Source organism: Pseudomonas sp. 3A(2025) (genome assembly GCF_054589175.1).
Genome location: NZ_BAAILM010000048.1, coordinates 246,190 through 289,551, shown reverse-complemented (window position 1 = coordinate 289,551; position 43,362 = coordinate 246,190). Strand labels below are relative to the sequence as shown.

Sequence of the window (43,362 nt, the reverse complement as noted above, 5' to 3'; positions counted from 1 at the left end):
CCTCATCGCCAGCAGAGCAGCCTCCTACAGGTCTGTGCCTGACGCTGAACAGGTGGTTAACACCATCATGTAGGAGGCAGCTCTGCTGGCGATGAGGCCGGCATGGACAAAGAAAAGTTGCTGCCTCCTACCAGTTGTAGCTAACCGCGCCTACGAGGCTGCGCTCATCGCCATAACGGCACGAGTTGGCGCAGTACATGTAGCGTTCGTTGGTCAGGTTTTGCGCCCGTGCGCTGAGTTGCCAGTGGTCATTCAGCGCATAGCTTATCCGCGCATCGAACAGGGTGTAGGCAGCAATCTTGCGGTCGCTGATGCTCGGCAGGGTGTGGGTGGTGCCGTTGTAGCGGGCGCCGGCGCCGACTGTGACGTCGCTCAAGCCTAGCGGCGCCAGGCGGTAGTCCAGCCATAGCGAGGCACTGTGATACGGCGTGCCTTCGATGCGCGAGCCTTGCAGTTGCGCGTCGTTGTCGGCGATCACATGCGCGTCGGTGTAGGCATAGCCGGCGCTGAAGCCGAGGTTTTCGCTCAGTTGCCCCTTGGCCTCGATTTCAAGGCCGGTGCTGCGTTCCTTGCCGGTCTGTTCGTCGAAGTCGGAACCTGGAATCGAGCTGGTCACGTTGCTTTGCGTCAGTTGATACACCGCCGCGCTGATCAGCAGTTCGCGGTCGGCCGGCTGGTAGCGCAGGCCGATTTCGTATTGTTCACCCTCGGTGGGCTTGAAGGGTTTGCCATCGCTGCCGCTGCCGGTGGCGGGCAAGAACGACTGGCTGTAGCTGACATAGGCGGCCATGCCGTTCTCGGCCAGGTACACAAGACCCACGCGGCCCGTGAGTTTGCTGTCATCGGTGGTCGTTTGCGCGCGGTCGCGATAGGTGCGCGTGGTACTGTCGGCCCAGTCCTGGCGCAGGCCCAACAGACCGACCCAGTGCTGGTCGAACTTGGCTTGCTCTTGCAGGTACAGGCCCAGTTGGCGCGCATGCAGGTCGGAGCCGCGATCAACCGAGCGATCGACTTGCGGCAGGTTGCCATATACCGGGTTGGCCAGATTCAGCGCCGGTGCATTGCCGCTGAAACGATGGCTGTCGTACGTCTTGCGGTAGTAATCCAGGCCCGCCAGTACGGTGTGCTGCCAGCGCCCGGCGTCCAGGTCCAGTTGCAGGCTGTTGTCGCTGGTCCAGCCGGTGGCGATGTCTTCGCGGCTGTTATAGCTGCGCGACAGTTGTGAGAGGTTCGGCCCGGTAATGCGGCTGGTGTTGAGGGTGATGTAGTCGTAGTCGATGCGCGATTCGAAATAACGCACGGCCTGACGCAGTTGCAGGTGCTCGTTGAAACGGTGCTCGAACAGGTAGCCGGCGGTGTGCAGCGTGCCGTCGTAGTCGTCGTAATCCGGCTCGCCGGGGAACAGGTTGTACGGCACCTTGTAGCCTGGGCCAGGACTATAGACCGTCAGGTCATAGCGGATTGGCGGCGTCAGCGTGGTCCGGGTCTGTTGCCGGGTCGCCAGCAGGGTCAGGCGCGTGTCGTCGTCGATCTGCCAGGCCAGCGCCGGGGCGATGTAGGTCTTGTCGTCGTCGATGGCGTCGTATTCGGTGCCGCTGTCACGCTTGAGGGCCGTCAGGCGATAGCTGAAGCGCCCTTCATCGTCGAGCGCGCCGCTGTGGTCGGTGGACACCTGACGGCGCTGGTGATTGCCGTATTCCAGGTTGATTTCATGCAACGGGTCCAGCGTCGGGCGCTTGCTCACGGTGTTGACCAGCCCGCCCGGCGCCAGTTGGCCGTACAGCACCGACGAGGCGCCTTTGAGCACCTCGACGCGTTCCAGCCCGTACGGCTCCTGGCCGCCTTCGAACTGGGTGCTCTGCATTTTCATGCCATCGCGCAGCACGCCGCCGGTGCGTGGCCCGATATCGAAACCGCGCATGCGGTAATCATCGGCCACGCGGCTATAGCCGTTGGGTTGGGCGATCACGCCCGGGGTGTAGTTGAGCACATCGGCGAGGCTGGCGTGCGGGCGCTCGACCAGCTCTTCGCGGGTGATCACCGAGATCGACTGCGGTGTTTCAAGCAGCGGCGTGTCGGTCTTGGTGGCACTGGCGCTACGGGTGGCCACACGGCTGTAGGCCGGCCCCCAGGCATCCTGGGTAAAGCCTGCACCGTCGATCTCGGTCTGCGCCAGGTGCACGGTAGCGTCGCTGCGCGGCTCGATGCTCAAAGTGCCGCTGGGGGTGATATTCAGCTGCAAGGGCAAACCCAGCAGCGCCTGACTCACCGCCTGCTCGGCGCTGTAGCGCCCACGCAACGCCTGGGCATTCAGGCCACGGGTCAAGGCTGCACTGAAGGCGATGCCGCGCCCGCTTTGTCGGGCAATGGCGGTAAGGGTGGCGTCCAGCGGGCCGGGCGCCAGGTCGAAGTCGATCAGTTGCTGGCGGCTGACGGAAGTGGCGGCAGGTTCTGCCACGCTGTCGAGCGCGGTCATGCTCAAGGCCAGGGCAAGCGGTGAAAGGGTCAAGCGCAAGGGACGGTACATGGCGGCGGTCTTCATGAGGTCAGTCGATACCAGCCATGTGATACGAGCGGGGTATTTATTAACGGGGGCGAAAATTATTTTTCAAGCAGGCTCAATTGCGTCCACCAGCCGAAGGGTTGCTGCACACGAATTGGCAGCACTTCCTGCAACGAGCGCAGCGCCTGCTCGCTGTCATCCAGCGGGAAAACACCCGACACCCGCAGCGCGGCGGCGTCGTCCGTAATGCGCAGCCAGCCATGGCGATAGGGTCGCAATGCCTGGATCACCTCGCCCAGGGCGCGGTCATGTACCTCCAGCACGCCGTCTTCCCAGGCGGCCGCGCGTGCCTGAGCCGGGTCCAGCCGTTGCACGTGACGGCCATCGAGCCAGGCACCTTGACCCGCGCGCAGTTCCAGCGCAATGCCGCCGGGCACCGAAGCCTGGACCCGCGACGATTGCACCCAGACCTGCGCGGCTTGCTCACCCAGCGCGACGCTAAAGCGCGTACCGAGTGCGCGGGCTTCGCCGAAGGGCGTGCGCACCACCAGCGGCCGGTTCGGGTCGGCAGCCACTTCAACGTTCAAGGCGCCTTCATGCAGGATCAGCGTGCGTTGCTGCGCATCGAACGCCAGGTCGACGCGGCTGCGTGCATTGAGCAGCACCCGGCTGCCGTCGGCAAGAATGAACGGCTTGCGCTGCGCGACAGCGGTTTGCAGGTCGGAGCCTGTCATGGGCAACAATCCCTGGCGTTGCAGCCACCAGGCACTCACGCCCAGGCCGGTGATGCCCAGCGCGCCGCGTAACAGATGACGGCGGCTGGCGCCGGCGCGGTTGAGCATGTCGTGCGAACGCTCGGGCACTTCGCTGAACGCCTGGCCGATCCGCTGCTCAAGACGTTGCCAGGCCAAATGGTTATCGGGGTTAGTGTGTAACCACTGCTCAAAGTGCTGCCGCTCGGCAGCGGTCATCGCGCCCGAGCGCTGCAACGCCAGCCACTCGATGGCCTCGGCGACCGCCGCCGGCAAACGTGCCGCGCTCATGCCGGTTCCAGCGCCAGATAGCAAAGGCCCAGGGCCTTGACCACATACTTGTGTACCCGAGGGGCGGAAATGCCCAGGCGCTGGCCGATCTCGGCATAGGTCAGACCGTCCAGCTGGCTGTACAAAAATGCACTGCGGCCCATCGGTGAAAGGCCTTCCAGCAAACGGTCTAGCGCGCTCAATGCCTGCAAGGCCTGGGCTTGTTCTTCTGCCGAGGGTTCATAGGCGAAAGGCTGTTGCGCCAGGGTTTCAAGGTAGGCGCGCTCCAGATCGCGGCGTCGCCACGAGGCAAACACCAGCCGCTTGGCAATGGTTGTCAGCAGGGCGCGCGGCTCACGAATGGCCTGCGGATCAGGCGCGGCGACCACTTGGGCAAAGGTCTCGGCGGCCATGTCCGCTGCTTCTTCGCCGCAGCCTAGCCGCGCCCGCAAACGCCCCAGCAACCAGCCGTGGTGATCGCCTAATAGCTGGTGCAGTACATGATTACGGGCACTGAGGCGCATGGAAGCGGAAGTGAGTGACGACATGGCTTAAAAGGTAATGACAATTGTTATCAAATGATGCCGGGAAGCCGCCATAGATGCAACACGGTGTGTTTGTGTATTGAGGTCGCGTATCAGCCGTTGTACTGCAGCGTTTCGATCAATAGGTGCAGCGTTCGCGACATCTCGCCTTGATGCAGCCGGTACAGGTGATAACCGGCCACTGTGCGCCACCAGGTGGGCATCACCGCCAACAAACGGCCTGAATCCAGATGCGGCTGCGCCAGATCCAGGGGCACATACGCCAGGCCGTGCCCCGAGAGGGCGGCTTTCACGACCTGATTGAGGTTGTTGAGTGTCAGCCGCGCATTGATCGCGACCCGGATCGGCTGCCGCTCGTGACCCAGCCACCAGACCGGCTGGGCGCCGCGGGTGGCTGGGCGCACACCGATACAAAAGTGGCTGGCCAGGTCTTGCGGGCTGTCGGGCATTGTATGGGCGGCAAGATAGGCGGGCGCACAGACCAGCACCATCGGTACATTGGGGCCGATCCGAATGGCGCCTGTGTCTTTGCTCAACTCATCGCCCAGACGGACTTCAACGTCATAGCGCCCCTGAGCATTGTCGGCAGGACCGTAATCGGTGCACAACTCGATATTGAGCTGTGGGTGTGCGGCCAGCAGCGGTGAAAGCCTGGGCCACAACAGCGTATCGATGGCGTGCTCGGTCGCATTCAGGCGCAAGGTGCCAGCTGCCACGTCCGCCGATTGAGCAATCGCGCGCAGTTCTGCTTCGATATCCCGCAACTGTGGAGTGACGACGTCGAGCAGCCGCTGCCCGGCTTCGGTGACCGACACGCTGCGCGTTGTGCGGTTCAGCAAGCGCACGCCCAGCCGCGCTTCAAGCTTGCTGATCGTGTGACTGAGCATCGATTGCGACATCTGCAACTGCGCCGCAGCCTTGGTGAAGCTGCGTTCGCGGGCCACTGCAATCAAGGCCAGCAGTTCGCTATAAGGGTCTTTTTGCATTTATCAATCCAATGCATAGATGTTGCAATTTGTAACTGCGGCTTTTCATTTGCATGCTGCCAACTTCGGTTTTGAGGCTGCTATCCAAGGGTTTCAAGCCTGCCTTCAGACGACTTGAGCGTCTACTTTTTTATCAATTCATCAATATGGCTCATGTACCCATTCGCTCCAGCGCGGCGACCAATGGCGACAGGCTCGCTAAATTCCCGGTTTGCACAAGTGCCGGACGCTTTTCATACCTCGGCACGCATTTAACCGCTCCTGATAGAGGAACAGGCCATGCCCCAGGATTTCACCCCCGATCCTCAGGTCGAACTGAGCGACGATGAAGCGGCACTGCTTGAGCAGATGCCGCAGTTGTTAAGTGGTGTCGGCCAGTCGCGCCGCACCTTCATGATCACCTCGGCCGCAGGCGGCATCGGCCTGTTCGCGGCTAACCTGCTGGCCCAGGAATCGGCGCTGGCGAGCATGCCTTTGGCCCCCGGCGCCGTCACGGCACCGATCAAGGCACAGAACGTGGTCAACGTGGCACTGAAGGTCAATGGCACCGCGCAAACGCTGGAGCTCGATTCACGCGCCGTGTTGCTCGATGCACTGCGCGAGCATCTGGGGCTGACCGGTTCGAAGAAAGGCTGTGACCAGGGGCAGTGTGGGGCCTGCACGGTACTGGTGGATGGCAAGCGGGTGCTGTCGTGCCTGACCCTGGCCGCGACCCTTGAAGGGCGAGAGGTCACCACTATTGAAGGGCTGGCCCAGGGCGACCGGTTGCATCCGGTTCAGGCCGCTTTCATCAAGAATGATGCTTTTCAGTGCGGCTACTGCACCCCGGGGCAGATCTGTTCGGCGGTGGGCATGCTTGCCGAGGCCCGGCGTGGCGATATCAGCCATGTCAGCGCCGATGTCAGCAAACCGGTGAGTGACCTCTCCAGCGACGAGATCCGTGAGCGCATGAGCGGCAATATCTGCCGGTGCGGTGCATATCCCGGCATCGTTGCCGCTGTCCAGCAGGTGCACTCCGGACGCCAGACGGCGCAGACCTGGGGTTTTGCCACCGAAACGCAATTGGCGATGGTCAGAAAGGAGGACGGCCATGAGACCGTTTGAGTACGTAAAAGCCCAGGACAACGCCTCGGCGACAGCGGCTGTGGCGAGCATTGCTCAGGCCCGGTTTCTGGCCGGCGGAACCAATCTTGTCGACCTGATGAAAGAGGATGTCGAGCGCCCCACGCGTCTGGTCGACATTAATCATCTGCCGTTGCGGCAGATCCAGCGTAGTCGGGCCAGCCTGTCGGTCGGCGCATTGGCAACCAATACTGAAACCGCCAATCACCCGTTGATTCGCGAGCATTACCCGTTATTGTCGCAGGCCATCGTTGCCGGTGCCTCCGGGCAATTGCGCAACATGGCCACCAATGGCGGCAACCTGTTGCAACGCACCCGCTGCAACTATTTCTACGACACCTCGATGCCCTGCAACAAGCGTCAGCCCGGTAGTGGTTGTGCGGCGCGTGAGGGGCTGAACAAAATCCACGCCATTCTGGGCTGGAGCGAGTCCTGCGTGGCCACATATCCTGGAGATATGGCCAATGCGTTGCTGGCGCTCGATGCCAGCGTGCGGGTGCGTGGCGTCGATGGGCGCGAGCGGCTGATTGCAATGGCTGACTTTCATCGCCTGCCCGGCGACACGCCCCAGCGCGACAATAACCTGGCTCATGGCGAACTGATTCTAGCCATCGAACTGCCGGTTTCGTCCGGTGATTTCGCCGCCAATTCCTACTACCTCAAGGTGCGTGACCGGGCTTCTTATGCCTTTGCGATGGTGTCCGTTGCCGCCGCGCTGGAGCTTGAAGGCGGCACCATTGCCAAGGCGCGTGTGGTGCTTGGCTGCGTCGCGCACAAGCCCTGGCGCAGCGCCGAGGCCGAAGCATTGCTGAGTGGAAAGCCGGCCAGCGAGCAGACGTTCCAACTGGCCGCCCGGGCGGCACTGCGCGATGCCCGCCCACTGGAACATAACGCCTACAAGGTGGAGCTGGCTCAGCGCTCGGTGGTGCGAGCCCTGATGCGCGCCGCACGACTGGCCTGACTACGAGGAAAACGCTGATGGCACGCTATCTGGGTAAAGAAACCACCCGCGTCGACGGGATCGCAAAAGTCACGGGCAAGGCCAAGTACACCGCCGAGTTTCAGGTGCCTCATCTGGCTTACGGCTTTCTGGTGCTAAGCACCGTGGCCAAGGGGCGCATCACCGCTATCGACACCCGCGAGGCCGAGCAGGCCGCCGGTGTGGTGCGGGTGTTCACTCACCTTAATGCCGGTCGCCTGGGCAAGGCTGCGGTTGCCGGTGCGGCACCGCAATGGGCCTGGCCGTTGCAGTCGGACCGGGTGTTTTTCAATGGCCAGCCGATTGCGCTGGTGGTGGCCGAGACTTACGAGCAGGCACGTCATGCCTCGCGGTTGCTCAACGTGTCGTACCAGGCCGAGGCGCATGTGACGGATCTGGAGGCGGTTCTGGACCAGGCGGTCGCCGACCCGAAAAACCCGCCGCCTCGCGGTAACCCGGCGGCGGCCATGCAGACCGCTGCCGTCAAGGTGCAGGCCGAGTACCGTATTCCGATCGAGCACCACAACCCCATCGAGCCGCACGCCGCGATTGCCTTATGGGAAGGCGAGCAACTGACGGTGTTCGACAAGACCCAGAATGTCTACGGGGTACAAAAACACCTGGCCGAGGGGCTGGGCGTACCGCCCGGCAATATCCGCGTGATTTCGCCCTTTGTAGGCGGTGCATTCGGTGCATCGCTCAAGCCCAATTACTACCCGTCAGTGACCGCCATGGCCGCGCGCGAACTCCAGCGTCCGGTCAAAGTGGTGTTTACCCGGGCGCAGATGTTTACCGGGCATGGCTACCGGCCGCAAACCTTGCAGAAGGTCGCCTTGGGCGCCGATCGTAATGGCAAGCTGCAGGCCATGATTCACGAGGCGTTTCATAACACCTCATCGTTCGAGTCGTTCTCAGACAACACCACCGGCTTCATTCGGCAGGTCTACGCTTGCCCGCACCTCGACGCGCCGCTCAAGACCGCTGCAACCGATCTTGCCACGCCCACCTGGATGCGTGCGCCGGGCGCGGTCAGCGGCATGTTTGCGCTGGAAAGTGCCATGGATGAACTGGCTTACGAACTGAACATCGACCCGCTGCAATTGCGACTGGTCAATTACGCCGACGTGGACCCGGAAAGCGGCAAGCCGTTTTCCAGCAAGGCCCTGCGCGAGTGCTACCTGCTGGGTGCCGAGAAATTCGGCTGGAGCAAACGCACCGCACAGCCGCGCTCGATGCGCGACGGCAAGCTGCTGGTGGGCTGGGGCATGGCGACCAGCGTGTGGGGCGCGTTTCAGCAACCGGCCAGCGCCAAGGTGGCCTATCGGGCCGATGGCACGGCCATTGTGTCCAGCGCCACCAGCGATATCGGGCCGGGCACCTACACGGTGATGAGCATGATCGCCGCAGAGTTTCTGGGGCTGGACCTTGAGCAGGTCAAGTTCGAACTGGGGGATACGCGCCAGCCACAGGCTCCGGCGCAGGGCGGTTCGTGGACGACCTCCAGTGTCGGCTCGGCGGTGCGTGGCGCTGCGTTGAGCGTTACGGCGCGTTTGCTGGAGCTGGCCAACCGAGAACCGGATTCGCCTCTGCAAGGGGCGACGGCCACTGAGGTGGAAATGCTCGAAGGCCGTCTGCGGCTCAAACGTGAGCCGTCGCGCGCCGTGGAGATCGCTCAGGTCATGCGCCGCACCGACACGCAGGAAATCACCGAGACCTACCACTCCACGCCGTCGGCAGAGCGCGCAAAATTTGCATCGCTGGCCCACGGTGCGCAGTTCGTCGAAGTGAAGGTCGACCCCGACCTGGGTACGGTCAAGGTCACCCGAGTGATCGAAATCACCGCGTGCGGCAAGATCCTCAACCCTCTGGCCTCGCACAGCCAGGAGATCGGCGGGGTGGTGTGGGGCATCGGCATGGCGCTGGAGGAGGCCACCGAGGTCGACCATCGCTATGGCCGCATCATTAACGCCAGCCTGCAGCACTATCACGTACCGGTGAACGCCGATATCCAGAGCATCGAGACCATTTTCGTCGAAGAAGACGACACGGTGGTCAACCCGCTGGGCGTCAAGGGCATGGGCGAACTGGGCATGGTGGGCATTCCTGCCGCCATCGCCAACGCGGTGTACCACGCCACGGGCCGGCGCATTCGCGACTTGCCGATTACCCCGGACAAACTGCTGTGAACGTTGCCGGAGGTGCCTATGGATAACATTGACATCATGGTTCTGCGCGCAGCCTGCGACTGGCGCGCGGCCGGGCATCGGGTGCTGCTGGCCACTGTGGTTCGCACCTGGGGATCTTCACCGCGCCCTGTCGGCGCCATGATGGCCCTGCGTGAAGATGGCCGGGCGGTTGGCAGCGTCTCGGGTGGCTGCATCGAGGACGACCTCATCCATCGCTACACCACGGTATCCGGTGGCCCCGGACTGCCCGACAGTCTCACGCGGGTGGTGTGTTACGGGGTCAGCGCCGATGAAGCGCATCGTTTTGGCTTGCCGTGCGGCGGCACCCTGGAACTGGCGCTGGAGTTCATGCCGGCCCATGAGCCGCTGAACGAATTGGTAACCCGGCTGGATGCCGGTGAGCTGGTGCGGCGCATCCTGTGCCTGGCCGATGGCAGGGTAGAGCTGCAAGCGGCAGGCACTCCCGCTGCACTTCACTTCGATGGCCGGCACCTGACCAATACGCTGGGGCCGGGCTACCGCTTGCTATTGATCGGCGCTGGCGCCCTGGCCGAATACGTCTCGACGATGGCGCAGTTCAATGGCTTTTCAGTCACCGTATGTGACCCACGGATCGAGTACATGGCCAGTTGGGCGGTGGCCGGAGTGCAGCAAAACACACAGATGCCCGACGATGCGGTCGTGAGCTTTCGACCTGATCAGCGCAGCGCAATCGTGGCGCTGACCCACGACCCCAGACTTGACGATCTGGCGCTGCTCGCCGCGTTGCACAGCCCGGCATTCTATGTCGGAGCGATTGGCTCGCGGCGCAACAACCAGAGTCGCCGCGAACGGCTGATCACGCATTTTGGCGAAAGCGAACAGTCGCTGAGCCACCTGCGCGGGCCGATCGGCATTTACATCGGCAGCAAAACCCCGGCCGAAATTGCCGTCAGTGTCATGGCGGAAATTCTCGCGGTGAAAAACGGTGTGCTACTGCCGGTGGAAATGTCGGTGGCAATCGCCAAGCAGCAGCATGAGTCTGCCCCTCAAGCGTTGACACATTAGGAGAACACTCACATGCGATGGATAACCACAGCCACAGCCGCACTTGTAGTGAGCCTTTCAGCCAGTGTCATGGCGCAGGAGCGTATTTCGATTTCTTCCGAATGGGGCAATGTGACCGCCACGCTGGTCGATAACGCTGCCACCCAGGCCCTGATCAAAACCTTGCCGGTCACGCTGCAAATGAGTGATCACCTGCGGCAGGAAAAGACCGGTGATTTGCCGGTCTCGTTGCCGCAAGCGGCGCGCCAGCAGGACTTTTTAACCGGTACGCTGGGCCTCTGGGGGCCGGATCATTTCGTGATCTATTACCGCAGTGGCCGTGTTCCAAATCCCGGCATCGTCATTTTGGGCCAGGTAACTGGCGATGTTTCGATCTTTGATCGACCGGGGGCTGTGCAGGTGCGCGTCGAACGGCTGGATTAGCCTTCGTAGCGCAGCGCGGCAATCAGCAGCGCCATGGCCCCGGATGGTTGCCGCCGGCTCGGGTAATACAAATGATGCCCCGTCCAGTAGGGGCACCAGTCTTGCAGCACGTGTACCAGGTGCCCGGTCTCGATGAAGGGGCGGGCCAGGTCTTCAGGAACGTAGGCAATGCCCTGGCCGGCCACCGCCGCATCACGGCAGTTATAGATGGTGTTGAACACCAGTTGACCGTCCACCCGGACATTCACTTCGCGACCTTCCCTGGCGAACTCCCAGGCCCATAACCCCCCATAAGTGGGTAAACGCAGGTTGATGCAGTTGTGCTGCAGCAAGTCTTCAGGCGTTTGCGGTATCGGCCGGTTGGCAAAGTAACGTTTGGTGGCCACGACTGCAAAGCGCAGGTCGGGGCTGATACGCACGGCAATCATGTCCAGCGGCACCGACTCACCTAACCTGACCCCGGCATCGAACTGGTCGGCGGCGATATCGGTCAGGCCGTTGTCACCAAACAGCTCGACCTTGATGCCAGGATAGGTCGGCAGAAACTTTTTTAGTTTTGGGGTCAGTACCGAGCGGATCGTATGGTCCGAGGCTGTGATTCTGATCGTGCCGGTCGGGCTGCCCTGCAAGTCAGACAAGGCCGCCAGTTCGGTGTCGATCTCGGCAAAACGCGGCGCAACATTGAGCAGCAAGCGTTCACCGGCCTGGGTGGGCATTACCTGCCGTGAGTTACGAATCAGCAAGCGCACGCCCAAGGTCTTTTCCAGCCCGCGCACCGCATGACTGACCGCCGTCTGCGAGACCCCAAGGCGAGCCGCTGCCTTGGTAAAGCTGCGTTCACGGGCCACGGTGAAAAACACTTTGAGACCGGCAAAAGAGTCGCGCAGGAGATTGTCGTGCATGCAGGGAATAGCCCGGTTGTCGTGGAACAGGTTGCCTATAGTGCGGTGTTTGCTCTCGATCAGCCAATCCTGAATGCCTTAAAACGTCCCCAGTATCCGCCCTAACACCCCCATCGACGCTTCACTCTGAGCCGTCCACGGATAGCCGCTGTTCAGCCGCGCGCAATGGGTAAAGCCCCGTGTCGCTGAAAACATCGGGCCAGGGGCGATGCTGATGCCTTGGGCCAGGGCGATCTGGTACAGCTTCAGGGAGTCGACCCGCTCAGGAAATTCGAACCACAAAAAGTAACCGCCGCCGGGGCGGGTTACACGGGTTTCGTCGGGAAAGTGGCGGGCGGCGGAGGCGAGCATGGCGCCTTGTTGCATTTCCAGGGTGTGGCGCAGCTTGCGCAGGTGGCGGTCGAAGCCGCCGTGTTGCAGGTAGTCGGCAATCGCTGCCTGGGCTGGCACAGAGGGCGAGATGCTGGTCATCAGCTTGAGCCGGCTGATCGCTTGCGCGTAGCGTCCGCCGGCCACCCAGCCGACCCGGTAACCGGGCGCCAGGCACTTGGAAAATGAACCGCAGTGCATCACCAGGCCTTCAGTGTCCAGGCTCTTGACCGGACGCGGGGCGCGGGCGCCGTAGTACAGTTCGGCGTAGACGTCGTCTTCGATCAGTGGCAGGTCATGGGCCTTTAGCAGGTCATAAAGCGCCTGTTTGTTGGCATCGGGCATGCTCGCGCCCAGCGGGTTTTGCAGGCTGCTCATGAACCAGCAGGCCTTGATCGGCAGGCGCTTGAGGCTGTCGGCCAGGCTGTTGAGGTCGACGCCTTCGCGCGGGTGTACCGGAATTTCTACCGCCTTGAGCTTGAGCCGTTCGAGCATTTGCAGGCAGGCATAGAAGCCCGGCGCTTCGATGGCCACCAGGTCGCCGGGCTGGGTGACGGTTTGCAGGCACAGGCTCAGGGCTTCCATCGCGCCATTGGTGATCACCAGCTCTTCGCGGGCCGGGTGCACGCCGCTGTTGAGGTAGCGCAGGGCGATCTGCCGGCGCAGTTCCTGGTTGCCGGTGGTCATGTCGGCGATCACCGCATGCGGCGACAGGCCGCGCACGCTGTGCGCCATCGAGCGGGCCAGGCGTTGCAGCGGAAACAGATCAGGGCTGGGGAAGGCCGAACCGAACGGCACGGTGTGCGCGTCTTGCAGGCTGGCCAGCACCGAGAATACCAGTTCGCTGACATCCACATCGGTGCCGGTGCCAGGGTTGGCATGGATCACCGGCTCGCTGAGGGTCTTGCTGGCGTGCTCGCGCACGTAATAACCGGAGCGTTCCCGTGCCTGGATCAGACCGCGATCTTCCAGCCGGTAATAGGCCTGGAACACGGTGGAGGGGCTGACCGCGAAGCGCTGGCTGGCGACCCGCACCGAGGGTAGCTTTTCGCCGCCCTTGAGGGTCCGGGTGCGGATCATCTGGGCGATGTCTTCGGCAAGCTGTTCGTAACGTTTCATAGGGGCGGGCGCGTCAGCAGATCGAGACGGCCAGCATGCACGGGGTGAAAAAACAACACCAGAAGCATTTCCGGGTTTTATTTGCATATCAGATTGAGCGCAAACGCCTGCCCTGATCTGCATAAATTCAGCTGATCTGACCCTGTCTGCCACGTTAATCACCCTCCAGACTATTGGCATACCGTAATACGGCATTCAAAAATCGGAGGAAACATGGCCTTTCAGATTCGTAAAATCGTCACGTATAAGGAGCAGATCCTGATCGAGGGTGGCAAGCCGGCCGAAACGCCGCTGAACATGGTGGCGGTGGCCGCGATCATCACCAACCCGTGGCATGGTCGTGACTTTGTCGAGGATCTCAAGCCGGAAATCCGCGAGCACTGTTCTGCGCTGGGCCAGTTGATTGTCGAGCAGCTCAGCGAAGCCATCGGCGGTGCCGCGCGCATCCAGGCCTACGGCAAGGCCGCGGTGGTGGGCGAAGAGGGCGACATCGAGCATGCTTCGGCGGTGATTCATACGCTGCGCTTCGGCAATCATTTTCGCGAGGCGGTGGATGCCAAGAGTTATCTGGTGTTCACCAACAAGCGCGGCGGTGCAGGCACTTCGATTCAGGTGCCGATGATGCACAAGGATGATGAAGGCATGCGCTCGCACTACCTGACGATGGAACTGCGCATCGACGATGCCCCGCGTCGCAATGAGATCGTCATCGTGCTGGGCGCCGCCGACGGCGGGCGCCCGCATGCGCGGATCGGCAATCGCTACCTCGATCACCAGGAGCTGGAGGCAGAAGCGGCACAGCGCTGATCTGATATGGTTTTTATTTCTGTTTCTGCCTCTGTAACCGGATCAGCCCAAGGCTCATCATTTGTCCCATGATCACTGATGTGCAACGGGGGCAACCTGATGGGCAAGATGGCGCTTTTCATGCTTGGTTTTTTGGCGGTGACTATATTGATCGGGGCGCTGGCGACCATACCGCCGCCGCTGTAAGCCCCTGACGTACCCAAGGCCCTTGAGCAATCAAGGGCCTTTTGGTTTTACACTGCGCGCCATTCGTACTTTGCGCGCAGGATATCTTTCGTGACACTCCCGCTTATCATGCTGCCCGGTCTGCTCAACGACGAGCGCCTATGGGCACACCAGCAGGCCATTCTGGGTGGCGACCGACCGGTCCACATTCCCGACCTGACCCAGGACACCCGCATCGCCGACATGGCTGCACGGGTGTTGAATACAGCACCTGAGCGCTTTGCGCTGGCCGCGTTGTCCATGGGCGGTTATGTGGCACTGGAAATGCTTCGCCAGGCCCCTGAACGGGTCGACCGCCTGGCCTTGGTCGACACCATGGCCCGCCCTGATAGCCCGTCCCGCGCCCGTGTGCGCCGGGGGCTGCTGGAGCTGGCGCACATGGGCACCTTCAAAGGGGTTACCCCGCAATTGCTGCCCAAGCTGCTGCACCGAAACAGCCTCGGTACGCCGGCGGCTGATCTGGTACGTGCCATGGCGCACAAAATCGGCCGGGAAGGCTTTATCAGCCAGCAACAGGCAATCATCGGGCGCGCCGATTATTCATCCTTGCTGGAGCAGATTCGTGTGCCGACGCTGATAGTGGTTGGCGAAGACGATCAGATCACGCCGCTGGAAGAAGCGCAGTTCATGCACCGGCACATTGCCGGGTCGCGACTGGTGGTGATTCCCGAGTGTGGGCACCTGCCGCCGCTGGAGCACCCGCAGCGGACCTGTGAGTTGTTGCAGGAGTGGCTGCTTTAAAGCACCTGTAGCCCGAGACCTGCCAACAGCATGCTGGCCTGGCTTTTGGAAATCGTCGCGCCTTTGAACAGTTTGGCATCGGTCAGGCGCAAGCCATGCAGGCTGGCTTCGCGCAAGTCGGCCTGGTCGAAGCGGGCATTGTTGACCCGCGCCATAGACAGGCTGCCGCCGTCGATAAACACCGCATGACGAAAATCGCAGTAGCTAAGATCGGCGTCGGCAAAATCCAGATTGCGCAGTTCGGTTTTGTAGAACGACATGCCCGACAGGCAGGCACTGCGCAATACGCAATCGGTAAAGCTCAACCCCAGTGTGGCGGTATCGGCAAAATTGGCGCCGGTCAGTTTGCAGCCTTCAAACGTGGCGTGGGCCAGCTTGCTGCGTTGCCAGAGCGTATTGTTGAGGTCTGAATTGGCAAACCGCGCTTCCTCCAGGGTGGCTGCGCGAAACACCGCTTCTGCAGCCCGGCAGCTTTGCCACTCGGTGTGGGAAAGGTCGGCTGCGGTGAAGTCGGTTCCGGCAAACAGGCATCGCTCGAAGCGGATACCTTGCAGGTCAAGCCGCGAAAAGTCCTGGCCGCTGAAGTCGACACCCGAGATCCACAGCGGCTGCTTGTGCGCGGCAATCAAGGTTGGCAGCGCGAGTGTTTGCAGCTCGGCAGGGCCAACGTTCAGGTAGTCTTGTTCTGCGCGCATCAACTCTCCGGGGCGTGGGTAAAAAGCCGGGCCATGGTGCTGTGCCGCCTCGCTTGAGTCAATATTGACTCGCGAGGTGCTTCTGTGAGCACTGTCCGGTCAAACAACCCAGGGGAATTGATTGCATGGAACACAAAGCCGCACGTTTTCGCCAACTGCACGAACGACCTGGTGCATTTGTCATTCCCAATCCCTGGGACGCCGGCACCGCCCGAATTCTTGGTGCAATGGGCTTTGAGGCCCTGGCCACCACCAGCGCCGGCATGGCGTTTTCGCTAGGGCTTGCCGAAGGCCAGGCCTCCTGGCAGCAGACCCTTGATCACTGCCGCAGCATCGTGGCGGCGACCGATTTGCCGGTGTCGGCCGATCTGGAAAAAGGCCTGGGCGACAGTGCGCAAAGTGCCGCCGAGACCATCACGATCGCCGCCAGCCTGGGGCTGGCTGGCGGCTCGCTGGAGGATTACAGCGGCAATCCCGAGCGGCCCATTTATGACTTTTCGTTGGCCGTAGAGCGCATTGCTGCGGCGGCGCAGGCACGGGACGCCTTGCCGAATGACTTTGTCCTCACCGCGCGCTGTGAGAACTTTTTGTGGGGCTGTCCGGACCTGGATGCCACTATTGTGCGCTTGCAGGCCTTCGAAAAGGCGGGCGCCGATGTGCTTTACGCGCCCGGCCTGCATGACCTGGGCATGATCCGCACGCTCTGCCAGGCCCTGGGCAAACCGGTCAATGTGGTGATGGGATTGTCTGGCGCGACCTTCAGTGTTGATGAGCTGGCCGATGCCGGTGTCAAGCGGATCAGCGTCGGCGCGTCGCTGGCCCGCTATGCGTTTGGTGCTTTTGTGCAGGCGGCACGGGAAATTCGCAGCCAGGGCACCTTCGGTTTTTCCGTCGATGCCATCGGCTTCAATGAGCTGGATGGCTTTTTTACGGGCCGCAGCCGCTAACGCCAGCCTGGCAGCGGTTCGCCATTGCGATCCACCAGCGGGGTATTACGAATGTCTTCGATGGTCGCGGAGCCTGCCAATTGCATCACAGTACGCAGTTCGGCGTTCAGGTGCTCCAGCACCGAGGCCACGCCTTGCCAGCCGCCCAGGGCCAGGCCGTACAGAATCGGCCGGCCCAGCGCCACGGCGTTGGCGCCGCTGGCCAGGGCTTTGAACACATCGACGCCGCGACGAATACCGCCATCGAACACGATCGGCACCCGCCCGGCCACCGCACGGGCAATGCCGGGCAGCACAGCGAAGGCGCCTGGCGTCGCATCGAGCTGGCGGCCGCCGTGGTTGGAGACTTGCAAGGCATCGGCGCCGAGCTCTATGGCCAGCCGGGCATCGTCGGCGGTGGCGATGCCTTTGACGATCAACGGCAGGTCGCAGTGCTGGCGCACGAATGCCAGGCTGTGTGCGCCCAGCCGCGGCTCGAAGACCGGCGGCGTGGCAAGGCCTGCGAAGTTGGCCGGGCGCGCATGTGCCGGGTAGCTGAAATCCTGGCGCTGGCTGCGTTCGCGCAGGCCACCGACCGGTACATCGACGGTCAGCACAATGCCTTGGTAGCCAGCGGCCACGGCGCGCTCGATCAGTTCGCGGTTAAGGTCTTCGTCGCGGGTCAGGTACAGCTGAAACCACTTTGGGCCGCTGCTGGCCTGGGCGATGGCTTCCAGGCTCAGACTGGCCACGGTGCTGGCGGCCATCAATGTACCGACGGCGGCTGCGCCACGTGCGGTGTCGGCTTCGGCCTGTTGATGCACGATGGCCTGGCCGCCCATCGGTGCAACCAGGATGGGGCTGGCCAAGGGGATACCGAGCAGTTCGATGTCGATGCGCTCCACGACCTTGCCGCTCAGGACCCGCTGGGCAATGAAACGCCGCTCGAAACTGGCGCGGTTTTCTGCCAGGGTCTGCTCGGCACCGGCGCCGCCGGCAATGTACGCCAGGCTCGGCGTGTCCAGCAGCTCGGCGGCCAGGGCTTCGAGTTCTTCAAGGTTGATCAGGCGCAGTGGCCCTTGGCGCTGATTACCGATCATTGCACCAGCTCCCGTGGCGGCAACACGTTGTTGTCGAAGAACGGCTCGACACTGGCCGGCTGTTTGAACAGGCCGCGCCGGGCGTATTCGGCCGACAGCGTGCCGGTGTAGTCCCGGGTCGCCTGATCGATACCCTTGAACACCAGCAGGCCACGCCGCTCCAGGGTCACGCGGGCGATGTCTTCGGGCAGCCCGGTCTGTTTGGCGTAGAAGGGCGCGTAAGTGTCCAGATGCCCCTGATTCCATTGTGCGGCGCGTTGCAGGCGCTGCACGAAGTCGGCCAGGGCCGCGCGTTTGGCCGGGTCCGCCAGTGCCTTGTCGGATGCGGCGTAGAACGACAGGCCCTTGTTCAGGCCTTCACCGGTGCGCAGCACGCGGGCGCCGAGTTGCTGGGCGCGGGCGGTGTACGGGTCGTCGGTGACCCAGACATCGGCGTGGCCGTTGCTGAACGCGGCGAAGGCATCGCTGCGCAGCAAATAGCCGACCTTGACGCTGTCCTGGGCCACACCGTTTTCCTTGAGGGCGGCGGTCAGCAGGTTGTCGGCGGTACCGCCGCGAATGGTCGAGACCATCACTTCACGTCCCTTTAGGTCCTTGACGCTGTGAATGTCGCTGGCGGCGCGGGCCAGAATCGCCGTGCCGCGCTCGGAGTGGTCAGTGCCGGTGGCGATCACTTTAAGCGGCGTGCCGTTGACTGCAGCGGCGAGAATCAGGTTGTCCAGTGCCGGCAAAAAGTCGACATCGCCGGATTTGACTGCCTCGAACAGCGGCGCCGGGGTCAGGAAGTTGGCCCATTCAATGGTATAGGGCGTGTCTTTCATCGCGCCTGAGGGTTGTGACAGCAGCCACAGCCCGCGCACCTGATCGCCAATCACCAGCTTGACCTTGGACAGGTCCGGGTCGGCGTGGGCGGTGTTGAAACTCAGCAGTAAAAACAGGGCAAAAAACCGGCGCATGCGGGCTCCTTAGAAATTGACCGTCAGACGGGTGTAGTAGAAACCGCCGTCGCTGCCGAACGGCGAGGTGCCGTAGGGCGCGAAACCGGCCGCATTGGCCAGAGCATTGGCGTCGGGGTATTCGTCGAACAGGTTCTGCGCGCCGATGCCCAGGCTCACTTCAGGCGTCAGTGCGTAGTCGATGTCGAGGTCGGTAATCCACTTGGCGCCGAAGGTGCGGTCGTTGGCCTTGAGCACTTGCGGTGTGGTGACCTTGCCGTAGCGGGTCACGCTGAGGTTGACGGTAAATTTGTCGATCAGCCAGTTACCGCCCAGGATCAGCTTGTTGTGCGGGGCCACGTCGGTCAGCAGTTTCTGTTGTTGCCGGTCGAAGTACACCAGTGAGCTGTCCAGCGCGTTAAGTGAGGCGGGTGCGCTCTTGATATCGGTGATTTCGGTGTGGTTGAGGTTCAGCGCGGCGCTCCACTGCACCACGCCAAAGCGGCCGTATTCCTGAACATAATCGGCGACGAAATCCAGCCCGCGCGTGCGCGTGTCGACGCCATTGGTGAAGTACTGCGCCGATTGTTCGCCCGACAGGCCGTTGGCGATCAGCAGGTTGCTGACCGCGCTGCCGGTGAGCTGACTGGTCTTGACCACACGGTCCTGAATGTCGATCTGATAAGCATCGACGGTCAGGCTCAGGTCGTCGATGGGCTTGTAGACCAGGCCCAGGCTGAGGTTGACCGATTTCTCCGGTTTCAGGTCTTCCGAGCCCAGCGCGCGGGCCAGTGCCGAGTCGACGCGGGCGACCTTGATCTGGCTGGAGGTCGCCACGCCGCCGGTGACGTTGACGTAGTTCTGGGTCTGGCCGTAGCCCTGTTGCGATAGCGACGGTGCACGGAAACCGCTGCTCAGCGTGCCGCGCAAGGCCAGCCGGGGAGTGAATTCAAAGCGGGTGGTGAGCTTGCCGCTGATCGAGTTTTCATCGATGTCGCTGAAGGTCTCGCCCCGGGCAGCGGCGCCGATGTACCAGCGATCGGTCGGGTTGTAGCCCAGGTCGAGGTAGCCGGCCGACGTGGTGCGCTCGACGCTGCCTTCGTCGGCAGCACTGGTGCTGGGTACGCCACGCGCGCCGATGTCGGCGTAGCGGCCGGCCTTGCTGCCGCTGGTGAATTGGTAGCCGCCGTTGCGCCAGGCATCCGGCTCGCCAGCGATCAGGTTGTAGCGCTCCTGGCGCTGCTCAACGCCCCAGGACACCTGCAGCGGGCGGTCGAGCAGGCTGAAACCACGGGTCAGGTCGAGGTTTTGCGTCCATTGCGAGAAGGTGACTTCAAACAGGTCGAACTTGGTTGGCGCATTGACCGGCCCCAACGACGGGTTGAGGTCATCGGCGGCGTACCCCCTGACCTGGTTGCGTCCGTAGGTACTGCTCACATCCCAGTCCCAACCGCTCACCAGCCCCTTGGCGCCGACCGCCAGCGACAGGTCGCGCACCCGCTCGCTGTAGACCGGGTAATAGCCGTCCGGGTAGATCGAGTCGAGCACTTCGGTCGACGAGGGGCGGCGGAAGGTGAAGCCCATGCTCATGTGCCGCTGGCCGTAAGTGCCGAACGAATACAGCTGGGTGTTATCGCCGACCGGCAGTTGCGAGTTGAAGGCCAGGGTGTAGGCCTCGTGGTTCGGTGTGCCGTTGAGGGTGCCGTATTTATGCCCGGCAGAGCTTGCTTCACGCGGGTCGGCGCTGCCATTGGCCTGCAACGGGTAAACGTTGCCGATCACGCCTTCGTTGCGGTTGGTCGCGTTCTGGTTGAGGCCTTCGAGGGTGGCGTTGAAGAAGCCGCCGTCGCCCAGCTCGAAGCCCTTGTTAAGGCTCTGGCGGACCTTTTCGCCATCGCCGGCGTACTGGCCGCCGTACTCGGTGACCGAAGAGCCGGCCTTGTCGCTGTTCTTGAGGATGATATTGATCACCCCGGCAATCGCATCAGAGCCATATTGCGCCGCCGCGCCGTCGCGCAGCACTTCGATATGGTCGATGGCCGCCACCGGAATCTGCTCCAGGTCGACCGGGTTGTTGCCGGAGCTGTCAGCGTTGCCCCAGTTGAGCAGGGCGTTGTTGTGCCGGCGCTTGCCGTTGACCAGAAACAACACATAAGCGCTGCCCAGGCCGCGCATGGTCACAGTACTGATCGGCGCGCCGCCGCGCTGGGTGGTCGCAATCGATGGCACTGCTTCGGCCAGCGCTTCACGCAGGTTGCTTTTGCCGGTCTTTTGCAGGGTTTCGGCGCTGATCACATCCACCGGTACCGGGCTGTCGGTGACTGTGCGTTCCTGACCGCGGGTGCCGGTGACGACCACGGTGGACAGGTTGGCGTCATCGGCCAGTAGCTGGCCTGAAAACGGGATGGCAAAGGTGAGTGACAAGGCAACAGCGAGCGGCGAACGGGCAAAGCATGCAACTGAACGCATGGCGAACCTTCAAGACGGGAGGTGAGTGAACGGCCTCCTGTTGTCCTGGTCGGCGCGGGTCGCACTTTACGGGGGGAAGGGTGAGAAAGGGAAAGTTCTGTTTTGCATATATTTATGTCTTAAATATAAAAAATATTTAATTTATGGGTGTCTGGACGTGCAGATATTGCTCCAGGTCCGTGCGTGCCTGATCTTCCAGCAACCCGACCACCACCTCGATACCGGCCTCTTGAAGGATTCGAATACCGGCGCCTGCGTTTCTGGGGTCGGGGTCAAGCATGGCGACGAATACCTGCTTCACGCCGCTTTTGACCAAGGCCTGTGCGCAGGACGGGGTTCTGCCGTGAAACGAGCACGGTTCCAGTGTGACATAGGCGGTAATGCCGTGGCTGCCCGCTGGCAAGCGGCTCAGCGCCATGGCTTCGGCATGATGCTGGCCCGGCGGCAGGGTGAACCCCTCGCTGACGATCTGCCCGTCCTTTACCAGTACGCAGCCCACAGGAGGATTGGGTCGGCAATCGGGCAAGGCGTTACGGCCTTGAGCCAGGGCCAGTTGCATGAAATCGGCATTCGAACGTGTGGACATCATCCCGCCTTGCGAAACGTGAGGTTGATCCGTTGCGCACCCAGCAGAGGGTGATGGCCTTCGGCAATCGGCAGAATACCGTGAAAGCGCAGGCGGTCTTCACGTCCCCATACCAGCACGTCGCCATGAAACAGCGAAACACGCTGCGCCTTGTCGCTGCGTTGCAGGCCGCCAAACTGGAAGATCGCCGGCAAGCCCAGCGAGATCGAGACCACCGGCCAGCGGTGATCGCGTTCGTCCTTGTCCTGATGCAGGGCCATTTTGGCACCGGGCACATAGCGATTGATCAGGCAGGCATCGGGCGTAAAGTCGGCAAAACCGGCTTCCTGGGCCGCATCGCGCGCCAGTTGCAGCCAGGCTTGCGGCATGTCTGGCCAGGGCTGGTCGCTGAGTGGATCGTGCTCGGTGTAACGGTAGCCGCGCTGATCGGTGATCCAGCCCAGATTTCCGCAACAGGTCATGGCCACTGACATCCGATAGCCGCCCGGTGTGTGCATGTGCCGAAACGGCGAGGCCGCTTCGATCTGCGCCAGCAGGGGCAGCCAGTGTTCGGCATGGAGCAGGGCCAAGCCACGCAGCAGCGTGGCTGCGGGAGCAACGGCCTCGCGGCCCTTGGGGGTGTCGTCGGCGAACAGGTCGAAGGTCAGGGGGGATGCCCTCGACGCATCAGAGCGCTTTGCTGACCTTGACATCGCTGATCACGTCATCGCTTTGGCCGTGCATCTTTTCCAGCGCGGCACGGGCTTCGTCGACCGAGGCCGATTGCAGTTGGGCGAATTCAAAGCGGCGCTCGCCGTTGAGCTTGTAGCTGACGGCAAATTTGGTGGTAGGGGTAGGGCTACTCACGGTCACTCCTGGGTGGGCAATGATCAGCTCAGATGCGAGTGCGAGCGGCGCACGATCTTGATCGAGTGGGTAAAGGTGGGCTTGTGGCCTGGGTTCTTGTCGGGTTTACGCCCGGTGGTGTCGATGGTGATGTTCCAGAAGCCGCTGCTAGGCACCGCGATCTTGGCCGGAAAACGATCGAATGCGCCGCCATGGTAGGTGTGCCGGCCACCGTTTTTGAAGCTGCGAAAGTTCGCATCGCTCATCAGGCGAATATTGCAGGGACGCGAGCATTCGATGACGACCAGATCGTCTTCGTTAAGGTGCTCACGCTGGTGTACGAACTTCATGAATGTCTCCGCAACAGGCTTTTTACAAAAGCGGAACGATAGCACGAGGCGACTTGCGTTTTGCCAAATGGCTCACAGTTATTTGTTCGATGATGGCAAAAAGTCCACAGGGTCGGGATTTTCTTGCGTTAATGCGTGTCCTAACGGCTTTGGATTTGGAGGGATTGTATGAAACTGGCCGTGGTAATTTTGGCCCTGGCGATGACCGGGTGCGCTTCCGTAGAGGATATCGAACATTCTCCGGCAACGCTGAGCGTCATTTCCGGCAAGAAGCCGAATGAGTATGCCACCTGCTTTATCGGCAAGATCGGCGACAGCCGTGAGCCCCCATTGAAAGAAGTCCGTAATGATGGTGTGCGGCTGATCGTTGCACAAAAGCTCAGTGATTCACCAGCGGCCATCGTCGATATCGAAGACCGCTCCGGCGGCAGTTCGATCAAGGTTCATGAGCGCTTGAACAACCTGCCGGTGCGCGGCGGCGATGTGCAGCGCGCCGCCGAGGCGTGTATTTCCGGATAATCGCTTACTTGCACACCACCAGCACGCTGCGGTGCTTGTAATTACCCACATCCAGCCCCAGGGTCTGCTCTTCTTCCGGAGAGCGGGCGGTGCCATCGGTGCCCACGATGTTGTAGCCGGTGCCGGCACAGGAATCATCGGCTTTTTCATAGCACTTGGCCCAGGACATGGCTTCGCCGGAACAGTCGATGCTCAACCCTTGCTGGCCATTCTTCAGGTGCGTGGGGGAGGCGGTGGCGCAACCGGTGAGGACCAGTACGGCAAAAAGGGGCAAAAGTCTGATCATGGAGTTCGCTTCAAGAGTCGGGCTGGTAAAGGATTTTCAGGCATATCGGTTTGGACCGGGGGCGTGTGCCATCGTTCCGCCATGTATTGCAAGTCATGTATGTTCACGCGGATGTCTTCTGCCAGTCATGACCCTGCAACCGGTTGGCGATGCAATTGTCGCAAATCCTGTCAGGAGTGACGAGCATGCGACTTTGCATCATCGGGGCCGGTTACGTCGGGCTGGTGGCCGCCACCTGTTTTGCCGAAATGGGCAACCAGGTCGTCTGTGTCGAGCAGCATCCGTCGCGCCTGCAGGCTTTGCAGCGCGGAGAATGCCCGATTTATGAGCCGGGCCTGGAGCCTATGCTCAAGGAGCATCTGGCCAGCGGGCAATTGAGCTTTAGCGCCAGTCTGGCCGAGGGCGTACGCTTGGCAGAAATCGTTTTTATCGCGGTTGGCACGCCTTGTCACGAGGACGGTTCGGCCGATCTGTCGCACGTGCTTGAAGTGGCCGACCAGCTTGGGCGCTGTCTGAACCGTGCATGCCTGGTGGTCAACAAATCCACTGTACCGGTAGGCACCTGTGACGCTGTAGCGTTGCGCATCAACCAGCATCTGGCCCGTCGTGGCATGGACCTGCGTATCAAGGTGGCGAGCAATCCTGAGTTTTTGAAGGAGGGCGCCGCCCTCGAGGACTTCATGCGTCCCGACCGGGTCATCATTGGTTGCAGCGAACCGCAATCGGCCGAGCTGCTACAGCGCTTGTACAGTCCCTTTTTACGCAATCGCGAGCGGGTACTGATCATGGACCTGCGCGCTGCCGAGTTCAGCAAGTACGCCGCCAACGCCTTTCTGGCGACAAAAATCTCGTTCATTAATGAAATGGCAGGGTTGTGCGCACACCTGGGTGTGGATATCGAGCAGGTGCGACGCGGCATCGGCAGTGACCGGCGTATTGGCACGCACTTTATTTATGCCGGCTGCGGGTATGGCGGCTCGTGCTTTCCCAAGGATGTGCGGGCGCTGATTCATACCGCCGAACAGCAAGGTTTCGATGCGCGGATACTTCAAGCGGTGCAGGCACGTAATACCACCCAGAAACATTTACTGTTTGAATCTGTAAACCTTTATTTCGGCAGTCTTGTTCGGGGCCGGGTAATCGCGGTGTGGGGGCTGGCTTTCAAACCAGGCACTGACGATATCCGTGAGGCGCCCAGCCTGGTGCTGATCAATGCCCTGCTGGCCGCCGGTGCGCAGGTTCAGGCCACGGATCCCGCGGCCATGGCGGCGGTGGCTGAACATTATCGCGACGCCATTCAGCGTGGCCAGCTACGCTTGCATGAGTCACTGTATGGCTGCGCCGAGGGTGCTGACGCCGTCGTGCTGGTGACCGAGTGGAAACAGTTCCGTCAGCCCGATTTCATTCGTGTACGGGGTGCAATGCGCAGGCCGGTAATATTCGATGGTCGTAATATCTATGATGCTGAGGAACTATCTGCTCGAGGATTTCTCTATCATGGGATAGGAAGGCCAGTGGCGGGGCATTGTAAGGTGAGCGCCGCCTGATTAGACTGCGCCGACAATGCCACGCCTTACATAAGGACTTATATGATCAAGAAATGCTTGTTCCCTGCAGCCGGCTACGGCACTCGCTTTTTGCCAGCGACCAAAGCCATGCCTAAAGAGATGCTGCCCGTGGTCAACAAGCCACTGATTCAATACGGCGTGGAAGAGGCGCTGGCAGCAGGCCTGAATGAAATCTCCATCGTTACTGGTCGTGGCAAGCGTGCGCTCGAAGACCACTTCGACATCAGCTACGAGCTGGAGCACCAGATCAAAGGCACCGACAAGGAAAAATACCTGGTCGGCATCCGTCGCCTGATCGACGAGTGCAGCTTCTCGTACACCCGTCAGACCGAAATGAAAGGTCTGGGCCATGCGATTCTCAGCGGTCGTCCGCTGATCGGCAACGAACCTTTCGCCGTGGTGCTGGCTGACGACCTGTGCGTCAACCTGGATGGCGACACCGTGCTGGCGCAGATGGTCAAGCTGTACAAGCATTACCGTTGCTCGATCGTCGCCATTCAGGAAGTCGATCCGCAAGAAACCAACAAGTACGGCGTTATCGCCGGTGAAGAAATCAAGCCAGGCCTGTTCCGTGTCAACGACATGGTCGAGAAGCCAAAGCCTGAAGATGCGCCGTCGAACCTGGCAATCATCGGCCGTTATATCCTGACGCCGGACATTTTCGAGCTGATCGAACAGACCGAGCCAGGCAAAGGCGGTGAAATCCAGATCACCGACGCGCTGATGAAGCAGGCTTCCCAGGGCAACGTGCTGGCTTACAAGTTCAAGGGCCAGCGTTTTGACTGCGGTGGCGCCGAAGGCTACATCGAAGCCACCAACTTCTGCTTCGAAAACTTCTACAAGACTGGCAAGGCGTTCTGATTTTTCACGCCTGTTAATCTGAAGCCACTACGGCTGATCACCGAACTCACAAGGTTCGGTGTGAAGGTCGTGGTGGCTTTTTCATTTCTGTGTGATTGCGCAGCGGTTATGCTGTGGGCCTGCTCAAGGAGACAGTAATGGCTTACGACTTCGATCTATTTGTCATCGGTGCCGGTTCCGGTGGTGTGCGTGCGGCGCGCTTTGCTGCAGGTTTCGGGGCAAAAGTGGCAGTGGCTGAAAGCCGCTACCTGGGTGGCACGTGCGTCAACGTAGGCTGCGTGCCCAAGAAGTTGTTGGTCTACGGCGCGCATTTTGCCGAGGATTTCGAGCATGCCAAGGGCTTTGGCTGGACGCTTGGCGAGGCTGAATTCGACTGGTCGACCCTGATCGCCAATAAAGACCGGGAAATCCAGCGCCTCAATAACATCTACCGCAAGCTGTTGCTCGACAGCGGTGTGACCCTGGTTGAAGGCCATGCAAAACTGACCGGACCCAACGGCGTCGAAATCGACGGCAAACACTACAGTGCCGAGCGCATTCTTATCGCCACTGGCGGCTGGCCGCAGGTTCCGGATGTGCCAGGGCGCGAACATGCCATCACCTCCAACGAAGCGTTTCACCTCGAAACACTGCCCAAGCGCATCGTTGTCGTGGGCGGCGGTTACATCGCTGTGGAGTTTGCCTCGATCTTCAATGGCCTGGGTGCGCAAACGACCCTGGCCTACCGTGGCGAGCTGTTCCTGCGCGGCTTCGATAACGGTGTGCGCACGCATCTGCACGAAGAACTGGTCAAGCACGGTGTGGACGTGCGTTTCAACTGTGATATCGCCCGCATCGACAAACAGGCGGATGGCAGCCTGACGGTCGCTCTCAAGGATGGCGGCACGCTGGAGACCGATTGTGTGTTCTATGCCACCGGTCGCCGGCCGATGCTCGATAACCTCGGCCTGGAAAACGTCGACGTCAAGCTCGACAAGCATGGCTATATTCAGGTCGATGAGCATTATCAAAGCAGCGAAGCCTCGATTCTGGCCTTGGGCGATGTGATCGGCGGTGTGCAGTTGACCCCCGTGGCACTGGCTGAAGGCATGGCTATTGCCCGTCGTCTGTTCAAACCGGAGCAATATCGCCCGGTGGACTACAATCACATTCCAACGGCGGTCTTCAGCCTGCCCAACATCGGCACGGTGGGGCTGACCGAAGAGCAGGCCATTGAAGACGGGTATTCGATCCAGGTGTTTGAAAGCCGTTTCCGGCCGATGAAGCTGACCCTGACCGATGATCAGGAGCGCACGTTCATGAAGCTGATCGTCGACAGCGCCAGTGACCGGGTGCTGGGTTGTCATATGGTGGGGCCGGATGCCGGTGAAATCGTGCAAAGCCTGGCCATTGCCTTGAAGGCCGGCGCGACCAAGCGTGTTTTCGACGACACCATGGGTGTGCACCCGACGGCGGCCGAAGAATTCGTCACCATGCGCAGTCCTGTTTCTCGCTAAGCGGTTGTTCGCTGTACGGTGACCCATGCCCCGCTTTCAGGATGAGAGCGGGGCTGAACATGTTTTGAGGATGGATCCTGCAGTGAGTCAACATAAGCCGACGGCGGCAATGCCCTTGAATCCAGCAACGCCCGACAAAGACTGCTTGCGCGAGCTCGATGCCCTGCGCGAGAGCGAGCGCCAGTTCAGAACCCTGGCCGACAACATGAGTCAGTTGGCCTGGACGGCGAACCCTGCCGGTGCTATCCAGTGGTACAACGAGCGCTGGTATGCCTACACCGGCGCTTCGCTGGAGTCCATGCGCGCGCTTGGCTGGCGCTCGGTGCATCATCCTGAACACCGCGAGCGGGTCGTCGAGCATTTGCAATATTGCTTTGCGACCGGTTCGGTCTGGGAAGATACTTTTCCGTTGCGCAGCAAGGACGGTAGCTTCAACTGGTTTCTGTCGCGCGCGTTGCCGATTCGTAACGAGCGTGGGCACATCACCCATTGGCTGGGCACTCACACCGACATCACCGCCCAGGTCAATGCCGAAGAGGCGCTGCGCGAACTCAACGACAGCCTGGAGCAGCGTGTCGGCGAGCGAACGCGTGAGCTGGCCGAGGCCAATCAGCGCTTGCAGGTCGAAATCGCCGAGCGGGCGCAAGCCGAAGAGGCGTTGCGCCATGCGCAAAAAATGGACGCCATCGGTCAGCTCACCGGCGGCATCGCCCATGACTTCAACAATATGCTCACCGGGGTGCTGGGGGCGCTGGACCTGATCCGGCGCCGCCTGGCCGCCGGGCGGGTCAACGAAGTCGAGCGCTATATCGATGCTGCCGTCACCTCCGGTAATCGTGCCGCCGCATTGACCCAGCGCCTTCTGGCGTTTGCCCGTCGCCAATCGCTGAAGACCAGTGCGGTGCGCGTCAATTGCATGGTCGCCTCGATGGAAGAGCTGCTGCGCCGGACCATCGGCGAAAGTATCCAGTTGCACATCGAACTTGAAGATCACGGGCAAGTGATTCGCACTGACGAACATCAACTGGAAAATGCGTTACTCAACCTAGTGATCAATGCGCGCGATGCCATGCCTGATGGCGGGCAGTTGTGGGTGCGCAGTGAGCTTGCGGTGCTGAGCGTGCGGGACGGTGAGCTGATGCCGGGCACGTACCTGCAACTCAGTGTTCAGGACACCGGCAGTGGTATTCCCGATGATGTGATTGCGCGAGTCTTCGATCCGTTTTTCACCACCAAGCCGATTGGTCAGGGCACCGGGCTTGGCCTGTCGATGGTGTATGGCTTCATGAAGCAAACCGGCGGCCATGTGCGTATCGACAGTGTCGACGGGCAAGGCGCGTGTATTCGTCTGTTTATGCCTTGCGAAGCGCAGGTGGCGACTGGTGCCGTCGACATGGATGATGCGCCGCAATCGCCTCGTGCCAATCAGGGCGAGTGTGTGCTGGTGGTCGAAGACGAAGAGGCGGTGCGTATGCTGGTGGTCGATGCCTTGCGCGAACTGGGTTATTCAACCCGGCAGGCAAGCGACGGTGCCGGTGCTATTACTCGCTTGCAAGATTCGGGACGTATCGATTTGCTGGTGACCGACGTGGGGTTACCGGGCCTGAATGGTCGGCAACTGGCCGAAATCGCCCGCCAGTTCCGGCCTGAGCTCAAGGTTCTGTTCATGACCGGTTATGCCGGTAATCCCCAGGACCACGAGGAGCTGCAAGCGAATGGCATGGACATGCTGATCAAGCCATTCAACGTCGATGATCTCGCGGCCCGGGTGCGCGGGATGCTGGGGGCGGGCGACCCGGTGTGATGCCGGCTTAATCCTCTGACTGCGGCTCTTGCTTGATCTGCAGCTGCAAATTCTCCAATGCCGCTTCTTTGCGGCTCAGCAGTAACTCCAGCACGCGATTCTGTTGCAGTGCATCGTTCATGCCTTGCTTGAACCCTGCGCCGTCCTGCAAGGCGGCTTGCAGGCGCACTTCCAGTTGCGCACTGCGGGTAATGGCTTTCTGTTGTTCGCTGACGGCTTTTTCCGTTTGTTTGTTGGCCTTGTCCAGTTGCGCCTGGCAGGTATGCAGCTCGCGGCCGGTGCTGCGTTGCTCGGCCAGCAGGCGCTCGTTGTCGCGATTGAGCAGGGTGATCGATTCCTGGTGCAGTGCCTGAGTCTGGCGCGCCTGGCGCAATTCCATCTGCACCTGTTGCAGTTGGCCTTCATGACGCTGCTGATCCTGCTCGCGCTGTTCCTTGACCGCATTGCGGTAGTGCTCCAGCGCATCACGCGCATGCCGATGCTTTTCTTCCAGCGATTCGATCTGCCTATCGCGGTCGGCCAGGCGTGATTGCAAGTCCACATTGGCCTGATTCAACCGGGTGTTCTCGGTTCTCTCTTGTTGCAGCGCTTCACGAGTGTCCAGCAAGGCCTGACTTTCCTGCGCCAGATGCTCGCCTTGTTGGGTAAAGCTGCGCTGGAGTTCATCCAGTTGCACCTGTACAGCGGCCAATTCCAGTTGCATGAGGGCGCGCTGGCGCTGCATCTCTTCCTGAGCCTGATCGATGCGCTCCTGAGCCTGGCCTTGCAGGCGCTCGGCCAGGCGCGCCACCAGTTCGCCCAGCTCGTCGTTGATCGATGGCGCAGGGCTATCTTGCGTCTCAAGCTCGCGCAAATAGCGGTGAATGGTGGTTTTCGAGCCGGTATTGCCCATTTCTATGCGTACGGCATCGATGCTCGGGTTTTCACCGCGCGCCAGTAGCGCCAGCCTTGCCTTTTGTACCACTGCCTTGTTTATGCCGCCGCGCGCCATGCTTGCCCCTACGATTTCATACTGTGGTATGTATCCTGTAATTACATACTATTTATTGTCGATCAGGTAGCAGTTTTTAGGACTTATTTCAGGCGGGATATTGGCGTATTATCCCGTGTCAGTCGCTCGTAGACGGCTTTTAACGACTCCATGCGGTACGAAACAGGCAGTTCTGAGTCATGAGTGATATCGATCGCTACATCGAGGCCGCCACGCGGGACAACACCCGGCGCAGTTACCGGGCGGCCATCGAGCATTTCGAAGTGAGCTTCGGCGGGTTCTTGCCCGCGACCAGCGAAAGTGTGGCGCGGTACCTGGCAACCTATGCCGGCGAGCTGTCGGTCAACACGCTGAAACTGCGGCTGTCGGCACTGGCGCAATGGCACTCGAGCCAGGGCTTCGTCGACCCGACCAAGGCGCCGATGGTGCGCAAGGTACTCAAGGGCATCCGCGCCCTGCACCCGGCGCAAGAGAAACAGGCCGAGCCTTTGCAGCTCGCCGACCTGCAACGCCTGGTCATCAGTCTCGATGCTCAGGCAAACGAGGCGGCAAGCGTGCACGACCATGCGCAGGTGTTGCGCTGTCGTCGCGATACGGCGCTGATCCTGTTGGGTTTCTGGCGCGGCTTTCGCAGCGACGAGCTGTGCCGTTTGCAGGTCGAGCACGTCAAGGCGGTGGCTGGCTCCGGCATTACCCTGTATTTGCCACGCAGCAAGAGCGACCGCGATAACAGCGGTCGCACGTTTCAGACTCCGGCCTTGCAGCGGTTATGCCCGGTGCAGGCTTATCTTGACTGGATCGACTGCGCCGCCCTGGCCAGCGGCCCGGTGTTTCGTGGCATCGATCGCTGGGGCAACCTGGGCGAGGAGGGGCTGCACGCCAACAGCGTCATCACCTTGCTGCGCCAGGCCTTCGAGCGCGCAGGCCTGGCAGCCGATGCCTACAGCAGTCATTCATTGCGTCGCGGTTTTGCAACATGGGCGCATCAAAGTGGGTGGGATTTGAAGTCGCTGATGGCCTACGTGGGCTGGAAGGACATGAAATCCGCCATGCGCTACATTGAAACCTCACCGTTTGGCCCCCATGTAGGTGCGGAGCAGGCGATAAAGGTTTCTGCTATTAATAGAGATCCTTTATAGAGAAAACCAATCGACAGCATCGACTTTACCAATGAGCCATGTCAGTCGATTGTGCGTAAGCTCCAATCCATCGAATTTACACCTTCCTCTTCACAAACCATGGAGATTCACCGATGCCTATCATCAACAGCCAAGTAAAACCGTTCAAAGCCACCGCTTACAAGAACGGCAATTTCGTTGACGTTTCGGATGCCGACCTGAAAGGCAAGTGGTCTGTGGTGTTCTTCTACCCAGCCGACTTCACCTTCGTCTGCCCGACCGAACTGGAAGACCTGGCTGACAACTACGCTGAATTCCAAAAGCTGGGCGTTGAAATCTACAGCGTTTCGACCGACACCCACTTTGCCCACGCTGCCTGGCACAACACCTCGCCAGCCATCGGCAAAATCCAGTACACCATGATCGGCGACCCGACCCTGACCATCTCGCGCAACTTCGATGTGCTGATCGAAGAAGCAGGTCTTGCTGACCGCGGTACTTTCGTGATCAACCCTGAAGGCCAGATCAAGATCGTTGAACTGAACGACGGCGGTGTAGGCCGTGACGCTTCCGAGCTGCTGCGCAAAATCAAGGCTGCTCAGTACGTTGCTGCTCACCCGGGCGAAGTCTGCCCAGCCAAGTGGAAAGAAGGCGAAGCCACTCTGGCCCCTTCGCTGGATCTGGTCGGCAAGATCTGATCTGCATGAAACCGATCGGGGCGCCGCACGCTTGAATCTGTAAACCGCATCGCCCCATCAAACGCCCGGGCGGTCTTCGCCTGGGCGTTGTTATTTCTACCGCCTGAAAACAGGAAGCCGAAACATGTTGGACGCCAATCTTAAAGCCCAGTTGAAATCCTACCTGGAGCGGGTTACTCGCCCCATCGAGATCACAGCGTCCCTCGATGACGGCGCCAAGTCCCAGGAAATGCTTGCACTGCTGCAAGACGTCGTCAGCGTCGGCAAGGACATCACCCTGTCCACCGACGGCAATGATTCACGCACGCCTTCGTTTGCCCTTAACAGCCCAGGCCACAACATCAGCCTGCGCTTTGCCGGCATTCCGATGGGGCACGAGTTCACCTCGCTGGTCCTGGCACTGCTGCAAACCGGCGGCTACCCGCCAAAAGTCAGCGCTGAAACCATAGAACAAGTGCGCGCCCTGCAAGGCGACTTCAAGTTTGAAACCTATTTCTCGCAGTCCTGCCAGAACTGCCCGGACGTCGTCCAGGCCCTGAACCTGATGGCAGTACTCAACCCGAACATCCAGCACGTCGCCATCGACGGCGCGCTGTTCCAGGATGAAGTCACCGACCGTAAAGTCATGTCGGTGCCGAGCATCTACCTGAATGGCGAAGTGTTCGGCCAGGGCCGCATGGGACTGGAAGAAATCCTCGCCAAGATCGACACTGGCGCCAGTGCGCGTCAGGCCGACAAGCTCAATGCCAAAGACGCTTTTGATGTGCTGGTGATTGGCGGTGGCCCGGCCGGTTCCGCTGCGGCGGTGTACGCGGCGCGTAAAGGCATTCGCACCGGCGTGGCGGCCGAACGTTTTGGCGGCCAGGTACTCGACACCATGGCCATCGAGAACTTTATCTCGGTACAGCACACCGAAGGCCCGAAACTGGCCGTTGCGCTTGAAGAACACGTCAAGCAGTACGAAGTCGACATCATGAACCTGCAGCGCGCCGAGCGCCTGATTCCAGGCAAGGCCGGTGAGCTGCACGAAGTGAAATTCGCCAGCGGCGCAAGCCTCAAGGCCAAGACCCTGATCCTGGCCACCGGTGCGCGCTGGCGCGAAATGAACGTGCCCGGCGAGAAGGAATACCGCAACAAGGGCGTGGCTTACTGCCCGCACTGCGACGGCCCGCTGTTCAAAGGCAAGCGCGTGTCGGTGATTGGCGGCGGCAACTCCGGTGTCGAAGCGGCCATCGACCTGGCCGGTATCGTTTCGCACGTTACATTGCTGGAGTTCGACAGCCAGTTGCGCGCTGACGCGGTACTGCAGCGCAAGCTCAACAGCCTGCCGAACGTGACGGTGCTGACCAACGCGCAGACCACCGAAGTGACCGGTGACGGCGAGAAGGTCAACGGCCTGCGTTACAAGGATCGGATCAGCGGTGAAGAGCGCGCTGTCGAGCTGGAAGGCATCTTCGTGCAGATCGGCCTGCTGCCTAACAGCGAATGGCTCAAGGGCGTCATCGAGCTGTCGCCACGCGGCGAAATCGTTGCCGATGCACGGGGTGAAACGTCGATTGCGGGCATCTTCGCTGCCGGCGACGTGACCACCACGCCGTACAAGCAGATCATCATCGCCTTGGGCGAAGGTGCCAAGGCCTCGCTGAGTGCCTTCGATCACCTGATTCGCAGCAGCGCCCCGGCCTGACCGGCAACGGCTGAATGAAAAAGCCCCGTGATGGATCATCACGGGGCTTTTTTCGTTACAGCGGAGTCGGCTGGATGATTTCGACCCAGTAACCGTCCGGGTCCTTGATGAACGCCAGGTGATTCATGCGCCCATCGGCCAGGCGTTTCTGGAAGTTCACGCCCAGTTGCTCGAAGCGCTCGCAGGCTGCCACCACGTCAGGCACCGACACGCAAATGTGGCCAAAACCGCGCGGGTCGCTGTTGCCGTTGTGGTAGGCAAAGCCGGCGTCGTTTTCGCTGCCGTGGTTATGGGTCAGCTCCAGTACACCCGGTATCGACTTCATCCACTGGTGACGGGCGGCGTCATCGGCCGGGATCTGAGCCTTGTCGACCAGCGCCAGAAAGTACAGGCTGAACTCGGCTTCCGGGAAATCACGTTTGTCGACCAGGCTGAAGCCCAGTACGCGGGTGTAGAAGTCCAGCGAGGCGGTGATGTCCTTGACACGCAGCATGGTGTGGTTGAACACGAAACCCTGGGTGGCCGCTTCGGGGGCTGCGGTAACGCCAGGGAAAGTGTCTAGATCGTGCAGGCTCATGGAAGTCTCCGGCTTGAGGGGTATAAAAGAAGCAAATGATACGGGGCAGGGGGGACGATGCCAAACGCCGAACCCCGCCTGAGCGCAATATTGATGGTATACCCCTTGTTCAGGTTCCCCGACAGCCTCAGACTTTTCCGATCTTCTCGCCTCAAGGGCTCGTCATGCTTTTCAATCTTTGCCGATCGTCTCTGGCCAGTCTTGGTCTGGTGCTGGTAGCCGTACCGGCGTATGCCGCTGACGCCATGATCCTCTGGCCGGCCGGCTGGGAGGTGGAGTCGCTGCCCGCCACCAGCGAAAGCGCCAGCCAGCCGTCGATTCAGCTCAGGCAGCGGGCGCTGAAGAAAGATCAGGCCGGCGACCCGAACATGATCATGGAATTGACCCAGACTCGCCTTACCGAAGGCCATCAGGTCAATGTTCAGGGCGTGCTGCTGGAGATGCGCAAGGCCATACAGGTCAACTTTGCCCGCGATGGCCTGCAAAGCGCCTGCACTCATGCGCGCGAGGTAAAGCTTGGCGGTGTGCCCGGCATGGAGAGTACCTGCACCATCACCCAGAATGGCGTGCACGTGATGACCCAGACTCTGGTGGCTGCCGCCACGGCGCAGCAGGCCTGGTCGTTGTCTTATGCGGGAGCGGCTGAGGCGTATGACGCCAACAAGCAGGAAGTCCTGCGCATTCGCGACAGCCTGCGCCTTGGCGAGACGCCTTGAGCTTTTTGACAGGCAAAATAAAGCCCGCGTGAGCGGGCATGGGGCGCTAGTCCTTTAGCAGCCTTGATCTTGATACAGGCCATGTGAAAAAAGTGTGAAGCTTTTCACATCCCCTGCTGAACGGCGTGGGGCGCCGCCTTTTGGGAAAGAGCCTACACACAAGACAACATTGTCTGATTGCCTAAACTGCCGAGATGCGCTCGGCATTTTAAAACTGTAACAAGACAGGTATCTTTTTGAGGGGGAAAATTATTGGCGCCATTATTTTAGCGCAGGCTATTACTATGTCGAGGCTCATATTTTTATATATCCGCTCGACGCCCTTCAGTCGAGCACGCTGCACTTGATGTGTGCACACGCTTATAAATGCTGTAATAAAAAAGCCCTGCAAGGCAGGGCTTTTCAAGGCGCGGGTGAAATCAGGTACGGATCCAGGAATCTACCGCGTCAACGCCGTATTGCTCTTTCCAGGCTTTCAAGCCGCGGTGGTTACCGCCTTTGGTTTCGATCAGTTCACCGGTGTGCGGGTTCTGATAAACCTTGATCACGCGGGCACGGCGGCGCTTCGGGCCGGCCGGTGCGGTAATCAGGCTGGTGGCGCTGCCTGGATCGAGGATCGAGATAACGTCGCGCAGGCTCTTGCCATAGCTACCCATCAGTTCCTTGAGTTGTTGTTCAAATTCAATCTCTTTCTGCAGCCCGGTGTCCTTCTTCAAGGTTTCCAGCTGTGCCAGCTGTTCTTGAAGGGCTTTTTCTGCGGCGCGAAACTCGGCAAGTCTGGACAAAACAAATACTCCGACAGTCTATTGGCCGTGACCGGCCAAACAAAGCGATAAGACAAAAATCTTTGATCCGATTCGCTGATTCCATTCCCGACCGGCTGGCCGGTTCAATGATCAAACTAATCATTTCAACGATCACCGCCCGCTCACCGGGCAGTAATAAATCAGTGACGGCTGAATAATGCCCGTTTTTTTTGACTTAGAAAATAGTCTTGTGAAATTGTTGAACTCATCAGGCACTTTGATGGTCGCGCGGGCGGTGTTATCCGCCGCACAGATTGTAAGTTATTTCTGAAAGTTAGGAGGGTGTTGTCACGCCCCTGTCTTGTAACTTTCGGGGGGCGGGCGGCTAGAGGCCCTGTTGCAGGGCGGGGTCATCGGGGTTCTGTTGCTCCAGCTCGGCGAGCAGTACCTGAACATGCTGTAACTGACCGCTTTCGCGAGCGTACTGGACCAGCAAGACCCGCGCGCGACGGTTGGCCGGCTGGCTTTGCAGGATATGCACCAGTTGCTTTTGCGCCGCCTCCATCTGGTCCAGGTCATGCAGCGCCACGGCCAGGTCATAACGGTAATCGTTGTTGTCGGGCGCCAGCTCCGAGGCCTTGGCCAGGCTGAGCAGGGCGTATTCGGGTTGTTCATGCTCCAGCAACCATTGTCCCAGTGCATGCTGCAACAAGGACGAATCGGGATTGCGCTCCAGCAGGCGGGCAAACAGTTGCCTGGCTTGCTCTTGCTGTCCGGTTTCATCCATCAGCGCCAACCGCGCCAGAGTGGCATCAAGATTGTCCGGCTCCAGCTTCACCGCCTCTTCCAGCGCCGCCAGGGCCTGGGTCTTGTGGCCGGTCTGTTGGTAAAGAATGGCCAGTTGCATGCGGTTTTGCGCAGTGGGCGCCTGCTGTTGCAGGCTTTGCTGGAAGGTTTCGGTACTGTGTTGCAAGGCTGCAAAATACAGCCCCAGCTCATCGGGCGACAGCTGGGTCAGCGCCAGCGTGGCGTCGAAGCGTACGGCTTGATCGGCATCACTGAGCAACGGGCCAAGCAATACGCTGCGATGGGCGCGCGGTAGTACATGCAGGGTCGCGCGGATGGCCGCCTGGCGCACAGCGGCTGAATCGTTGCCCAGATTGGCATCGAGCAGCTTGAGCGCCTGAGGGCTGGGATAATTCGGCAATTCGGCGAGCAGGTTGATGCGTCGCTCATCACGCAGGTCGGTGCGTGCCAGTTGCTGATAGAGCATGCGCGCCGCACCGGGCTTGCCGTCATGGGCCTGGTCCAGCGCCTGCTGGTAGGTGTGGCTGAGTTTGGCTGGTGCGGTATCGACCGGCGTATGACGCCATGCCAGAAACGCTACCAGCAGGGCGCACACCAGCGATGCGCCCAGTAACACGCGCCGCCAGCGACGGACATGAGGCTGAAGAGTTGAGTCCTTGGTCATACCGATATCCACTCTTTGAGACATGCAGCTTCAAAGAGACGAAGGCGGCTGTCAAATCTGTAGCCTCGATGCTGGCCTGTTCTCAGCCCGTTACGCCTGCGGCTGCCAGCCGCCACCCAGCGCCTTGTAGATCGCCACAATGCCCTGATACAGCTCGATCTGCGCCTGGGCCTGAGCATCTTCGGCGGCCAGGCGTTCGCGCTCGGCGTCGAGCAGCACCAGAAAATCGGCGGTGCCCTCGCGGTATTGCACCGAGGCCAAACGGGCTGCCGCGCGGCTGGCGTCACTCTGGCGCAGCAGGGCGAGCAGGCGTTGCTGGCGTTTGTCGTAATCGCTGAAGGCGTTTTCCGACTCTTCCAGCGCCAGCAGCACGTGTTGCTCGTAATTGGCCAGGGCGCCTTCGGCGTCGGCGTCGGCGCTGCGAATCTGCGCCCTTACGCTGCCCAGGTCAAAGGCTGCCCAGGTAATGCTCGGCCCCAGGCTCCAGGCCTTGGCGGCCGAAGAGCCGATCTGCGAGCCACGGCCTGCGGTAAAGCCCAGAAAGCCGCTGAGGCTGACCCGTGGAAACAGATCGGCGGTGGCCACGCCAATGCGCGCCGTGGCAGCCGCCAGTTGCCGCTCGGCGGCGCGCACATCCGGGCGCTGACGCAGCACTTGACCGGGATCACCCACCGCCAGGGTCTTGGCGATGGCTGGCAGCCCGGCAGGCCCCAGATCGACGCTTAGCGCATTCGGCCGTTCGCCCAGCAAGGTCGCGATGCGGTTGCGCTGACGCACCTGTTCGGCCTGCAACTGCGGCACGCTGGCCTCAACGGCGGCCAGGCGGGCATCGGCGCGCACTACATCCAGCTCGTTGCCGACGCCGGCATCACGCAGCTGGCTGGTGACATTGCGCGAGTCCTGCTGGTTTTTCAGGTTGTCGCGGGCAATGGCTTCACGCAATTGGGCGCCGCGCAGCTTGCCGTAGGCGTCCACCACATCGGCGATCAGCGTGACCTGCAACTGATACAGGTTGGCTTCGGCCACCTGCTGGTCGGCGTCGCTGGCTTCCAGTTGCCGCTGGATACGGCCGAACAGGTCGACTTCCCAGGCCATATCCAGACCCAGGTCGTAGCGTTCGCTGTTGACCCGCTGTTCGGTCTGGCCGGGTATCTGACCCTTGCCGATCTCGCTGCTGGCGCGGCTGGTGATCACCGGCATGCGGTCATTGGCGACATCATCGCGAATCGCCCTTGCTGCTTTCAGGCGGGCAAAGGCGACCCGCAGGTCACGGTTGCCGGCCAGCGACTGGTTGACCAGCTTGTCCAGCGTCGGGTCTTCGAACTGCTGCCACCAGTTGGCGGCGCTACGGCTGCGGTCATAGGCGGCTTTTTCGGTGCTGGCCTGTTCGCTGGCGACAATCTGTGCCGCTGCGGTTTCAGGCGCCTTGTAGTCCGGGCCGACGGCGCAGGCCGCCAGCGCCAGCACCAGCAGGCTTGGGGCAAAGAGTTTTACCGCGCTCATCAGTGCGCCTCCACAGGCAGGGTCGGTTGTTGGGCGATGCGGGCCGCCTTGCGGGCCTCGCGGCGTTCAACGAAGTTACGGATCAGGACATAGAACACCGGGGTCAGCAGCAGGCCGAAGAAGGTCACCCCGAGCATGCCGGAGAACACCGCAACACCCATTGCATGGCGCATCTCGGCACCGGCACCGCTGGACAACACCAGTGGCACCACACCCATGATGAAGGCGAACGAAGTCATCAGAATCGGCCGCAGACGCAGGCGGCAGGCTTCCAGCACCGCATCCAGCGGGCTCAGGCCTTCGGCTTGTTTATCCTTGGCAAACTCGACGATCAGAATCGCGTTCTTGCACGCCAGGCCCACCAGTACGATCAGGCCGATCTGGGTAAAGATGTTGTTGTCGCTGCCGGCAATGATCACCCCGGCGATCGCCGACAGCAGGGTCATCGGTACGATCAGGATCACCGCCAGTGGCAGGCTCCAGCTTTCGTACTGCGCGGCCAGCACCAGGAACGCCAGCAGCACACACAGCGGGAAGACGAACAGCGCGGTATTGCCCGACAGAATCTGCTGGTAGGTCAGGTCGGTCCACTCGAAGGTCATGCCGTTGGGCAATTCGCTGTTGAGCAGTTTCTCGATCGCAGCCTCAGCCTGGCCGGAGCTGTAGCCCGGTGCCGCCGCGCCGTTGATCTCGGCGGTGATGAAGCCGTTGTAGTGCATCACACGGTCGGGACCTGCGGTGTCGGTGACCTTGACGAAGGTCGCCAGCGGGATCATCTCGCCCAGGTTGTTGCGCACCTTGAGCTGGCCAATCTGGTCGGCGTCCTGGCGGAACTGCTGCTCGGCCTGAACGTTGACCTGATAGGTACGGCCAAAGCGGTTGAAGTCGTTGGCATACAGCGAACCCAGGTAAACCTGCAGGGTGTCGAAGATGTCGCTGATCGCCACGCCATGGGTCTTTGCTTTTTCGCGGTCGATGGCGGCATCGACCTGCGGCACGTTTACCGTGTAGCTGGTAAACAGGCCAGCCAGCTCAGGCACGCTGCGGCTCTTGGCAATGATGTTCTGGGTTTCTTTGTACAGCTCGTCATAGCCCAGGTTGCCACGGTCCTGAATCTGCAGGCGGAAACCACCAATGGTGCCCAGACCCTGTACCGGCGGCGGCGGGAAGATCGCCATGTAGGCTTCCTGAATCGACGCAAACTGGCCGTTCAGGGCGCCGGCGATGGCATTCGCCGACTGGCTCGGGTCCTTGCGCTGGTCGAAGGGCTTGAGCGCGACAAACACCACGCCGTTGTTCGGGCTGTTGGTAAAGCCGTTGATCGACAGGCCCGGGAAGGCAATCGCGTTCTCGACACCCGGCTGCTTGAGGGCCATATCGGACATGCGTTTGATCACCTCTTCGGTGCGGTCCAGGCTCGCCGCATCCGGCAATTGCGCAAACGCCACCAGGTACTGCTTGTCCTGGCCGGGTACGAAGCCGGTCGGGGTGCTGGCAAAGCCCATCCAGGTCAGGACCATGAGGCCTGCGTACACCACCAGCGCAATGCCGCTGCTGCGAATGACCCGCGCCACGGTACCGACATAACCCCGGCTGGCCTTGTCGAAGAAGCGGTTGAACGGACGGAACAGCCAGCCCCCCAGCATCCGGTCAAGGAAGCGCGAGAAGCGGTCTTTCGGTGCGTCGTGGGCCTTGAGCAGTACGGCGGCCAGTGCAGGCGACAGGGTCAGCGAGTTGAACGCCGAGATCACCGTCGAAATGGCAATGGTCAGTGCAAACTGCTTATAGAACTGCCCGGTGAGTCCGGAAATGAACGCCGCCGGAATAAACACGGCGCACAGCACCAGCGCGGTGGCGATGATCGGGCCGGTCACTTCGCCCATGGCCTTGTGGGTCGCGGCATAGGGTTCCAGGCCCAGCTCGATATTACGCTCGACGTTCTCGACCACCACGATGGCGTCGTCGACCACGATACCGATGGCCAGTACCAGGCCGAACAGCGACAGGGCGTTAAGCGAGAAGCCGAACATGTGCATCACGGCAAACGTACCGATCAGCGACACCGGTACGGCAACCAGCGGAATGATCGAGGCGCGCCAGGTTTGCAGGAACAGGATGACTACCAGCACAACCAGGATCAGTGCTTCGAACAGCGTATGGATCACCGCCTCGATCGAGCCGCGAACAAAGATGGTCGGGTCATAGACGATCTCGTAGTCCATGCCCTGCGGGAAGCCTTTCTTCAGCTCGGCCATGCGCGCACGCACATCGTTGGAGATGTCGATGGCGTTGGAGCCCGGACGCTGGAAGATCGGAATCGCTACGGCCGGCTTGTTGTTGAGCAGCGAGCGCAATGCGTACTGATTAGAGCCCAGCTCGATGCGTGCGACATCTTTCAGGCGAGTGATTTCACCGTTGGCACCGGCGCGAATCACGATGTTCTCGAACTCTTCCTCGCTGACCAGTCGGCCCTGGGTGTTGATCGACATCTGGAAACTGGTGGCGTTAGGCGAGGGCGGGGCGCCCAGTTGCCCGGCGGCGACCTGACGGTTCTGCTCGCGGATGGCGTTGACCACGTCAGTGGCAGTCAGGTTGCGCGAAGCGGTCTTGTTCGGGTCCAGCCAGACGCGCAGCGAGTAGTCGCCCATGCCGAACAACTGCACATCACCGACACCGCCGAGGCGCGCCAGCTCATCCTTGATGTTCAGCACCGCGTAGTTGGACAGGTAAAGCATGTCGTAGCGGTTATCGGGCGAGGTCAAGTGCACGACCATGGTCAGGTCGGGCGAGGCCTTGTCGACCGTGATACCGATGCGCGTCACCTCTTCAGGCAATTTCGGCTCGGTACGGGTCACACGGTTCTGCACCTGCACCTGTGCGTTGTCCAGGTCGGTGCCCAGCGCGAAGGTGATGGTCAGCGCCAGCTTGCCGTCGGCGGTGGCCTGTGACGACATGTACAGCATGCCTTCCACGCCGGTAATCGCCTGTTCCAGTGGCGAGGCCACGGTTTCGCCGATCACCTTGGGGTTGGCGCCGGGGAAGTTGGCGCGCACCACGACGGTAGGCGGCACGACTTCAGGGTATTCGCTGATCGGCAACTGGAACAGCGAGATGGAGCCGGCAATCAATACCAGCAAGGACAACACCGCGGCGAAGATCGGCCGGGATATGAAAAAGGTCGAAAAATTCATCGGATGTGTCCCTTAACCGCGTGGCGCCACAACGGCGCTGGCGAGTTTGGCGGTGGCCTTGTTGTTGATTTGCGGGGCATTGCTGGCCTCAAGCGCCTGACGTTGCGAACGCAAGGCGGCCAGGGTTTGCTCGGTGGCCATCGGCGCGACCTCAGGGTCGACTGCCTGGCCTGGGCGCACGCGCTGCAAGCCCTTGACCACAATGGTGTCGTCCTTGGCCAGGCCACTGCGCACGATGCGCAAGCCTTCAAGCTTCGGCCCCAGCTCTACCGGGCGGTAAGTCGGAGTGTTGTCCTTGTCCATCACCAGCACGTACTTCTTGCCCAGGTCGGTGCCGACCGCGTCGTCCTGAATCAACACGGCCGAATAGGTGGCACTGCCCACCAGTTTCAGGCGGGCATACAGGCCCGGCGTGAAGCGGCCATCGCCGTTGTCGAACACCGCGCGGCCACGAATGGTGCCGGTGCGCGGGTTGACCTGGTTGTCGACGAAGTCCATCTGCCCCAGGTGCGGGTTATCGGCTTCGTTGGACAGGCCCAGGTACACCGGGGTGCTCTGGCCACGCTGGCCCTGGCGTGCCAGTTCGTTGTACTTGAGGAACACACGCTCGTCGGCGTCGAAGTAGGCGTAGACCTTGTCGGTGGAGACCACGCTGGTCAGCGGCGTGACATCGGCAGTGACGATGTTGCCGGTGGTGATCTCGGCGCGGCTGACCCGGCCACTGATTGGCGCGGTCACGCGGGTAAAGCTCAGGTTCAGGCGCGCCAGGTCCAGTTGCGCCTGAATCGCGGCAACCCCGGCCTTGGCTTCCTGTGCGGAGGTGCTGCGCGAATCGGCCAGCTCGGCAGAAATCGCATTGTTGGCACGCAGACGATCACCGCGCTGGGCTTCATTTTCACTGCGGTTGGCCACGGCGCGGGCTTGTTGCAACTGGGCTTCGAGGCGGCGGACTTCAGCCTGGAACGGACGCGGGTCGATCTGGAACAGCACATCGCCTTTCTTGACCAGCGCACCGTCGGTGAACGCCACCTGATCGATCTGCCCCGACACACGCGGGCGCACTTCAACGGTTTCCGGGGCTTCGAGGCGGCCGGTGAACTCGTCCCACTCGTTGATCGGCTGTTCCAGGACCTTGGCCACCGTGACCTTGGGCGCCCCCGGCCCCGATGTTGCCTGCGGCGCCTGGCCACAGGCACTGATTACCACCAGGGCCAGAGCAGTGAGGGGAAAGCGCAAATGATGAAGTGAGCGAGCCATGGAGAATCCGC

At 61.2% G+C, this 43,362-nt stretch carries 39 protein-coding genes and 1 pseudogene; 18 read left to right on the top strand and 22 right to left on the bottom strand.

Annotated elements, in window-relative coordinates:
* Positions 1–127: 127 nt before the first annotated feature.
* The 4 genes from ACYP2A_RS19180 to ACYP2A_RS19165 all read right to left on the bottom strand — a co-directional run bounded on the left by ACYP2A_RS19180 (position 128) and on the right by ACYP2A_RS19165 (position 5,056).
* Positions 128–2,542, bottom strand: a complete 2,415-nt coding sequence (locus ACYP2A_RS19180; protein ID WP_459747295.1) for a TonB-dependent siderophore receptor — start codon at positions 2,540–2,542, stop codon at positions 128–130.
* Positions 2,543–2,601: 59 nt separating this feature from the next.
* Positions 2,602–3,546, bottom strand: coding sequence for a FecR domain-containing protein (locus tag ACYP2A_RS19175; protein ID WP_459747294.1), 945 nt, complete (start codon positions 3,544–3,546; stop codon positions 2,602–2,604).
* Positions 3,543–4,073, bottom strand: a complete 531-nt coding sequence (locus tag ACYP2A_RS19170) for a sigma-70 family RNA polymerase sigma factor (RefSeq protein ID WP_459747292.1) — start codon at positions 4,071–4,073, stop codon at positions 3,543–3,545. Before ACYP2A_RS19170 ends, ACYP2A_RS19175 begins: the two co-directional genes overlap by 4 nt.
* Positions 4,074–4,162: 89 nt before the next feature.
* Positions 4,163–5,056 carry a LysR family transcriptional regulator gene (locus ACYP2A_RS19165; protein WP_459747290.1) on the bottom strand — a complete coding sequence of 298 codons (894 nt, stop codon included), beginning with the start codon at positions 5,054–5,056 and terminating at the stop codon, positions 4,163–4,165.
* A 393-nt stretch (positions 5,057–5,449) separates the two neighbouring features.
* Between ACYP2A_RS19165 and ACYP2A_RS19160 the strand changes: the two genes are divergently transcribed.
* Genes ACYP2A_RS19160 through ACYP2A_RS19140 form a run of 5 tightly spaced genes read left to right on the top strand, consistent with a single transcriptional unit; the run spans position 5,450 to position 10,813 of the window.
* The gene (locus ACYP2A_RS19160) at positions 5,450–6,160 is read left to right on the top strand and encodes a 2Fe-2S iron-sulfur cluster-binding protein (RefSeq protein WP_459747367.1); all 711 of its coding nucleotides are present in this window, start codon (positions 5,450–5,452) and stop codon (positions 6,158–6,160) included.
* On the top strand, positions 6,147–7,139 hold the full coding sequence (locus ACYP2A_RS19155; protein ID WP_459747289.1) for an FAD binding domain-containing protein: 993 nt from the start codon (positions 6,147–6,149) through the stop codon (positions 7,137–7,139). The genes ACYP2A_RS19160 and ACYP2A_RS19155 overlap by 14 nt, the downstream gene beginning before the upstream one ends.
* Before the next feature lie 17 nt (positions 7,140–7,156).
* On the top strand, positions 7,157–9,343 hold the full coding sequence (locus tag ACYP2A_RS19150; protein ID WP_459747287.1) for a xanthine dehydrogenase family protein molybdopterin-binding subunit: 2,187 nt from the start codon (positions 7,157–7,159) through the stop codon (positions 9,341–9,343).
* Between the two features lie 18 nt (positions 9,344–9,361).
* Positions 9,362–10,390 (top strand): XdhC family protein, encoded by a 1,029-nt coding sequence (locus tag ACYP2A_RS19145; RefSeq protein ID WP_459747285.1) that lies wholly within the window; start codon positions 9,362–9,364, stop codon positions 10,388–10,390.
* A 48-nt stretch (positions 10,391–10,438) separates the two neighbouring features.
* Positions 10,439–10,813 carry a cyclophilin-like fold protein gene (locus ACYP2A_RS19140; RefSeq protein ID WP_459747283.1) on the top strand — a complete coding sequence of 125 codons (375 nt, stop codon included), beginning with the start codon at positions 10,439–10,441 and terminating at the stop codon, positions 10,811–10,813.
* Here the strand turns inward: ACYP2A_RS19140 and ACYP2A_RS19135 are convergent.
* Positions 10,810–11,715, bottom strand: coding sequence for a LysR family transcriptional regulator (locus ACYP2A_RS19135; RefSeq protein ID WP_459747281.1), 906 nt, complete (start codon positions 11,713–11,715; stop codon positions 10,810–10,812). The genes ACYP2A_RS19140 and ACYP2A_RS19135 overlap by 4 nt on opposite strands.
* 78 nt (positions 11,716–11,793) lie before the next feature.
* Positions 11,794–13,203 carry a GntR family transcriptional regulator MpaR gene (gene mapR / locus ACYP2A_RS19130; protein ID WP_459747280.1) on the bottom strand — a complete coding sequence of 470 codons (1,410 nt, stop codon included), beginning with the start codon at positions 13,201–13,203 and terminating at the stop codon, positions 11,794–11,796.
* Positions 13,204–13,416: 213 nt separating this feature from the next.
* On the opposite strand from mapR, the gene ACYP2A_RS19125 reads away from it, so the two are divergent.
* Both ACYP2A_RS19125 and ACYP2A_RS19120 read left to right on the top strand, forming a co-directional pair.
* Positions 13,417–14,010, top strand: a complete 594-nt coding sequence (locus tag ACYP2A_RS19125; protein ID WP_459747279.1) for an amino acid synthesis family protein — start codon at positions 13,417–13,419, stop codon at positions 14,008–14,010.
* A gap of 276 nt (positions 14,011–14,286) precedes the next feature.
* Entirely contained in the window at positions 14,287–14,976 is a 690-nt protein-coding gene (locus ACYP2A_RS19120) for an alpha/beta fold hydrolase (RefSeq protein WP_459747278.1), read from the top strand.
* Here the strand turns inward: ACYP2A_RS19120 and ACYP2A_RS19115 are convergent.
* Entirely contained in the window at positions 14,973–15,671 is a 699-nt protein-coding gene (locus tag ACYP2A_RS19115; protein WP_459747277.1) for a pentapeptide repeat-containing protein, read from the bottom strand. The two genes, ACYP2A_RS19120 and ACYP2A_RS19115, sit on opposite strands and share 4 nt — an antisense overlap.
* A gap of 116 nt (positions 15,672–15,787) precedes the next feature.
* On the opposite strand from ACYP2A_RS19115, the gene ACYP2A_RS19110 reads away from it, so the two are divergent.
* A complete protein-coding gene (locus tag ACYP2A_RS19110) occupies positions 15,788–16,618 on the top strand; it encodes an isocitrate lyase/PEP mutase family protein (protein ID WP_459747366.1) in 831 nt (276 codons plus the stop codon).
* Here ACYP2A_RS19110 and ACYP2A_RS19105 read toward each other — a convergent pair.
* From ACYP2A_RS19105 to ACYP2A_RS19075, 7 genes are all read right to left on the bottom strand, one after another.
* Positions 16,615–17,697, bottom strand: a complete 1,083-nt coding sequence (locus ACYP2A_RS19105) for an alpha-hydroxy acid oxidase (RefSeq protein ID WP_459747276.1) — start codon at positions 17,695–17,697, stop codon at positions 16,615–16,617. The genes ACYP2A_RS19110 and ACYP2A_RS19105 overlap by 4 nt on opposite strands.
* Positions 17,694–18,653: an ABC transporter substrate-binding protein gene (locus ACYP2A_RS19100; protein ID WP_459747275.1), complete on the bottom strand. Its 960-nt coding sequence runs from the start codon at positions 18,651–18,653 to the stop codon at positions 17,694–17,696. Before ACYP2A_RS19100 ends, ACYP2A_RS19105 begins: the two co-directional genes overlap by 4 nt.
* A gap of 9 nt (positions 18,654–18,662) precedes the next feature.
* Positions 18,663–21,101: a TonB-dependent receptor plug domain-containing protein gene (locus ACYP2A_RS19095; RefSeq protein ID WP_459747274.1), complete on the bottom strand. Its 2,439-nt coding sequence runs from the start codon at positions 21,099–21,101 to the stop codon at positions 18,663–18,665.
* Between the two features lie 136 nt (positions 21,102–21,237).
* Entirely contained in the window at positions 21,238–21,687 is a 450-nt protein-coding gene (gene ribD, locus ACYP2A_RS19090) for a bifunctional diaminohydroxyphosphoribosylaminopyrimidine deaminase/5-amino-6-(5-phosphoribosylamino)uracil reductase RibD (RefSeq protein WP_459747273.1), read from the bottom strand.
* Entirely contained in the window at positions 21,687–22,379 is a 693-nt protein-coding gene (alkB, locus tag ACYP2A_RS19085; protein WP_459747271.1) for a DNA oxidative demethylase AlkB, read from the bottom strand. Before alkB ends, ribD begins: the two co-directional genes overlap by 1 nt.
* The gene (locus tag ACYP2A_RS19080) at positions 22,354–22,533 is read right to left on the bottom strand and encodes a hypothetical protein (RefSeq protein ID WP_459747270.1); all 180 of its coding nucleotides are present in this window, start codon (positions 22,531–22,533) and stop codon (positions 22,354–22,356) included. Before ACYP2A_RS19080 ends, alkB begins: the two co-directional genes overlap by 26 nt.
* Before the next feature lie 23 nt (positions 22,534–22,556).
* On the bottom strand, positions 22,557–22,862 hold the full coding sequence (locus tag ACYP2A_RS19075; protein ID WP_122471595.1) for a DUF1883 domain-containing protein: 306 nt from the start codon (positions 22,860–22,862) through the stop codon (positions 22,557–22,559).
* Between the two features lie 168 nt (positions 22,863–23,030).
* On the opposite strand from ACYP2A_RS19075, the gene ACYP2A_RS19070 reads away from it, so the two are divergent.
* Entirely contained in the window at positions 23,031–23,381 is a 351-nt protein-coding gene (locus ACYP2A_RS19070; RefSeq protein WP_459747268.1) for a hypothetical protein, read from the top strand.
* A 4-nt stretch (positions 23,382–23,385) separates the two neighbouring features.
* Here ACYP2A_RS19070 and ACYP2A_RS19065 read toward each other — a convergent pair whose 3' ends face one another.
* On the bottom strand, positions 23,386–23,667 hold the full coding sequence (locus tag ACYP2A_RS19065) for a hypothetical protein (RefSeq protein ID WP_459747267.1): 282 nt from the start codon (positions 23,665–23,667) through the stop codon (positions 23,386–23,388).
* Positions 23,668–23,816: 149 nt separating this feature from the next.
* Here ACYP2A_RS19065 and ACYP2A_RS19060 point away from each other — a divergent pair, with 149 nt between their 5' ends.
* From ACYP2A_RS19060 to ACYP2A_RS19040, 5 genes and pseudogenes are all read left to right on the top strand, one after another.
* Positions 23,817–25,214: a UDP-glucose dehydrogenase family protein gene (locus tag ACYP2A_RS19060; protein ID WP_459747266.1), complete on the top strand. Its 1,398-nt coding sequence runs from the start codon at positions 23,817–23,819 to the stop codon at positions 25,212–25,214.
* A gap of 42 nt (positions 25,215–25,256) precedes the next feature.
* Complete coding sequence (gene galU, locus ACYP2A_RS19055; RefSeq protein ID WP_459747264.1) at positions 25,257–26,096, top strand: UTP--glucose-1-phosphate uridylyltransferase GalU; 840 nt, start codon at positions 25,257–25,259, stop codon at positions 26,094–26,096.
* 137 nt (positions 26,097–26,233) lie between these two features.
* Positions 26,234–27,592, top strand: coding sequence for a glutathione-disulfide reductase (gene gorA, locus ACYP2A_RS19050; protein ID WP_459747262.1), 1,359 nt, complete (start codon positions 26,234–26,236; stop codon positions 27,590–27,592).
* Between the two features lie 82 nt (positions 27,593–27,674).
* A pseudogene (locus ACYP2A_RS19045) lies at positions 27,675–28,970 on the top strand (hybrid sensor histidine kinase/response regulator); the annotation flags it as partial.
* Positions 28,947–29,396 (top strand): response regulator, encoded by a 450-nt coding sequence (locus ACYP2A_RS19040; protein ID WP_459747365.1) that lies wholly within the window; start codon positions 28,947–28,949, stop codon positions 29,394–29,396. The pseudogene ACYP2A_RS19045 and the gene ACYP2A_RS19040, both read left to right, overlap by 24 nt.
* Positions 29,397–29,403: 7 nt before the next feature.
* On the opposite strand, the gene ACYP2A_RS19035 is transcribed toward ACYP2A_RS19040, so the two are convergent.
* A complete protein-coding gene (locus ACYP2A_RS19035; RefSeq protein ID WP_459747261.1) occupies positions 29,404–30,387 on the bottom strand; it encodes a DNA-binding protein in 984 nt (327 codons plus the stop codon).
* Between the two features lie 179 nt (positions 30,388–30,566).
* On the opposite strand from ACYP2A_RS19035, the gene ACYP2A_RS19030 reads away from it, so the two are divergent.
* From ACYP2A_RS19030 to ahpF, 3 genes are all read left to right on the top strand, one after another.
* On the top strand, positions 30,567–31,526 hold the full coding sequence (locus tag ACYP2A_RS19030; protein WP_459747258.1) for a site-specific integrase: 960 nt from the start codon (positions 30,567–30,569) through the stop codon (positions 31,524–31,526).
* A 113-nt stretch (positions 31,527–31,639) separates the two neighbouring features.
* Positions 31,640–32,203, top strand: coding sequence for an alkyl hydroperoxide reductase subunit C (ahpC, locus tag ACYP2A_RS19025; protein ID WP_010210361.1), 564 nt, complete (start codon positions 31,640–31,642; stop codon positions 32,201–32,203).
* A gap of 124 nt (positions 32,204–32,327) precedes the next feature.
* Positions 32,328–33,890 (top strand): alkyl hydroperoxide reductase subunit F, encoded by a 1,563-nt coding sequence (gene ahpF / locus ACYP2A_RS19020; RefSeq protein ID WP_459747255.1) that lies wholly within the window; start codon positions 32,328–32,330, stop codon positions 33,888–33,890.
* A gap of 55 nt (positions 33,891–33,945) precedes the next feature.
* Here ahpF and gloA read toward each other — a convergent pair whose 3' ends face one another.
* Positions 33,946–34,467 carry a lactoylglutathione lyase gene (gene gloA, locus ACYP2A_RS19015; RefSeq protein ID WP_459747253.1) on the bottom strand — a complete coding sequence of 174 codons (522 nt, stop codon included), beginning with the start codon at positions 34,465–34,467 and terminating at the stop codon, positions 33,946–33,948.
* Between the two features lie 164 nt (positions 34,468–34,631).
* Between gloA and ACYP2A_RS19010 the strand changes: the two genes are divergently transcribed.
* Positions 34,632–35,183 (top strand): DUF4946 domain-containing protein, encoded by a 552-nt coding sequence (locus tag ACYP2A_RS19010; protein ID WP_459747251.1) that lies wholly within the window; start codon positions 34,632–34,634, stop codon positions 35,181–35,183.
* A 419-nt stretch (positions 35,184–35,602) separates the two neighbouring features.
* Here the strand turns inward: ACYP2A_RS19010 and ACYP2A_RS19005 are convergent, their stop codons facing one another.
* From ACYP2A_RS19005 to mexE, 5 genes are all read right to left on the bottom strand, one after another.
* Positions 35,603–35,968, bottom strand: a complete 366-nt coding sequence (locus ACYP2A_RS19005; protein ID WP_459747248.1) for a histone-like nucleoid-structuring protein, MvaT/MvaU family — start codon at positions 35,966–35,968, stop codon at positions 35,603–35,605.
* Positions 35,969–36,314: 346 nt separating this feature from the next.
* The gene (locus ACYP2A_RS19000; protein WP_459747247.1) at positions 36,315–37,400 is read right to left on the bottom strand and encodes a tetratricopeptide repeat protein; all 1,086 of its coding nucleotides are present in this window, start codon (positions 37,398–37,400) and stop codon (positions 36,315–36,317) included.
* 90 nt (positions 37,401–37,490) lie between these two features.
* Positions 37,491–38,903 carry an efflux transporter outer membrane subunit gene (locus ACYP2A_RS18995; RefSeq protein ID WP_459747245.1) on the bottom strand — a complete coding sequence of 471 codons (1,413 nt, stop codon included), beginning with the start codon at positions 38,901–38,903 and terminating at the stop codon, positions 37,491–37,493.
* Positions 38,903–42,094: an efflux RND transporter permease subunit gene (locus ACYP2A_RS18990; protein WP_459747243.1), complete on the bottom strand. Its 3,192-nt coding sequence runs from the start codon at positions 42,092–42,094 to the stop codon at positions 38,903–38,905. Before ACYP2A_RS18990 ends, ACYP2A_RS18995 begins: the two co-directional genes overlap by 1 nt.
* A gap of 12 nt (positions 42,095–42,106) precedes the next feature.
* Positions 42,107–43,351 carry a multidrug efflux RND transporter periplasmic adaptor subunit MexE gene (gene mexE, locus ACYP2A_RS18985; protein ID WP_459747242.1) on the bottom strand — a complete coding sequence of 415 codons (1,245 nt, stop codon included), beginning with the start codon at positions 43,349–43,351 and terminating at the stop codon, positions 42,107–42,109.
* Positions 43,352–43,362 lie beyond the last annotated feature (11 nt).

Excerpts from the sequence above, each read along its gene's own strand:
- ACYP2A_RS19180 (WP_459747295.1), bottom strand. The coding sequence starts at position 2,542 with ATGAAGACCGCCGCCATGTACCGTCCCTTGCGCTTGACCCTTTCACCG.
- ACYP2A_RS19175 (WP_459747294.1), bottom strand. The coding sequence starts at position 3,546 with ATGAGCGCGGCACGTTTGCCGGCGGCGGTCGCCGAGGCCATCGAGTGG.
- ACYP2A_RS19170 (WP_459747292.1), bottom strand. The coding sequence starts at position 4,073 with ATGTCGTCACTCACTTCCGCTTCCATGCGCCTCAGTGCCCGTAATCAT.
- ACYP2A_RS19165 (WP_459747290.1), bottom strand. The coding sequence starts at position 5,056 with ATGCAAAAAGACCCTTATAGCGAACTGCTGGCCTTGATTGCAGTGGCC.
- ACYP2A_RS19160 (WP_459747367.1), top strand. The coding sequence starts at position 5,450 with ATGATCACCTCGGCCGCAGGCGGCATCGGCCTGTTCGCGGCTAACCTG.
- ACYP2A_RS19155 (WP_459747289.1), top strand. The coding sequence starts at position 6,147 with ATGAGACCGTTTGAGTACGTAAAAGCCCAGGACAACGCCTCGGCGACA.
- ACYP2A_RS19150 (WP_459747287.1), top strand. The coding sequence starts at position 7,157 with ATGGCACGCTATCTGGGTAAAGAAACCACCCGCGTCGACGGGATCGCA.
- ACYP2A_RS19145 (WP_459747285.1), top strand. The coding sequence starts at position 9,362 with ATGGATAACATTGACATCATGGTTCTGCGCGCAGCCTGCGACTGGCGC.
- ACYP2A_RS19135 (WP_459747281.1), bottom strand. The coding sequence starts at position 11,715 with ATGCACGACAATCTCCTGCGCGACTCTTTTGCCGGTCTCAAAGTGTTT.
- mapR (WP_459747280.1), bottom strand. The coding sequence starts at position 13,203 with ATGAAACGTTACGAACAGCTTGCCGAAGACATCGCCCAGATGATCCGC.
- ACYP2A_RS19125 (WP_459747279.1), top strand. The coding sequence starts at position 13,417 with ATGGCCTTTCAGATTCGTAAAATCGTCACGTATAAGGAGCAGATCCTG.
- ACYP2A_RS19115 (WP_459747277.1), bottom strand. The coding sequence starts at position 15,671 with ATGCGCGCAGAACAAGACTACCTGAACGTTGGCCCTGCCGAGCTGCAA.
- ACYP2A_RS19105 (WP_459747276.1), bottom strand. The coding sequence starts at position 17,697 with ATGATCGGTAATCAGCGCCAAGGGCCACTGCGCCTGATCAACCTTGAA.
- ACYP2A_RS19100 (WP_459747275.1), bottom strand. The coding sequence starts at position 18,653 with ATGCGCCGGTTTTTTGCCCTGTTTTTACTGCTGAGTTTCAACACCGCC.
- ACYP2A_RS19095 (WP_459747274.1), bottom strand. The coding sequence starts at position 21,101 with ATGCGTTCAGTTGCATGCTTTGCCCGTTCGCCGCTCGCTGTTGCCTTG.
- ribD (WP_459747273.1), bottom strand. The coding sequence starts at position 21,687 with ATGTCCACACGTTCGAATGCCGATTTCATGCAACTGGCCCTGGCTCAA.
- alkB (WP_459747271.1), bottom strand. The coding sequence starts at position 22,379 with ATGTCAAGGTCAGCAAAGCGCTCTGATGCGTCGAGGGCATCCCCCCTG.
- ACYP2A_RS19075 (WP_122471595.1), bottom strand. The coding sequence starts at position 22,862 with ATGAAGTTCGTACACCAGCGTGAGCACCTTAACGAAGACGATCTGGTC.
- ACYP2A_RS19070 (WP_459747268.1), top strand. The coding sequence starts at position 23,031 with ATGAAACTGGCCGTGGTAATTTTGGCCCTGGCGATGACCGGGTGCGCT.
- ACYP2A_RS19065 (WP_459747267.1), bottom strand. The coding sequence starts at position 23,667 with ATGATCAGACTTTTGCCCCTTTTTGCCGTACTGGTCCTCACCGGTTGC.
- ACYP2A_RS19060 (WP_459747266.1), top strand. The coding sequence starts at position 23,817 with ATGCAATTGTCGCAAATCCTGTCAGGAGTGACGAGCATGCGACTTTGC.
- galU (WP_459747264.1), top strand. The coding sequence starts at position 25,257 with ATGATCAAGAAATGCTTGTTCCCTGCAGCCGGCTACGGCACTCGCTTT.
- gorA (WP_459747262.1), top strand. The coding sequence starts at position 26,234 with ATGGCTTACGACTTCGATCTATTTGTCATCGGTGCCGGTTCCGGTGGT.
- ACYP2A_RS19040 (WP_459747365.1), top strand. The coding sequence starts at position 28,947 with ATGCCTTGCGAAGCGCAGGTGGCGACTGGTGCCGTCGACATGGATGAT.
- ACYP2A_RS19035 (WP_459747261.1), bottom strand. The coding sequence starts at position 30,387 with ATGGCGCGCGGCGGCATAAACAAGGCAGTGGTACAAAAGGCAAGGCTG.
- ACYP2A_RS19030 (WP_459747258.1), top strand. The coding sequence starts at position 30,567 with ATGAGTGATATCGATCGCTACATCGAGGCCGCCACGCGGGACAACACC.
- ahpC (WP_010210361.1), top strand. The coding sequence starts at position 31,640 with ATGCCTATCATCAACAGCCAAGTAAAACCGTTCAAAGCCACCGCTTAC.
- ahpF (WP_459747255.1), top strand. The coding sequence starts at position 32,328 with ATGTTGGACGCCAATCTTAAAGCCCAGTTGAAATCCTACCTGGAGCGG.
- gloA (WP_459747253.1), bottom strand. The coding sequence starts at position 34,467 with ATGAGCCTGCACGATCTAGACACTTTCCCTGGCGTTACCGCAGCCCCC.
- ACYP2A_RS19010 (WP_459747251.1), top strand. The coding sequence starts at position 34,632 with ATGCTTTTCAATCTTTGCCGATCGTCTCTGGCCAGTCTTGGTCTGGTG.
- ACYP2A_RS19000 (WP_459747247.1), bottom strand. The coding sequence starts at position 37,400 with ATGACCAAGGACTCAACTCTTCAGCCTCATGTCCGTCGCTGGCGGCGC.
- ACYP2A_RS18995 (WP_459747245.1), bottom strand. The coding sequence starts at position 38,903 with ATGAGCGCGGTAAAACTCTTTGCCCCAAGCCTGCTGGTGCTGGCGCTG.
- ACYP2A_RS18990 (WP_459747243.1), bottom strand. The coding sequence starts at position 42,094 with ATGAATTTTTCGACCTTTTTCATATCCCGGCCGATCTTCGCCGCGGTG.
- mexE (WP_459747242.1), bottom strand. The coding sequence starts at position 43,351 with ATGGCTCGCTCACTTCATCATTTGCGCTTTCCCCTCACTGCTCTGGCC.